Source organism: Burkholderia sp. MSMB1072 (assembly GCF_001524725.1).
Taxonomy (GTDB): domain Bacteria; phylum Pseudomonadota; class Gammaproteobacteria; order Burkholderiales; family Burkholderiaceae; genus Burkholderia.
Map to the genome: position 1 here is coordinate 629,439 of NZ_LOYC01000009.1, position 57,671 is coordinate 687,109.

Below are 57,671 nucleotides of genomic sequence, written 5' to 3' on the forward strand. Positions count from 1 at the left end.
CGGCGCTCGCCTTGTCCTGCGAGTTCGCCTTCGCCAGCGCCGCGAAATCGCCGTTGCGTGCGCGGTTCGCGAGATCGGCGGCCTGCTTGCGCGCCTTGTCGAGCGTCGCGGCATCCGCGTTCGGCGGCACCGCGATATAGATCTGAGCGACATGCAGCGCGCGCGGCGCCGTGAACGCGGCGCGGTTCTTGTCGTAGGCGGACTGGAGTTCCGCGTCCGACGGGTAGTCGGCCGGCGGCGCATTCACCGACGCGAGATAGCTGCGCACGACGATTTCGCGCTGCGCCTGCTCGACGGCTGCCTGCACCTGCGGCTGCCGGTCCCAGCCCTTCGACTTCGCCTCGGCCAGCACGGCCTTCTGTGCGAGCGTCGAACGCACGACCTGGTCCAGCGCCGCGGGATCGGCCGCGAGACGCTCGCGCCCTTCCGCGCTCACGGTCTTCAACAGCCCGGCGATGTCGGCCTGCGTGACCGACGCCTGCGCGGCATTCGCGATCACGTCGTCCTGCGCGCATGCCACGAGCGGCGCGCCCAGCACGAGACCGCCTGCCACCATCGCCAGCATCTTCATCTTCGTCATCATCGTTCGACTGCCCTCTGGATTGCTTCTTTTCAAATACGGACGCCGTATCAGCGTGCGCCCGTCAGCGCCACACGCAGGACGAGCGGTTGCGCCATCCCGCGTGGCGGCGCCGTGCCGATCTCCCTGCCGACAAACGCTGCGTGCAGTGCGACGTCGAGCGCCGCCTGCCCGGCCGCCGCACTGTCGACCCGCGTCACCCGCCCGCGCCGGTCGAGCCACGCTCGCACCGGCAGTACGGGCCCGTCGTCGCCGGCATCGGCCCGCGCGTCGGCCCAGCGTTCGATGTCCGCGCGCAGGCGGCTCGCGGCCGCATCGTCGCCATCGAGCGCCGTCTGCAGCCATTGCGCGACGTGTTGCGCGTACGTGCCCCACGCGGCAGGCGTGTCACCCACGGCCGTCGCCCCGGCTCGCGTGCGGCCCGGCAGCAACGCGCGTAGCGCGGCGCCGAGCCGGTGCGCGACGATCACGATTGCGCGGCCGCTTCGACGGAGGCGGCCGTGGCGGGCGGTTCGCCGGCCGCCGCCCGCGCCGCCGCTTCCTGCTCGGCCATCGCGGGGCGGTTGCGCAGGTGCAGCAGGAATTCCTGGATCAACCGATCCCACAGCTCGACCGTCGAACGCAGATAGCGCTCGGACACGCCGCCCGCGACGACGACGTCCATCTCCAGCGCGAGAAACTGCCCGTGGCTCGCGAGACGCGCGAAGCGCTTGGTGCGGTTCCAGTCCGCGACGAGTTCGGCCGGCAATTCGCCCTGCACTTGCAGCACGCACGACATCGTGTAATCGATGTACGGCAGCGCGGCGAGCGGTGTGTCGGCGCCCTGCGGCGCGAGCGGCGCCGCCGGATTGCCGAAGCGCACCGCGAAGCCGATGCCCTGGCTCGCGCTCATCAGTTGCACCGAGCCGTTCTGCTCGGCGGCCGTCACGCGGTAGCCCGCACGGCGCAGCACGTCGGCCAGGTGGTCCGCGCTGATCGCTTCGATCGGCGCGTCGTGTGCCGCGCGTTCGGCGCCGGCGTTCGGTTGCTTGTCCTGCATGTCGAGGTTCCCCCTGTTCGACGGATCGATAGATTCCAATGCGGTATCGGGCGGCACGCTCACGGCGCGCTCGCCGCCGATGCCGGCGCCGCGGCGGCCGCACGCGCGGCCGGATCGTACTTTCCCGCATACAACGCGTCGCCGTAGCGCTGCGCGAGATCGTCGTACTTCACGCGGGCCGACTGGGCGAACGGCTGCCTCGACGCGAGGAGCGTGCCGATCCCGACATGCTCGTACGCGTCGAGAATCTCGTGCCCGACGCGATACAGCTCCGCATTGTGTGCCTGGCAGGTTTTCAGTTGCGTGTCACGCGCGGCAACGTCCTTCTGCAATTGCGCGTGCTGCGCATCGCGGGCGCGCGACACGGCGAGCAGGTCCTCATAGGACGCCTTGTATTTCGCGAGCGACTTCGCGTCCTGCTCGCGCCCGGCCCGCTCCTGCGCGAGCGCGCGCTTCGCGGCCGCCTCGGCGCCCGAGTCGCCGCGCGCCGCCGCAAGCTGCCCCTGCATCGCCTTCAGTTGCGCGAGCGCATCGTCGCGCTGCTTCTCGGCCGCCGCCTTGTCGCTCTGCAACTGCGCCTGACTGTCCTGCAACTGGCGCAGCTCCTGCACGGTCGAGCGCAGCTGGCTGCGCAGCTTGTCCTCGATGCTCTGCGCGTGCGCGCCGACGGCCGCGAGCAGCAGCGCGGCGGCGACGGCCGCCGCCGGCATCGTGCGAGTGATCGTATTCATGCGCGGCTCCGGTCAGAAGCGAGCATTGAGCTCGATCTGCAGCACGTCGATCGATACCGGCGGCCCGTACACTTCCTTCGAGCTCAGGTAGCGGGCCGACACCCACGTGTCGCGCGCGACCGCATAGGCTGCGCCGATCACGTAGCCGCGTGCGTTGGTGCCGCCGAGATGGAAATCGGGATCGTTGAACGCGTCGAGCACGGCGTCCGGCTGCAGGTACTTGTACGCGATCGAGAAATTCCACTGGCCCTTCTCGCGCGGCTCCGGCTCGCCGACCGTCGCCTTCGCGAGGAAGCCGTTCGGGCCGCTGCGATAGTCGGCGCGCGTCGCGTTCACCGACGTCGCTTCGTAGTTGTTGACCGGCAGCGACGCCGCCGCGAACGCCTTGTTGTCGTTGTACGCGAGGTTGCGCACGTATTCGCCGTCCAGGCGCAGCTTGAAGCGATCGGCCACGACGGTATCCCACTGCGCCTTCAGGTCGAGCAGCCGGTAGTTGTACGCGAGCCCGAAGAGCTGCGGCTGCGGCGTCATTCCCGGCGCGAGGTTCGGGTTCTGCACGATGTTGCGCAGCGCGATCAGCGTGTTGCCGCCCTGCATGAACGCGGGCGCCTCGTTGTCGGTGCTGCAGTTGGTCGCGCCGAGATACAGCGCGCACGGCGACGACAGCGTGCCGCGCATGTTCTGGAAGTCGTAGTACGCGACCGCGCCGCGCAGCCGGTTCTTCGCGTCGATCTTCCAGTCGGCGCCGAACTGCGCGCCGAACATCCACTTCGTGTCGCTGCCGGCCTTGTCGGTGCTGTTCGACGGGAAGTTCTCGCTCGTGTACTGGATCGGGAACACGCCGAGCGTGCCGAACAGCGTGACGTCCGGATTCCACGGCAGCGCATGGCGCAGGTTCGCCGCGAGCCCGTCCATCATCAGGTCGTCGGAGAACACGAGATCCGACTTGAAGAACGGATTGTCGAAGCGGCCGGCCGTCAGGTTCAGCCACGGCGCCGGCTTGTACGCGAAGAACGCCTTGTTCAGCCAGATGTTCTTTTTCGCGAAGCCGCCGCCGGCGGTGGCCGTCGTCGACACCGGCCCGTTGTCGTTGCCGCTCGCGAGCTGGATGCCGGCCGTCATTTCGTCGGACAACGTCGCGGTCACGCCGAGCCGCGCACGGTAGCGCAGCAGGTTGTTGCGGTTCTGCGTGGTGTTCTGCGTCGGCAACTGCGTCGTGTTGGTGTTCGGGTTGATGTCGAACCCGTTGCCCTGGTTGATCGCCGCGAAATTCGTGACGTTGTTCGCGTTGCGGCTGCCGTAGAAGTGATACTCGTCGCGCACGCGCAGGTCGCCGTCGAGCTTGATCCGCGATACCCAGTCGGGGAACGTGTTCGGCTGCGCCCAGTTCTCGGCCTTCGCCTGTGCGATCACTTCCTGCTTCACCTGGTCGCGGATCTGGTCGCGCACGAGTTGCGGCACGTACGGCACCGCGACGTCGCCCGGCTGGGTCGGCGGATTGACCACGCCGCCCGCGACGACCGGTGCGCCCGACCCGCGCGCGGCCCGCGCCTGCACGGCCTCGGTGCGCGCCTCGCTGATCAGCTCGTTCGCGTTCTGCTGCGTGAGCACGCCGCGCTTGACGAGCAGGTTGATCAGGTTGATCACCACGCTTTCCGTCGGCGCGGCCTTCCCCGATGCCGCCTGCGCCTCGAGCGATTGCGCCTGTGCGACGGACGCGCACGTCAGCCCCAGCGTCAGCACCGCCGCGCCGACGCGCGACAGGCGCGCGGGCGGCGCGCCGTTGCAGGGCACCCCGCCCCGTCCGTTCATCTTCCGAATCATCGAAGCACTCCGAACAATTTTCGTTTCTTTTCCGGCAGGATCCGTGCGACGGACCTGCCCCATGATTCTTTCGTGGTCTCTCTCGCGCATCGTCATGCCGGCTTGCGGCCCTGGAGCTTGACGAGCACCGGGTACGACGTCGCCGGCGGCGGCGCTTCGTCGACCTTGCCGAGCGTCTCGACCGCCGCGACGACGGCTGCGTCGATCTTCGCGTCGCCGGTCGACTGCGCGATCGTCACCTTCGTGATCCGCCCCGACGCATCCATCCACAGGTTCAGGCTGCCGGCGAAGCGCGCGCCGCCGGCCTCCTGCACGCCCTTGTCCTGTTCGATCGCACGCTGCAGCACGTACACCATGTACTGCGCGTAGCTCGCGTTGCCGAACTTGCCGCCCCCGCCGCTGCCGACCATTCCCGAGCCGTCGCCCGCGCCGATGTTGAAGCTGTCGGTGCCGGCCTGTGCGGGCGCGTTCATCGTCATCTGCTTCGGCTGGTTGTCCGACGGCTTCGGCGCCTCGGACGGCTTCGGCGCGACGGTCGGCTTGTCGACCGGCGTCTTGACCTCTTCCTTCACCTTCTCGGGCGGCGGCTTCTGTTTCGGCGGCGGCGGGGGCGGCGGCAACGGGATCACCGTCGTCACCTGCGGCGCGCTCGCGCGCTTCACGCCCGCGGTGTCCCCCGCGAAATGCCAGATCAGCGCGGCGAGCCCGGCGAGCACGAGCGCGATCGCAACCGGCTTCACGAAGCGGCCGGGGCCTTTCTGCGGCGGGCCGCCGTTGTAGGTCATTTCCATCGCGCTAGCCGCCCTGCTTCGCCTTGCCGGTCACGAGCCCGACCTGCGACAGGTCGAGCCGGCGCAGCAGGTCGAGCACGTCCATGACCTTCTGGTACTGCACCGCCGCGTCGCCCTTCAGCACGATCGGGAATTCCGGATTGGTCGCCTTTTCGGTGCGCAGCCGGCTTTCGAGCTCGTCCATCGTCACCGGATACGCGTCGAGGAACACCTGCCCCGAATCGGCGACCGTGATCGCCTTCGTCTTCGGCTTCGCGAGGCTCGCGGACGAGCTCGCCTTCGGCAGGTCGACCTTGATGCCCTGCACCGACGCGGTCGTCATGATGATGAAGATGATCAGCAGCACGTACGCGAGGTCGAGCATCGGCGTGATGTTGATGTCGTCGTACGGCTTGTCGTCGTCCTGAACCTGCATGGTGGTCTCCTGCGTGCGTTCAGTCGGCCAGCACCGCGTGATCCGGCGTGCGGTGTGCTTCGGCCAGGCGCGTGACGAATTCGTCGACGAACACCTGCATGTTCGCGGTCACGTTCTTGTTGCGAATCAGCAGGTAGTTGTAGCCGAACAGCGCGGGAATCGCGACGAACAGGCCCGTGACGGTGGCGAGCAGCGCGGCCGCGATACCCGGTGCGATCGCGTTCACGTTCACGTCGCCGGCCGCCGCGATCGCCGCGAACGTGATCATCACGCCGACCACCGTGCCGAGCAGGCCGAGGAACGGGCCGCCCGAGATCGCGATCGTCAACAGCACCATCGATTTCGACAGTCGCTGGTTCTCGCGCACGAGCGTCGCATCCATCGACGCGCGGATCGCCTCGATCGATTCGGACGTGATCACCGTGCGGCCGTTGCCGTCCACGCGGCTGTGAATTTCATGCACGCCGGCCTTGTACAGCCGATACAGCGACGACTGGTACAGGCGCCGCCCTTCCGCGCTGCCTTCGTCGACGTGTGCGAGGCCGACCAGGTGGCGACCTGCCACTTCGCGGAAACGCTGCACGAAATACTGGTTCGCCTTGTCGACGGTGCCGACGTAGCGTGCCTTCGTCCACATCACGATCCACGACACGAGTGCCATCCCGAGCAGGATCGTGATCACGACCCACGCGTCGACGGTCACCGACTGCACGATCACGCCGAAGTAGCCGAAGCCGAAGCCCGACTGCTTCTCGTCGGCGCCGTACGCGACCAGCTTCGATTCCGAGCCCTGCGCGAGCGCGTCGACCGCGAGCGCCGCGGGCGAACGCGCGATCTTCGACAGGCGCAGTTCGTCGAGTGCGCCCGCATACGCGGCGAACCCGGCCGGCGCACCCACCGCGTCCGCGCCGATCGTCGTCACGCCGTTCAGCGCGGGCAGCGTTGCCGCGACCTGCGCGGCCTGCTTGCCGTTCACGTAGACGGTCAGATTCTTGCCGTCGGCCGTCACCGCGACATACGTCCACTGGTTCGCGGCGACCGGCGACGCGGCCGGCGTGCGCACGGGCGCCGGATTGCCGGCCGCGCCCTGGACTTCCGCGAACGGCACGCCGTTGTCGAGGCCGATCAGCAGCGCATTCGCGCCGTCGCGGCGGCCGTACAGCAGCGTGTTCGGCGCGAGCGCCGACGGCTTGACCCACGCGCTGAACGTGAAGCTGCCGCCGGCCGGCACGTTCAGCGACGGGCTCGCCGGCAGCGTCAGCGACCCCGTGCCGTCGAACCGCGCGCCCTTGCCGACGATGCCGTCCTCGATCGTGCGGAACGACGCGTTCTGCGCGTGGTTGCCGTACGCGGTCGCGTCCTTCGGCGGGGCGCCGGCCGCACCGTTGAAGTGATAGACGAGCGTGTAGTCGGCATCGAACGTCTCGGCCGGCTTGCCGCCGTCCGGCGCCTTCTTGTTGCCGTAGTACATCCAGATCGACTCCGCGGCGCCCGCCGGCATCTTCGGCACGTCGACCCAGATCAGCGCGACGCCGAGCACCGGATCGTATTGCTCGACATGGAAATTCAGCGGCGTCTTGTCGTCGGCCGCGACGAAGCGGATGTCGGCGCCGTTGTCGGCCAGCCCGTCGAACTGGAAGTTGCCCGAATGCAGGCGAATCAGCAGCGGCACGCGGCCGGCCGATTCCGCGAGGTTCGCGCCCTTCGGGCTCGCGTCGATCGTGATCGCCTTTCGGTACGACCAGTCGTTCTGCCACCATGCGTTCGCGATGCCGGGCAGCACGCCGAGCATCACCGCCAACAGGAAAAACAAGACTCGCTTCACGATCCACTCCCCGAATGGGCGGGCGCCGCGCTCGTCGCATCGCCCCGCCACGATCAAAAAATCCGTCAGAAACCCAGCCTTACGTAGAAATCGAACCGCGGGCTGTACTGCCGCGTGTAGACGCCGGCCTTCAACGGCCAGCCGGCCTCGAAATCCGCGCTCGCGTATTTCATGAGCTGCAGCCGCGTGCCGACGCCGACGCTCATCAGGTTGAAGCGCGACGTCTGCTCCGGCAGCGGGCTCAGCAGCCACAGGTGCGCCGCGTCGAAGAACGCATGGAAGCGCCATTCGTTCACCCGGCTGCCGACCGCGCCGCCCAGCCACTTCGACAGCGACGGGCTGCGCAACTCCAGCGACGCGATCACGCCGCTGTCGGCCGTGTCTTCCGCCTGCATGTAGCCGCGCACGCTGTTCATCCCGCCGGCGGCAAACTGCTCGCTCGACACGAGCGGCGAGTTCGAGATCTGGGCGCTCACGTGCGCATTGGCCTGCATGTCGTTCGCGAAGCGCTGCGTGTGATTCACGTCGAACTTGCCGTACACGAAATCGGGCGTCGCGTTGTAGCGCTTGTTGTCCCATGCGCCCCAGTCGCTGCCGAGGCCGCGGATGTTCGTCGTCAGCGATGCGGAGAACGACGTCTGCGAACTCTTCAGGCTCAGTTGGCCGTTGTACGACAGCGTCACCGGCACGTAAGTGAGCGGCGCCGTCGAGCCGCCCTGGCCCGGCAGCGACACGTCTTCGTCGTAGTGCTTGCGGTCGATCTCGATGCTGACCGTATGCGCGTAGGTCTCCGTCGCCGGCAGCGAATAGATCGCGGTGAAGCCGTACGTGGTTCCCTTGCCGAGCACGTTGGTGTTGCCGACCGACGCGACGTTGCTGTCCGAATGCACGACCGTCGCCAGAAAGCTCCAGCGCGAATCCTTGATCGGCGCGAGATACGAGAACGCGTAGACGCGCGCATCGTTCGGATGCTGCGGCGCGATCACGTAGGTGCCGGAAATCACGTGGCCGAGCTGCCACAGATTCGAATAGCTGAGGCTCGCGGTCGTGCGCAGCGTCGACGTGCCGGGGCTGTTGTCGTTGTTCAGTTCGAGCGAGCCGTGCAGCGGGCTGTGATCGTCGACCTTCAGGTCGACGTCGACCGTCTGCGGCAGCGTGCCCGGCTTCAGCACCGGAATCACCTGGCGGTCCGCCGAGCGGTTCAGGTCGGTGAGCTGCTGCTGGGCCTGGTTGAAATCGGGTACCTTGCCTTCGGCCAGCGCGGGCACCGCGTCGCGGATGTTCTGCGGCGAGTTGTATTGCGCGCCGTCCACGCGCAGACGCCCGACCTTCGCCTCGGTCACCTGCAGCAGGATCACGCCGTTCTTCACCTGCTGCTGCGGCAACTCGACGACGACCGACTGGTAGCCGCGATCCTGGTACGCCTTCTGCAACGCATCGCGGGCCGCGTTCACGTCGGCGAGCGTGCGGCCCGGCCCTTCGAACGGATACACGGCCTTCTCGATCTCGAGCGTCGGCAACGTCGTGTTGCCGCGCACCACGAAGGCATTCACGTCGAACGACTGCGGCGCGGCGGGCGCGGCAGCGTCCTGCGCATGAACGCCCGGCGCGACGCTCAAGCCTCCGGCCAGCACGGCACCGGCCAGGCATCGGCCATTCAGCCGCCATCGTTCGCGTGACTTGCGGTCTACTCTCGGCGGCATGCGCCATTCCCCTTTGTTGTTCCGGACCGCAGCGAAGCTGTCGCGACCCCGTCGCTCGCCCCGCTATCAGTTGCCTGTTTCACTTTGATGACGATTGATTCGCCATCCTTATCATGAACCGCGCAATGCTCTTTATGCCGTCGAACCGAACTCAGCCGTGATGTGTCGGCACCGCCTGCGCATCCGCATGAAAGCCGAACTGCGTCACGGCGAACTGCAACAGCGTATCGACGCACGTCGCGAGCGATGCGCGGCCGGTATCGAGCGTGAGATCCGCTTTCACCGGCGGTTCGTACGGCGCCGACACACCCGTGAATTCCGGCAGCGCGCCGCACCGCGCCTTCGCATACAACCCCTTCGGATCCCGCGCCTCGCAGCACACCAGCGGCGTGCTCACGTACACTTCGCGGAACGCCGGCCCCACGATCGCTCTCGCCGCATCGCGCATCGCCGCGAGCGGCGAAATGACCGCGACGATCGCCAGCGCGCCGGATTCGCTCGTCAGTGCCGCGACTTCGGCGATGCGCCGTACGTTTTCGAAACGATCCTGCACCGTAAAACCGAGATCCCGATTCAGCCCCGTGCGCAGCCGGTCACCGTCGAGCACCACCGCATGCATGCGTCGGTCGCGCAGTCGCGCCGCTACCGCATCGGCCAGCGTCGTCTTGCCCGCGCCGGACAACCCGGTGAGCCACAACACCCCGCCGGCCCGCTGCGGCGACACGCGCCGCTCTGCGCGGGGCACGTCTACCGATAAGGACGAAACGACGTCGGGAAACCCGCAACGATCGAGCTTCATCGCGCGCGCTCCGCCGCCTTCGCGGGTTCGTCGTCCTCGCGCGGACGCGTCTGCCAGAAGCCGCCCTGCATCGTCACGATCGACGGCGTCTCGGCCCATTGATGCGGGCTCAGGATTTCGGCGCGCCGCACGTTCGGGATCACCTGCACGTCGAAGATCTCGTCGACGCCGTTGAAGAACTGCAGGATGCCGAGCACGTCGCCGGTGTTCGCGTCGAGTGCGGCGACCCCCGCGACCAGCGCATCCGATTCGCTTTCGATCGGCAGCCCCTGCGGACCGCGTTTGTCGCGCAACTTCGACAGCCCGACGAACAGCACGCCCCCGTATTCGGCGAGACCATGCGTGAAGCCCGGCAGCTTCGCGAGCACGCGCCGCGCGCCCGACTGCGGATCGATCTGCAGCACGTGGCCGCGACCGCCTTCGAGCACGTGCAGGCGGGCGCCGATCACGCGCGGCGAATGCGGCATCGACAGCCCCGATGCGACGATCCGGCCGGACGGCACCTCCATCACGATGCCGCTGCCGGCCATCCCGCTGCGCCAGCCGAACGGCTCGTTGCTCATGCCGAGCGCCGTCGCGAACCGCACCTTGCCGTCGGCGAACGCCATGCCGTTCAGGTGGCAGCGATCGTCCGGCGTGGTCTCCGTCACGAACGGCGGCTGCCAGATCGGCGTGAAGTTGAAATAGCCGTCGATCACGCTGATGCAGGAATAGCGTGTGTTGACCGCGAGCAGCACGTGCTTGTCGAACGCCATGTCGTGCAGGTCGAGATCGCCCGTGTAATAGGACATGCGCGGCACGAACATCGCGTCGTAGTGATCCGGTCGGGCCGGATAGTGCGGCGCGAGCGTCGACACGTTGGCGAACACCATCAGCTCGTGCATCGTCGCGATCGCGAGCCGCTTGCCCGACACGGCCATCCCCATCGAGCGCGGCAACAGGCATGCGGACAGCGTGGGCACGCCGTCGTCGACACCGATCACGGCCACGCCGGACGGGCGGCGGCTCACGGCGAGCGAGCACCCGAGCGCCTCGAGCACCTGCAGGAAGCGCCCGGTGTCGCGCAGGTTGATGACCGGCGACAACGCTTCCGCCTGCCGCGCCGATACGTCGTCCGTCGGCGCATCGGTTTCGCCCGCCGGCCGGGTTTCCTCGAACTGTTCCACTGTCATGCACCTGTCGGCTTCACGCCGCCTGATGAGAAAAAATGCTCGCTTGCCTGCCGGCCCGTCGGCCCGGTGCACGCGCATCGGTCGCGAACGGGGCCGCGTACGGCGCACCAAGTCGCAGCTCCCACCTACCTAGACGGAATGAAGCGCGCATTGCCGCAATGTTTTTTGCGTGACGTCGACCGATCCGCCGGCACGGGCAGCGGTCGACGCAAGCGGCCTGCATGCGTGCAGCCGCTCGCCCGCGCGAGACGCGCGAGATGCGGCGCATGACCTTGCGTGGCCCTCATTTCGTATACATGTCGTTGCCCGGCCGGCGCGCGGCGCGTAGGCGGCTTGCCGGCAAACGAGTCGCCGTCCGGCCGGCCCGCGCGCGAAAACGCGACGGCCTGCGTGCGGCCCGACAATCCTCCGGTTTCAACCGGGAAGTTTTTGTGACATTCGACTGAAGATATTCACGAAACACGCGCAAACCACGGGGTGCGATCGTCGGGACCGTTTACGCCGCACCGCACGCCGCGAGCACGTACGAAATCCTGCGGCTTGCAGCCGCCCGCTTCGTCCTAGCTATTGAGAACGGAACATGTCAACGACAGGACACTCCATGTCATTCGCCACGATGCTCGTACGGTGGCTTGCCGGGCGGTTGGCCGGCGCCGCCGGAATGCCGGGCCAGCTGCGTCCGCGCGCCGCTCGTGCCGCGTCGAATCCGCCGCTGCGCTGGCGCTCGCCGTGGCTCGCGTGGCAGCTGCTGTCGTGGTCCGTGCTCACGCTGCTCGCGCCGCCGATCTGGACGATCGGCACGCTGCTGCTGATCAATCCGTCGAGCGATCAGCCGCTGTTCTGGGCGCTCGCGATGGCGATCGTGCCGGTTGCGAACGGGGTCGCGATCGTCGCGACGAACCAGCGGCATCACCGCACGCCGTTCACCCGCCGCCCCGCGGTTGCAGCACACACGTTCGCGATCGCGATGATCGTCGGCTGCACGCTGTTCGTGCTGCTGCTGTGGCGCTCGCACGCGATCGCCGGCCTCGTCGGCCCGCTTGCCGACGACGGCATGCGCCCCGCGACGCTCGCGTGCTGGGTCGCGGGGCTCGCCACGCTGTTCGGCGTCACGTCATCCGCACATGCGAGCATCGCGCATGCGTGGCTGGCGTTCGAGGTGTGAGCGCGTCGCGCCGACACTGCGAGGGCACGCGGATGCATCGATACGGGACGGGAAGGACGGCGCACGCACCGCGCGAACGCGGCATCGCGATCGTGACGGTGCTGCTCGTCGTCGCGCTGGCGGCCACGCTCGCGGCCAGCGTGCTGTGGCGCCAGCAGGTCGCGACGCGCGACGTCGAGAACCAGCGGCTCGCGACACAGACGATGTGGATCGAGCGCGCCGCGGTCGAATGGGCACGCGCGACGCTGCGCGCGCAAAGCGCGACGTCGAACGTCACGTTCGTCGGCCAGCCATGGTCGGCGCCCGTCGCCGACGTGCAGCTCTCGGACCTGCTGCCATCCGACGCGCTGGCGGTCAATGCGGAGCTGTCGCGCGCGTGGATCTCGGGCAGCGTCGAGGACGCGCAGGCGCGCTTCAACCTGATGAACCTCGTGTCGCGCGCCGCGCCCGGCAAGCCGTGGCAGTCCAACGGCGAAGGCGTGCTGGCGTACCGGCGCCTGCTCGGCCAGTTGTCGCTCGATCCGGCGCTCGCGCAACCGACGGCCGACTACATGCTGCGCTCGCTGCGCGACGCGAACGGCCCGGGCGGCTGGCCGCTGCAGCTCGTGTCCGTCGACGATCTCGCACGCATTCCCGGCTACGACGCGCATGCGATCGAAGCGCTCGCGCCGTACGTCACGATCCTGCCCGACCTGACCGTCGTCAACGCGAACACCGCGCCCGAACCCGTGCTCGTCGCCGCGATCCCGACGCTGTCGGCGAGCCAGGCGAAGCGGCTCGTCGACCGGCGCGCGAGCGCCTACTTCGTGAGCACCGGCGACATCGCCGAATACCTGCTGCCCGCGCAGGGCGGCAACCCGACTTTGCCGGACGGCTCGGCCGTCGGCGTGAACAGCGGCTACTTCATCGTGCATTGCCGCGTGCATTCGGCGCGGATCAACGCGCGCGTGGACACGCTGATCGCACGCTACGGCAGCGGCAATTTCGCGTGGACGTCGGTGATCTGGGTGCGGCGGCTGACGAGTTGAAGCCGGATGCGGCAGAGACGGGCGCGGCGAACGGCGAGCCGGGCCGAGCCGAGCCGAGCCGGCAACGTGCCGGCGGCGCCGGCTAATTCAGCGACGACTCGCTCAACGTCACCGGTCGCTGGCCCGGCGACGCCGCCGCATCGAACGACAAGCGCGTGAAGCTCGTCTCGCGCACTTCGCCGAGCAGCCGGTTCCAGTCGTCGATCGACACGAGCAGCGCGATCGGCCGGTTGTACTTGGTGACCATCACCAGCGCCTCGCCGGCGTGCCGCAGCGCCTTCGACGGATTGCTGCTGAAATCGCGCGTCGCCATCGCGATCGTGCGCAGGCTGAAGACGTTCGCGGCCGGATCGTCGCCGTTGTCGTGCAGCAGGCACTCGAGCGTCGCGGCGCGCAGCAATGCCTGCGACTTCGACGACAACCGGCTGTCGCGGCGGCGCCGCCGTTCGCTGCGCGGGTCGACGTGCACGGCGAGCATCCGCACGATCTGGCCGAGCGTCGTCGCGGGCAACCGGTCGTAACGCTGCCACCAGTCCGGCGGCAGCGCGATCATCATGCCCGCATAGGTGGCCGTCACGCCGTCGGCGATCAGCGACGGCAGGCGCGCGACGTCGCGCGCGTCGAGATCGAGCGCGCCGCCGACCACGCGCGTCATCACGCTGAACGCGTTGTAGGCGAACGCGGCGATCCCGCTCGCCAGCAACGCCGCACGCGCGGGCACGGCGCCGAACGGCGTGCCGCCCGTCACGGGCTCGAGCGCGAGCGGCAACGCGTCGCGCCAGCGTCGGCGCGACAGCGCCACGATCTGCGGCGCGTCGAACCGCTCGGCCGACAGGTCGGTCAGCAGCGTGACGCTTTCGCCGGGCGCCTCCGCGCGTTCCCATTCGATCTGGCGAAACGTGTCCGACGCGCCGCCTTCGCCGGCCATCCCGACGGATCGTTCGCGAACGCGCCCGGTGCCGAACACGCCGGCGTCCTGCCAGTCGCCGAGCGGCCGGCAGGCGGCCGAGCGGCCGTATTCGCGCAGCACGAACGCGCCGCCGCGGCGCGGCCAGCCGGACAGGATCGCATCCGTATCGAAGCGCCCGTCGACGATCCACAGCTCGCCGGGCCGGACCGCTTCGAGCAGCGCGCCGACGAATGCACGCTCGTGCGACCGGCCGCGCTCGCAAGGCAGCAGGTCGACGATCATCCCGAGATCCGGGTCGTACACCGGCAGGACGCGCGCACCGCCTGCCGCCGCATCGCGCGCCGGGTCGTCGCACGCGCGCCCGCAGTCGCAACCGTCGGCGCGCGGCGCACAGGCCTCGCCGGCGCCGTCCAGCACGCGCAGCCGCATCCCGTCGACGGCGCACGCCCTGTCGACGCCGCGCACCGACGCGACCGGCAGCAGCAGGTCGACGCTGTCCCTGGCCAGCGCGCGCCCCCAGCCGGACCGCCACCGGCTCATGCAATCGTGCAGCGCCGTCACGGCCGCGCCGAACCCCGGCGCGACGGCGCCGGCGGCATCCGGCATCCGCCGCCACGCGGCAATCGCCGCGATCGCGTCGACGGCAACGGCAAACAGCGCCTCGCGGATCGACTCGCCGTCGGGCTCGTCGCCGGCGCCCGCCGCGGCGTCGACCCAGTCGTCGTGCAGCGCGCATTGCAGGACGAGCCGCGCCATGATCGTCATCGGGCTCTGCTCGACGAAGCGTTCCACGACAGCGCGCATCATCGGGTTACCTCACACTGTCCGGTCGATCGTGCGGGCCGCCGCAACGGCATACGCTCGCGCGCGTCGCAACGCGTTCGCACTTGACGCAGCGCGAGCGACCCCGCAGCATCGTGAGCGACCCGCTCCGCGCGACGCCGCGCCGTCGCGGCGAGCCATTCGCAATCAATGCACGAGGCACCGGCATGTACGTAGATCCCCGCGTGGCGCACGGCCGCGCCCGGTTCGACCTGAGCGGCTCCCCGCGGCTCATCGCCGACGAGCGCCGCTGGGAGATCAGCGACATCGTCACGCGCGGCCTCGACGATTTCAAGGGCGTGCGCAATCGTCGCAACCTGCTCCGATTGCTCGAACGTCAGATCGCGCCGAAACTCGTGCGCCTCGGGCTCGAACCGTACGTCGGCGCGCTCGGTCACGCAGAGGGGCTGTTCGTCCATTTCTCGACGATGAGCGCCGAGCACGGCTTGCGCGAATTCCAGCTTCAACTGACGGTGCCCGACCTCGTGCTGCGCAGTTTCGCGTCGAATGCGATCCGGCCGCACGCGGTCGCGCGCTGCATGCAGCGCAACGGCGTGATGTCGCTTGCGGAAATCGAGCACGAGACGCGCATCGCGTTCGTCGCGGCGCGCGTGATGCGCTCGCTGGCGATCGCGGAAGGCTGGCAGCAGATCGGCGTGCCGACGCCGCACGGGCTGTTCGTCGGCACGCTGACGCCCGCGCGCGACGTCGCGATGAATACCTATTTCCGCCCCGGCGACAACGACCGCCCGTCGCGCTGGAGCGGCTTCTCCGCCCTCTTCTCGACGATGCCGGACTGGCGCCCGAAACAGGTCCGGCACGGCGGCGAACTGCTGCAATGGATGGTCAACCATATCGTGGCCCTGCAAGAATCCGCACCGTTCGTCGAACGCTTTCCGTTTCTGCGCGAGCCGCTGCGCGATGCCGACGATCCGCTCGACGCCGCGTGGACCGGCGCGCGCGCCGACCACCGTGCATGACGGGCGATCCGGGGACCCATTCCGGCCCCCGTTCCCCGGTCTCCACGCCATCGCCCCTCTTCACGGCCCTCGCTCTCTCATATACAAGGTCGCAGCAGCCCCGCCTAACCCGCAGACTTTCTTGCAACGCCGATGCGGCGCGTCAATGCGTGCGCGTCGACCCGCCCGGCTCGCCCGGCTCCGGGCGGCCGACCGTCTCCAGCACGGCCCACATCCAGATCAGCTCGCGCACCGTGCGTGCGTGCTCGTCGCTCTGCGCGCGCCAGCGCCCGAAAGCGTCGCGTTCCCGTTCAGTCGTGTCGCCGGCGCGCAGCCACAGCAGCCAGCGCACCGCGCCCTCGCGGATCGCATCGGCGCGCGTGTCCGCGTCGCCGGAATCCGTATCCCGTTGCGATTCGTCCATGATCACGCCACCGCCCGAAGCTCCCTCGACACACATCCCCCCGCCGCGCATCGCTGCGCGGCCGGGGCGCTTGCCACCCACGCCTCGGGTCCGACGACGCCCCGCCGGCCCTCATGGATAAGGTCGTATCGACGCGCCGTAACCCGCAGCGCGAGCAGCACCGCGGCAGGCGGAGCAACGGCCTGAAGGAAACGGGGGAAAGGAAGGAAGGCGGAACGCGGGGAAAGCAGCTCAGCTCAGCAACACGATGTTGCCGGGCAGGCGCGTGATGTGCGCGCCGTACAGGCGGCCGACCATGTCGATCACGTCGTCGAGCCGCGTGATCGGAAACTGCGCCTGCATGCGGTTCGCGCCGAGCGACGCGCTGCGCAGGATAACCTTGCCGCGCCGGTAGCGGTTGATCTCGTCGACGACGTCCGACAGCGGCACGCCGTTGAACACCAGCATGCCGCGCCGCCACGCGCTGACGGCGCCCGGATCGGTCCGCGACACCGGCTGTACGCCGCGGTCGTCGTAGACGACCTGATCGTCGGCGCTCAGCGTACGTGCGCCGCGTGGATGTTCGAGCGTGACCGTGCCGGACAGGCACGTCACGCAGACCTGCGAGCCCGTACGCCGCACGTTGAAACGCGCGACCAGCGCCCGCATGCGGCCGCCGCCCGCCACCACCGTGACCGGCTGGATCGGCGTCGCGCGGCCGGCCGGCGGCGCGACCGCGTCGATCTCCGCCTCGCCCGCGACGACTTCGACGCCATGCGCGGCATCGCTTGCCGGCAGCACGTCGAGGCGCGTTTGCGTATTCAGTTCGACCGTGACGCGCGACGACAGCGCGACGCTGCGCTGCTCGCCAGTACCCGTGTGGTAATCGGCCGCGATGTCGCCGAGCGACGGCCACAGCTGCATCGGCGGCCGCACGGCGAGCCATGACGCGCCCGCGGCGACCGCAAAGCCGATGAACGCGCGCCGCCCGGTGCGCATCGTGCGTTCGCGCCTGGCGACCTGTGCCCAGGCCGCGGCCGTGCGCTCCTCGTGCGCGAGTTCGGTCGCGGCCGTGCGCAGCGAGCTCCAGGTGCCGCGCAGCAGATCGGCGGCTTGCGGACGATCCTTGCACCAGCGTTCGAACGCGTCGGCGTCGTCCTGGCTCGCGTCTCCCGAGCGCAGACGCAGCAGCCACGCACTCGCTTCGTCGAGTTCGTCGTGGGCAGGTTGGGCCTGGGCTTTCGTCATCGTCCGGATGCTCAAAATTTGCGCGGGCCGCCTCGCGTGCCCGCGTACGAATCGCCGTCTTCCTGCATCCGCTGCAGGCAGTACTTCATCGCCGCGCTCAGCTCGCTTTCGACGAGCCGCAGCGAAATGCCGAAATGCTCGGCGATCTCGCGATTCAGCAGGCCGTCCACGCGGGCGGCCAGCAAAATCGCGCGACGCCGCGGCGGCAGGCCGCGCAGCACGTCCTTCAGCGTCTCGACCTTGCGGCGCGCCGCGACGATGCGCTCGGGATCGGCCAGTTCGTCGGGCACCTCCAGCAGCGTCTCGACGTCGTCGTCGTGCAGATGCCGCCGTTCGCGCCGATGCTGGTCGATCGCGACATTGTTCGCCATCCCGAGTATATAGGCGTCCGCGTTCGTCACCTGCGTGGAGACGTTCGCGTTCTCGAGGCGCAGCCAGGTTTCGTGCAACGCATCGGCGGCGCCGTCCTTCGACCCCGTCACGCGTTCGAGCCGCCTGACCAGGTACGCATAGCGCGTCGCCAGCAGATTCCGGAGCCCGGAGCGGTTGCTGTCGGACATGGCGGCCTAGCCCCGAACGGCCGGCTGCGGTGCCGGGCAATGGAAATGCACGCCGTTGCCGGCCGGACGCAGCAGGATCGTGACCGGCTGCGGCAGATCCGCCGGCGGCGCATCGCCCAGCTTCAGCGCGCGCAGCGCGCGCATCACCGCCGCGTCGCGGGCGGCCGAACCGCTCGATGCCACCATGTTGACCGCCACCACCGCCCCCCTGTTGTCGATGCGCATCTGCGCGACGAGTCGATAGCTGCCCGGCACCGCCGCCGGCTGCGCGCACAGCGCATCGATCAGATGCGCCTGCAGCAGGCCCGCGAACGCGCGCCGATCGACGGAATCGCCGATCCCGTCGATCGGCAACGCCGCATCCGCCGGCGTGTCGGCCGGAGCGGGCGGCGTCTCGGCGGCCGGCTGCGCGACGATGATCGCTTCGTCCGGACGCGAGAATTCCGCACGCAACCCCGTTCCGGCCAGCATCCGCTCGAGCGCGTCGCGCGGCGCGAAATCGCCCTGGACCGGCACACTCGTGCGCCCGTCGAGCAGCGGCGCCGGCGCGAGCACGATCATCTCGGTGAGCCGCGCGAAATCCTGCAGCGTCTTCGCGAGCGGCTGCGCGGGCAGATCGAAATGCACCGCGCTGCCCGGCTGGCGGCCGATGGAACCGGTCTCCTGCGCGTGTACGCCGCGCATCGACAGCACGACCAACACGAGCCACGCGACGAGCGCCAGGACACCGGTCGGCGCCCGTGAACGAGTCATGAATCCCTGGACGGAAGTGGAGTTGCACGCCGCGTGCCGAAGCGTGCATCCCCGTGAGCGGCTCCGTCGCAAGCGAACGACAGATTGTGAGCGGGCACTGTGACAGTCCGGTGAAGCGTATCGCCGCGCGACACGATCGCGCCGCACCGCTTTCGTGCATCGTCGGCGCGCACGTGGACCATGACGCGTGCCGCTCAGGGCCGGCGCACGACGAAGTTGCCGATGCCCGTGCCGACGACGGCCATCCGCACGTCGCCGGACCACAGCGTGATCGTCACCGGCACATCGATGCTTTCGCTGCCGAGCACGATCCGCGACGGCGCTTCGCCGCCGCCCGTGTAATGCACCGATACGCCCGTCACTTCGCTGCCCCAGCGGCGGGCGCGATACAGGTCGTCGGTCATCGGCGCCCAGCCGCCGCTTTCGGTGCGCTGCACGAAGCGATAGCCGCCGCCGACCGGCTGCCATGCGATCGGCATCGCGCGCACCTGCGCTTCGTCGCCGGCCGATTCGAGCAGGTTCGCCAGGCGCTGCGCCTCCTCCGCCAGATCGGTGCGCCGGTTGCGCGACGGCGCGAGCGTCACGACCGCGACCAGCAGCCCGACGATCACGAGCACGACGAGCATCTCCAGCAGCGTGAAGCCCGCCGCCGTGCGACGTGCGGCGCCCGCGCGCCGGCCGCGCCCGTTCAGGATGCCCATCGTTCCGTCATTGCCACGAGCCGATGTCCGCATCGTTGCCCTCGCCGCCCGGTTTGCCGTCCGCACCGTAACTGAACACGTCGATCGCGCCGTGCGCGCCCGGGTTCAGGTATTGATATGCGTTGCCCCATGGATCCTTCGGCAAGCGCTCCAGGTAACCGCCGTCCTTCCAGTTGTTCGGTACCGGATCGGTCGTCGGCTTCTGGATCAACGCAGCGAGCCCCTGCTCCTGCGACGGATAGCGGCCGTTGTCCAGGCGATACAGATTCAGCGACTGCATCATCGTGCCGATGTCCTGCTTGGCCGCGATGCGGCGTGCCTCGTCCGGTCGGCTCATGATCTTCGGCACGATCAGCGCCGCGAGAATCCCGAGAATCGCGACCACCACCATGATCTCGATCAGCGTGAACCCGCGTTGCGTACGGCGACGCTCACGTTCACGCACGTGGCCGGCGTACGACGTTCGGGTTTCGTTGAGGCCCGTCATCATGCATTCACCCTCGCGGCAAAGAATGGAAAACGTCTTCTGTCCATCGCATCGACCCGTCGCCATGAAACCATTCGACCTGCTTCGCATCACGCCGTCCCGCACCGATCTCGTGCCGCTCGCGGCGACGCTCGCCGCCGCCGCGGCACTCGCCGCCGTGTCGCTGTGGGCCGTTCGCGTATTGAGCACCGCCGATGCGCCGGTCGCGGCGCTTGCACCGCCGCCCGCGCCGATCGACGTTGCGGCCGGCGCGCGGCTGTTCGGCGCGAAACCCGACGACGGCCGCGATGCCATCCAGTTGCTCGGCGTGCTCGCGTTCGATGCACGCCGAGCGGCCGCGATCGTCAGCGTCGGCGGCGAAGCATCGCGCGTCGTGTCGCTCGGCGCGGCGATCGGCGAAGCCGCGAAGCTTGCCGAGGTTCGCGCGCGCTCGATCGTCGTCGACCGCAACGGACTGCAACGCGAAATCGCGCTGCCCGCCGCGGAGAAGGCCAACGCGTTCGTGCGCTGAACCGCGCATCACTGCACCATGTTGTTCAGCTCGATGATCGGCATCATCACCGCCAGCACGATCACGAGCACCACGCCACCCATCGCGAGGATCAGCAGCGGTTCGAGCAGGCTCGTCAGGAACATCGTGCGGCGCTCCAGCTCGCGCGATTCGCCTTCGGATGCGCGGTCGAGCATCGTCGTCACGTCGCCCGTCGCCTCGCCCGAGCGGATCAGGTGCACGAGCACCGGCGGAAACGTCTTCGTATGCGCCAGTGCGCGCGACAGCGCCGATCCTTCGCGCACGCGGACGATCGCGTCGTCGACGTTCGCGCGCATCGCGCGGTTCGACAACGTCTCGCCGGCCGCCTGCAACGCGCGCAGGATCGGTACGCCGGCCGCCGTGAGAATGCCGAGCGTGCTCGCGAAGCGCACCGTGTTGTAGCCGCGCACGAGCTTGCCCGCGAGCGGTGCGGTGAGCACCCACGTGTCGAACCTGAGCCGCGGCGCATCGCGCGACAGCACCTTGCGGATCGCATAGACGATCGCGACCGTCGCCGCGAGCGACGCCCACCACCAGTGCCGCACGAAATCCGACAGCGCGAGCATCACGACCGTCAGCGTCGGCAGTTGCTGCTTGGTGCTGGTGAACACGTTCGCGACCTGCGGCACCACGTAGCTCAGCAGGAACGTGACGATGCCGAACGCGATCAGCGTGACGATGCCCGGATACGTGAACGCCAGCAGGATCTTCTGCTTCAGCGCGTTGCTTTGTTCGATGTAGTCGGCCAGACGCGACAGCACGACGCCGAGCTTGCCCGTGTGCTCGCCGGCCGCGACGAGCGCGCGATAGATCTCGGGGAAATCGCGCGGATGCTGGCTCAGTGCGTTCGCGAACGAATGACCGCCGACGATTTCCGCGCGGATCGACGCCATCAGCTCGCGCACGTATTCGCGTTCGGCCTGCTCGCTCAATACCGACAGCGCTTCGTCGAGCGGCAGCCCCGCGACCAGCAGGCTCGCGAGCTGGCGCGTGATGATCGCCTGCTCGCGCTGCGACAGCTTGCGGCCGAGCGACAACCGTTGATGGCGCTCGCCGTGCAGACGCTGCGCGGCCAGTTCGACGACGAGCGGCGTGAGCCCCTGCGTGCGCAGATGGCTGCGGCCGGCGCGCGCGCTGTCGGCTTCGAGCACGCCTTTCAGCGTGCGGCCGGTGGGATCGATCGCTTCGTAGCGGAATGCCGACATGTCAGTGCCCTCGTGTCACGCGTGCGACTTTTTCGGCGACGGCGCGCAATGTGCCGGACGGAGTCGCCGGGGAAGACTACGTAGCGAACCGGCGCAGATTTGTGACGGATGTTGGGCTACCTTTTTTGACGGGGCTTATTACCCGGATTCGTCATTCTTATAACGTAAAAACGATTTCAAGCTTATCCAGTAAATTAATCGAACACACATTAAATACAATGCGACCTTGCTCGACCTTCCATTTACAGATTCGTGCGACAAGCGAAAAAAGTACCTCGAAGTGGAAGATATTCATCGACGTGCGCAATGTTCCGTAACATCTGCCACGAAACCGTCGTGAAGTTGGGATAGCGCGGCCCGGCCCCACGTGTTACGTCAACAGCTTCCATCAAGCCTGACGCGGATTCTCGTGCGCAATCCGTCGAGCGACTCCGGCCAAATCCCAGTATATGGGCGCTCCAACTCATGCCGAATGACACTCCGATCGGCGCTTTATCAATTCGAATAACGCAATGGCTTGATCGATAAAAATGTTACGCACCATTCGTTATGAAAAATTCACACGCGCCATTCGAATTACCTCCTACATTTACCCGGCGGTCCATAAGCATTCCAACCGCAGTAGCAGGGGTTCCCGTTTATCTTCGTTCAAGGAAATTTCTCATGAAATCCAGCAAGCGCAAGATCTGTCAAGTCCTCGCTCTCGTTGTTTCCGGTCTGGGCGCCACGGCCGCGATGGCCGCGGACATCCACGGCGGCGGTTCGTCGCTCGTCGCCCCGACCATCGGCGCGATCGGCAACACCGCGACCGAAATCGGCCTGTTCGGCACGGCCGAAGGCTCGTTCACGTATTACTCGGTGGGTTCGGGCGCCGGCCAGAACGCGTTCCTGAACAACCAGCCGACGTTCTTCGGCGCGGGCGTCACGGGCACGGTCCACTTCGCGAACAGCGATGCGGCGCTGTCGACCGCCCAGCTCACGTCGTACAAGGCCGGCCTCGGCGCGACCAACGGCCCGCTGATCCAGATTCCGTACATCGTCACGCCGATCACGGTGCCGGTCGTCAACGGCCCGGCCGTGACGAGCACGACGACGCCGCAAACGACGCCGGGTCAAGCGCATAGCATCGCGCTGAACGACGACGATCTGTGCGGGATCTTCTCGGGCAAGCTGACCGACTGGAATCAGGTCATCAACCCGCAAACGGGTTCGACGTACCTCTCGTCGACCACGACGCCGACCAGCAGCCCGATCAAGGTCATCTACCGGACGGACGGCAGCGGCACGACCGAACTGCTGACCCGCCATCTGGCCGCTGTCTGCTCGGCCACCAACACGGCCACGGGCGTGACGTTCGTCGACTCGCTGACGTTCACGGCTTCGTTCCCGGGCGGCGTCGTGCCGTCGAACTTCACCGGCGCTTCGGGCAGCAGCGGCGTGCGCAATGCACTGTCGTCCTCCACCGGTGCCGCCGTTGCCTACCTGAGCCCGGACTACACGAACACGTTCCTCGCCCCGTCGAGCACGGTCGTGACGTCGGCCGGCGCGCTGCAACTGCCGGTGGCCAGCCTCGTGAACAAGACGAATGGCGTCTACTACGCACCGACGTATGCGAATGCGTCGACCGCGCTCGGTACGGTCAAGCCGCCGGCACTCAAGGCCGGAGCCTCGGATCCTTCGCAATGGGTGCCGGCCGCCGGCAACCCGGTGTCGGGCTACCCGGTTTCCGGCACCAGCCAGATCATCCTGAGCCAGTGCTACAAGGATGCGACGGTGAAGACAGCCGTGCATGACTTCCTGAACAGCCACTACACGAACGCCAGCTTCGCGGCGATCGTTCATGGCAACGGCTTCGACACGGTTCCGTCGAACTACCAGACGGCCATCTCGAACGACTTCCTGAGCAACGCGAGCACGTGGAACCTCGACATCGGCAACGCGAGCGTCTGCACGGGCACGGTGGTCGGCCGCTAAGCGACCGGCAATCAGCTTAACCTCGTCGGAACGGCTGCGCCCCCGGAGATCCGCGGGCGCAGTTTTTCATTTGTGTCCTCGGTCGGCGCACCGTTGACGTCAGTCCGGCGTGCCATCTCTTCTCCTCGGAAATTATCACATGCGACTTCATCAACACCGCAGGCTCTGCCAATCGATCGCTCTTGCTTTCTCCAGCCTCGGCGGTATTGCCGCGATGGCCTCGCCTAACGTGCAAGGCGGTGGCTCGTCCCTCATTGCTCCGGCAATCGGTACGATCGGCAACACCGCGACCGAAATCGGCCTGTTCGGCACCGCCGAAGGCTCGTTCACGTATTTCTCGGTGGGTTCGGGCGCCGGCCAGAACGCATTCCTGAACAACCAGCCGACATTCTTCGGTTCGACGGTCACGGGCACGGTCCACTTCGCGAACAGCGATGCGGCACTGTCGAGCGCCCAGCTCACGTCGTACAAGGCCGGCCTCGGCGCGACCAACGGCCCGCTGATCCAGATCCCGTACATCGTCACGCCGATCACGATTCCGGTCGTCAACGGCCCGGCCGTGACGAGCACCACGACGCCGCAAACTACGCCGGGGCAAACGCATAGCATCGCGCTGAACGACGACGATCTGTGTGGCATCTTCTCGGGCCGTATTACCGACTGGGCCGGCACCGTCGTCAACGGCGTCCGGACCAACCCACCGATCAATCCGGAAACCGGCTCGCCATACACGACGATCAGCATGCCGATCAAGGTAGTTTATCGTGCAGACGGCAGCGGCACGACCGAACTGCTGACACGCCATCTGGCTGCTGTCTGTACGATCGTCAACACGGCCACCGGCGTCACGTTCACCGACTCGCTGACGTTCACGGCTTCGTTCCCGGGCGGCGTCGTGCCGTCGAACTTCATAGCTGCTTCGGGTGACGGTGGCGTGCGTAGACAGTTGGCGAGCTATGCGTCGGCCGGTATGGCCGCTGTTGCATACCTGGCTCCAAATTACACGAACACGTTCCTCGCCCCGTCGAGCACGGTCATGACGTCCGCCGGCGCGCTGCAACTGCCGGTGGCCAGCCTCGTGAACCGGACAAACAACGTGTACTACGCGCCGACGTATGCGAATGCGACCATTGCGCTCGGTACGGTCAAGCCGCCGGCACTCAAGTCCGCTGCCTCGGATCCTTCGCAATGGTTGCCGGCCGCCGGCAACCCGGCGTCGGGTTACCCGGTTTCCGGCACCAGCCAGATCATCCTTAGCCAGTGCTACGCCGACTCGACGGTCACGACGGCCGTACATGACTTCCTGAATAACCACTACACGAACGCCAGCTTCGCGGCGATCGTTCATGGCAACGGCTTCGACACGGTTCCGTCGAACTACCAGACAGCCATCTCGAACGACTTCCTGAGCAACCCGCGCGGCTTCAACCTCGACATTGGCAACGCGAGCGTCTGCACGGGTACGGTGGTCGGTCGTTAAGTCGTCGACACACTAACTACAGAGATTCGGACCGCTGCGCCCCTGGGATACCAGGGGCGCAGTTTTATTTGACAGCCATCAACCTGTGCATCGGTAGGTTCGTACCTGCGTGGCTAACTTCATTGCAGTCCGAGAGTGCCGGATCGCTCCACGGCATGTAACGAGTCCGGGCAAACGAGCTGTCAATTCAGATCGCTTCTCTCATCGACCCGCAAGAATCCGGGTCGCGGGGGATACTCATCCCGTCTTTAATCGAACGATCCATGCAGCGCCCGCCCACAAAAAAACGCGAGCGCCGATACTACCGGCAGCCCGCGTCGTGCACATTTCGCTCGATCAGATCTTGCCCAATCGATTCCGCTCCTCCGATGTCAACGTAGCCCGTTGCGTGGCCCCAGGTTGACCGAAACCAAGAATCGACACCGCGTTCGACGAATCGTAGCCAACCTGCTGCTTGTGCTTCTTCGCGCCGTCTCCGCCAGCATCGCCGAACCCTTCGACCTGCACCGAAATCGTCCAGCGCCGCACCGCCCCTCCTGACGCGTTGTTCTTCGCGATATCCTGCGCGACCTGAGTGGCAGCCGATGCAGCAGCACTCGCGGCCGTCAACGCACCGGTATTCACCGCCTGCACGAGCGGGATGCCGGTCGCCTTGCCGGTCACCTGAATGTTGTCGGCATTCACCACGCGCAACGCAGCGACGTTCAGGTTGCCCGCGCGAATCCCCGCATCGCCCGCATCGACCGTACCGCGCGGCGCAATCAGGTTGATCGTACCGATCGGCACACCCGGCACGCTTTGCAACGTTGCAATGCCCGCGCCCGTGACCTGTCCGCGCGCGTCGACCGTGCAATAGTGGTTCGCGTCGCACACGTATTGCGGCGCCGGTGTGTCGGCCGACGACTTCGCACCCTTGCCCGCGTTGATATCGCCGTTCGAGCTCCAGATCGTCATGTCGCCACCCTGCTCGGTGAAGATCCGGCTCTGGGCGAGCAGCACGCTGCGGTCCGTGAAGATGTTGATGTCCCCCTTCTCGAGCGTGAGGACACCCATTGTTCCGGGCCCGGCAATCGTCTTGCCGGTACCATTGCTGACGATCTGAGGCGGTGCGGACGTACTCCCGATCAGCGCCTGCCCGCCCGGGCCAAGGATCGATACGTTACCGCCCTGCTGCGTCTGGATGGTCGTGCTGCGAATGTCCAGGTCGCCCGTATCGATCAACTTGTTCGCACCGTTGCTGCCGCCGCCGAGATTGTTGGCCGTGTAGCCCAGCGAAGCGGGAAACATCGTATTGAGCGCCTCGTAGCCGCGCGCGTATTTCTGATAGTACGGACTGGCGGGATTGTTGTAATCCTCGCCGACGCTGGTCAGGACCTTGAACAGCACCTGCTCGGCAAAGAGCTGCTGGACATACTGCGGCAGCGCCTTGAATTTCGACCAGGCCTCGTCCGCGCTCAACGGCTTGATAGCTGGCTGATCGTTGACCAGCCCCGTGTCGACCGAGAGTCCCGCCTCGTATTGCTCCATGAACGTAACGAGCGCGGGAGTCGCGCTGGAAACACCCGGCACGGACTTCGCCGGATCGACGTACGTGGAGACGAACGAGGCGGTGTCGATGCCTGGCCCAACACCGAACAGCACATTGATGCTCGCACTTTCATGGGGCAAATACGGGTTGTTTGCATTCCCGATTGCGTCAATCCCCGTCAGAATCCCCTCACCGGTGTAACTTCCGTCACCCAGCGCCGCATAAGCTTGCGCCTGACTCGTCAACGGGCCGATGTTTCGACCAGCCTGGATATCAAGTGTCCCAGGCCCGCCTAGCGCCAGCACCGGTATAACCGCGTCGACGTTATGTATGAGCGGTGTGTCGTAGATATCCCGTCCTGCGACGATCCGCGTCACATCCGACTTGCGCAGATTTTGCCCGAAAAACGATAGGTTCACGACGTCACGCCCTGCCTGAACCAAAGCGGGTTTGTCTATCGCGACAGGCACCAGATTTCCGTAGAAACCAGCGTTAACATCGGTCGCGTGCAGAACACCATCGACGATATCGCCATTCAGACTGTAGATTCGCGCCGGTACCGTATCGTCGCCATGCAGGGCAACCGGATCATGAGCCGCCGCCGATGGAACCGTCGGCCTCGCGATGGCAACATTCGGCTTCACCGGTGACGGCATCGCTGCCGGATCGACATCGAGCATGCCGAACTCAGGAAACCCGCTAGGCCCCATTCCGTTGATACCCGACAGATTGACCGACTGGTCGGCGACCAGGCTCAGGTCGCCAAACGCCGACGGATAGAGCATCCCGCTCGCCGCCACCGTGATGCCGCCGGAAAGCGCAGTCAGGCTCATCGACGCCGGCAGCACGGACGACAAGTCGCTCTGCCCCGGCACATTTATATGGTCTGCTCCACCGCCGATCAGGCTGATCCCCGAGAGCGTGCCGATCGCAACGTCACCCGTCGTCGACACGATGTTGACGGCGGACGTCGACGAATAGCCCTTCATGTCGGCCTGCTGCTTGTACGCAGACAACAGCGTTTCGCTCTGCACATACGACGGATCGAACACGCGCCCGATGCTGACGCCTTGTCGCGCGCTTATGTCGAGCACGCCGTCCTGTGTCGCCAGCAGCGTATCCATCGTTACGGGAAGCTGGCCGTCGAATGACGAAGGCACCGCAATATCCGACCCGATCTTCCCGCCTGCCGTGATCGTTCCTGTTCCCTTCGCGACGAAATAGCCGCCGCTCAGAATGTCCCCTGCGGCTCGCACCGACAGGTTGCCGCCCCCGACCGTATTGACCGTGGGATTGTCTGTATTGGAACCGGTCAAATACCACGTGGTCGGCAGCGACACCGAGAGGTCGGAGATATTCCCTCCAGCCGACACGGACACGTTGCCACCCGCGCTCAACACGCCTTGATCGAATGCGCCGAAGTTGATCGACGTCTGTACGGTCTGCGATACGGGATTGGTCGCCCCGACCATCCCGGTCGGATTGCCGATTTGCATCCACTGCCACCAGAACGGGCTGATGTTGGCGCCCGAACGTCCGGTCACGGTGCCGTTCACATCGGTCAAATACTCCGCGCCCTTGATATCGCCCTGCGCATGAATCGTGATGTCACCGGCCGAGTCTGGATTGACGGCGGACGTGACCAGAATATCCGGATTGTTGTTCAGGCCATGAACGATCGAAAGGCCCGTGCTGGACGCCGGCGCTCCCACCGCCGGTGCGCCGCCGGTGTAAATCACGCCGGGAACGGTTATGTCAGGACTGTTCGGCTGGATCGAACTGCTGTCGAACAGCGCGATGTCATTGCCAGCCGCGATATCGATCGAACCGGTACCGGTGCGTATCATCGTCGGCGCCGGAATTGCCAGACCGTTGCTGTCGACGAACGTCGTATGCCCGTCGAAGGTCACGCTCTTGCCATTCGATCCGCTTCCTGCGGCCCGCGCCTGAAGCGCCAGCGGATTCGTGCTGTTCAGATCCGCCCCTGCCACCACGCGGAAGGAACTGCTCGAGCCGCCCGTCAGCGAAGCAGACACAAGAGGAATTGGAACAGTCGCAACCGACGTCGGAGACGGCGTATTGTCCGTTATTGCCGGCAAGCTAATCGTCGTTGTCGCAATGACAGATACAGGCTGAACCTTTGGTGCGTCGACACTGGTCACCAGTGGCCATTGCTGGTGCTGAACCACAAACTGTACAGAATCGGACAGATACTTCTGATACCGATTCAGATAGATCAGATAGGACGCGGGATTCGATGCCTGCTCGACCGCAGTCGGCGCAACTGGAGCCGTTGGCTGACCGGGTAGCATCGTGCTGGAGTTCGAGGTCCGAATCCCAAAGATAATCTCGACGTTGGTGTCGTTCGGCGACCAGCCTGGTCCCAGCGCCGACGAAAGGCTCGTCGCGGTCTGGTCCAGGAAATTCGCATACGCCGTATAAAGCGCATAGTATTCGGCAACTTCGTCCGGCGCCCCTCCGACCGGTTGCCCCGGACCGGACGCCAGGCCATAGTTTGCCCAAACCGAGAGTCCGTACCCGTAATGCCCCGCCGACGCGCCATAAATCGCCTGTGCGGCGGCCAGCGTCGACAACGGCGGCACCGGAATCGTCCCCCCGCCGCCCAGCGGGTTCGCGATCTGGAAGAACCCGTCCGACAGGCTCGCCTTCACCTTCACGTTGTTCTCGGCACGCAGCGTCACGACCGGCGCCTGCCCGTCGAACCGGAACGCGAGATTCGTCGGCGATGTACCTGCCCCGAGGTTCCAGTTCGTCAGCACCTGAATATCGCCGCCGTTGATCGCCGGGCTCGGGTTATCGAGCTCGATCCCCGGCACGATGCGCGTATTCGCGATGTTCCTGCCGGCAAATGGATCGACCAGCGTATCGAGCCCGTGCTGTACAAACCCCATCAGCGTGCCCGGCGCCGCGGTCGACGCATCGGCGTTCTGATATCCGTAGAAGGTCTGGTGATCCGTGTTCGCGCCGCCGCTCGCGGGCGCGAAGTACATGTTGTTCAGCCCGCCGAAACCAATGTCTTTATCGCCGCCTTGAAGCTGCACCTGCGTGACGGTCGACGATACGCCCGTCGCCTGATTCGTCAGCGTGCCGCCGCCCGAACCGTCCGGTGCGAACGCGTACGTCGCCGGCGTGCCGGACGTGCCCTGCGCGGTAAACGTGCCGGCCAGCAGATGCCCGCTCTTGTCATACCAACCCGCCGGGTCGATGACGCCGTCGAAGTGCTGCGCGCCCGTCGTCGCGTCCGTCGTGCTCCACACCGCATACGCCTCGAGCGTCGTCGCGCGCGAGCCGACGATGCCCTTGCCGTCGTTGAACGTATCCGGCAGGTTGAGCTTCACGCCGTTGTCGGCCAATAGCGGCGCGCGGAAATTCACCGTGCCGCCGGACAACCCGCCGGCCGTCCCGCCCGACACGTCGATCAGCGCGTTCGCGCCGAGCGTGATCGCGCCCGCGTTCGCACGCAGGATGTTCTCGTAACCATAGGTTGCGTTGTACGCGACCGAGTTGCCGTTTGCATCGACGATCGTCGGATCGAACATTGCGGTCGTGCCGATATTCACCTTGCCGCCGCGCTGGTTCGGATCGGAGCCGCGCGCCAGCAGCGAACCTTCGATGTCCACACCGTTGCGGCCGTACAGGTCGATCTCGCCGCCCGCCTTGCCGGACGCGTCGATCGTCCCGAACACGTTCACGTTGCCGTTCGCCGTATCGGCCGAGCTTCCCGATCCGCCGTCGGCCGTCAGCAGCACCGAGTGCGCGGTCAGCGTGTTGCCCTGCGACAGCGTCAGGTTGCCTGTCTTCGTGTGGACGGTGATCGCCTCGTTCACGCCGCTCGATGCAAGCGTCTTCGACAGCGCATCGAGATCGGCCGCGCCGCCCGTATTGAGCGAGAACGATCCGCCCGCATAGCCGCTCGCCGCGCCGCCCTTGATCGTGCCGTTCAGGTTCACGACCTGTTGCGGCGCCGACAGCGAAAGACTGCCAGCCGCGCCACCGCCGCTGGCCCCGGAAAAATCGAGCGTCGAGCCGGCCTGTACGTCGACGGTACCGGCATCGGCCGTCAACGCAATCGAACCGGCCGGCGCGTAGCGCGTCACGTCGAAGAACTGCTTCGACACACCTGCCGAACTGACGGTCGATCCGCCGCCGACCGTCAGGTTGCCGGTCGTCGCTTCGAGCGTCACATTGCCGGCCGGCGCGCTGATCGTCGCACCGTTGTCGACGACGGTACCGCCGATGAAGGTCCATGCGCCGCCGATCGCATCGCGCTTCAATGCCGTACCCGACGCCCCGTTCAGCGTCAGTGCGCCCGTGGTTTTCACGGTGGCGGCCGAGCTCGTATCGGCAAGGTAGACCGGTGCATTAAGCGTCACCGGCAACGCGCCGAAGTCGAATGTGCCGGTACCCTGCCCGACGATGCCGCCCGTCGCGCTCATCACCGCCGAGCCGAAGCCGCTAACCGCCTTCGTGCCCGTGCCGAAGTCGATCTCTTTCGCGTTGACCGTCAGCGTGCCGTTTCCGGCCGTCGTCGTGCCGGGCGCCGCGCCTATCTCGTTCGTGAACGCGACCTGCTGCGCATTCAGCGTGACGTGGCCGCCATCGCTCGTGAACGTGCCCGCACTCAGATCGACGCTGTTGCCGAACGTCGCGTTCACGTCGCCGACGAAGCCGATCGCGCCGTAGCTGCGCAGCGTCACCTGCTGCGCGTTCGCGAACTGTGCGAGGCCGGCCGGATCGACGACGAAGCCCGGCAGGCTCGCCGCCGACGCGCCGCTCGCGCTGGTGAACGTAATCGCGGAACCGTCCACGGTGATCGCCTTGGCCGACAGCACGGCGGACGGATCGACCTTCAGATCGCCGGACGAATCGAGCAGCAGCGCCTGGCCGCCCGTGAGCGTCGCTCCTGCGCCGACCGACATCAGGCCCGTGCCCGTGCCGCCGGTGCGCGACAGCGGCGCCATCGCGCCGTTCGACACGCGCAGCAGCGCGCCGTCGCCGGCGATTGCGATCGGCTGATCCTTGGCTGCCGGGTAATCGCCCTGCGCGGTAATCGATGCACCGGCATCGACGCGCAGGCCGTTCGTCGCGTTCGGATCGGTGCCGCTGCCGTCGGTCTTCGTGACGAGCAGGATCTCGGGGCCCTTCAGCGCCGCGTTGCCGTCGTTGGACACGACGACGCTGTTCGCGATCGGCGTGATGGTGACGCCGCTCGTCGTCGCCGCGCGCGTGCCACCGATCAGCAGGCTGCCCGCGTTCAGCGAATCGAGCGCGTCGCTGCCGATCTGCAGATAGCCGGGCAGCGCCGCGCTGCCATTACCGGTGATCTGGATCTCCTGCGACGCGAGGTCGACCTGGGCCGGCGCGCCGCCCGCGCCGGCGGCCGCATTCAGCGTCGCGCCGAGCGTCAGCGCCTTCGTCGCCGCCAGCACCAGCTGACCGCCGTCCACCGGCAGCGGCGGCGTCACGTTGCCCTTCGTCGCGGCGAGTTTCGTGAAATAGGCGTTCGCGCCCGTCAGCGTGTATTGCGAGTATTGCTGCCACACGCTGTTCGACTGCACGTTGAACAGCGTCGGCGTCGCGCTTCGGCTACCCGTCAACGCGTCGGCGAAATAGCCGGCCGTCACGACGGTGCCGTCCTGCAGCACCTGGCTCGCGCCCGGCACGAGATTGCCGGCCGTGTTCGACACCGTGACGCGATACGCGCCCGGCAACGTCGCGTACTTGCCCGGCAGCAGCGTGTAGTAGCCGGGCGCCAGCCCCGGCACGCCCGACAGATACACGGCCTTGCCGACCGGATCGGTCAGGCTCGCCTGCCCGACGCCCATCGTCGCCGTCGCGGTCGTTGCCGTGCCGTTTGCGTTGGTGGAAGGCTGTGTCGTCTGCGCGAGGATCGGGTCATACGCCGCGACCGGTGACTGCTTGCCCGGCACGATCGCATAAACGTTGCCGGCTCCGACATTGACCGGCACGGCCGTGCCGCCCTTGCCGCTCGCATAGCTCACGTTGTATTGCGACAGCACGTCGCGCGTGCCGCCGGTGCCCGGCACCCATTCGGCGGCCTGCAGGTCGCCGCCGCCGGACAGGTCGATCGTCGCGCCCTTGTCGAGCGCGACATTGCTGCCGTTCACGCCCACGTATTTCGCGGGTGGCGCGCTCAGGTCGGGCGTCGTGTTGCCGGCAAGCGGATTGAACTGCCACTCGACCCCGTCGATCGTCGTGCCGTACGGAATCACCAAGCCGCCGTTCGAGACCGACGTCACGCTCCCGCTCGCCAATTTCACCGAATCCGTCGCGACCAGCGGCAACCCGCCAAACTGAGCCTGCGTCGCCGCATTCGACGGATCGCCCACGCCAAACACGATCGTGCCGGACGGCGCGCGCACCGTGCCGCCCTGCACGATGTTCGTCGCGTCGACCAGCAGCGCGCCCCCTGCGGACAACGGCGTGTCCGATACGCCGTTCGACGCGAAGGTAACCGTCGTCGGCGCCGGTTGGCCCGTAGCCGAATCGGTCGGGCCGACCGCGTCGATAATGAAGGTGCTGCCGGTCGCCGGATACAAGTCCGCCGCCTTGAACGTCAGGTTGCCCGGCGTATAAAGCATCCCCGCCCCGGAGGCCGCCTGGGACTGGCCCGCGTTCGCCGAGCTCAGGCGTATATCGCCGCTGCTCGTGAAGTTCGCATGGCCGAAATTGTTGAGCTGAACCTGGTTCTTCAGATCGATGAACGACGCGTTCACGTTCAGCGTCGCATCGGACAGGGCCGCGACCGGCTTGAACTGAGGCGACTGTAACTGGATGCGCGGCCCCGACAACGCGAAGTACGGCGCATCGATCTCGACGGTCGTGCCCAACGACGGCTGCGGTTGCGCGAGCAAGCCGTCGACGGCGGCCGAGAGCGTCCCGTCGGCCTTGCGCGCGGGCGTCGACAACAGCGACGACAGTTGCCCCATGCCGATGGCGGCGACGCGCTCCGTGTTCAACGTGACGGATTCCGGCAACGACAGCGTGACGTTGCCGGCAAACAGGATCGGCGTTGCCTGCGCACCGTTGGGCGGCGTACCGCTGCCCAATACCAGATTCGCGATGCCGGATCCGTCGAGCCGATCGGCCGCGAACTGGATGACGCCGCTCGACTGCCCGATCGGCAAGCCGGTGGTCGAGTCGATCGCCGACGAGAAACTCTGCCCGGGCATCAGGCCCGCGGGCACGAATGTCCCGTCTTGCCGCACGATGAGCGCGGTAGCGGTCGAACCGTTACTTCGCGGGTTCGCCTGGCTCGGCAGGATCGTCAGCGTGCCGCCCCGCGCTTGCGCGGCACCCGGACGCCCGGCCAACGTCGCATCCGCGAACAGGCCGTTCGCCGCCGACAGCGTGATCGAGCCGGCGTCGCTCCACGCCGGCTGCGACGCGTATGTGCCATTAGGCTGCAATTGGTCGAATGTCGCCGACGTGCCGGATACGTCGATCTTCGAGCCCGACTGCGCCACCACGTAACCCGTATCGCTCGACATCGTGACGGAGCCGCCCGCCAGCACCTTACCCGTGTTCGGCACGACCGTCGTCGCGCCGATCTTGACCGGCGCCGCAAGCGGATTGGCCAATGCCGTGCCCGACACGTCGAGCGAAGCCTCCGCGCCGAGCCAGACCGACTGGCTCGCGCTCATGAAACCGGTGCTGAACTGCCCAGCCTGCGCATTCGTGCCGCTCCCGTCCGCGCTCAGCGTGATCGACCCGCCCGGCGCGACGATGGAGCCGAGTACCGTGACTTGCGCCGGCGACCCAAGACCGATGCTCGCACCGGCATCCGCGTGAATCGATGCGCCTTCCGACAGCGTGACCGCACCGGTGACGCCCGGATACGTCGGCGTGGCAGCAGGCTGGCCCTGCCGCCACGACGTATCGTTGCCGGCCGTCAAAACGAGATTCGTTGCCTGCCGGTGATAGGTGTCGAGCTGGCCGATCGTGGTCAGGCCGCCCGCCGCCAGATTCGCGCCTGTGGCCGCCTGCTGAAGCGCGACCGTGTCCGGAATGCGATTCAATTGCGTGACGGCAACCGACGCGCCGGGCGCGACCGTCGTGTCGTAGAACGCATTCAGCACATACTTGCCGAAGCCCTGCCGTGCAAAGAAGCTTTCCGGGAGATAGACGTCCCATGGCGACGCGGCGGTTTCGGCGCCGCCGATCCGGAATCCGAGCGCCTGCAGCGCCAGCGTGCCGCCGCCCGAAAACCCTTCGCTCAGGATCGTGCCGCCCAGAGCGAGCGTGCCGGCCGTCGGCTGTACGCTGGGCAAGGCCGACCCGCTGTCCGACCCGCCGAACTGCTTCAGCGGTGTCGCGGAATACGTCTGCAACGTCACGTTTCCGCCGCGCCCGGCAGGCACGCCGTTCTGCATCAGCAGTTGGCCGTTGGACAGCATTTCGCCGCCGCCCGATACGTCCAGTACGCTACCTGGCTGCAGCAGCACCGAACCCGTGGTGTCGCCGATCAGCGCGCCGCCGATGACGTTCGATCCGAGCAACGCGGAGAGCGTGATGCTGCCGCCGTTGATGAACTGGCTGTTGCCGGGCGTCGTACCCGGCGCCGCCTGCACGTCGTTGTTCACCCACTGCCCCGCGGCACTGATCACACCCTGCGGGCCGACGATCACGTTGCCGCCGCTCGTGATCGAAATCACCCCGGACGGCACGGACAGGCGGCCGGCCACGTTGACGTCGGTACCGGTCACCGGGCTGTTGATGGTGATGGAGCCGCCTGGCTGCAAGTTCAGTTGCGTGCCTTGCGGCACCACGACACCCTTGCCGCCCGCCTTGTCCTCGGTCACGTTCAGGTTCGCGAAGCCGCCGTTGTTCAACGTCGCGACCGGCACCACGGTGGTCGTCAGCACGTTGCGTGGATCCGTCGCGGGCAACGCCTGCAGTGCCGTCTGGTCGAGCGGCGTGTCGATCGAGAAACCCGGCGCGATGTCGGCGAGTTGCGGCGCCTTGTCCTGCAGCACGACCAGGCCCGCGGTGCCAGACGCAACCTCCTTGTTGTTCGACGTCAGGTACACCAGTGCGGCGCCGTCGAGTTTCGGATCGGCGCCGAGGTTGAACGTCCCGCCGCTCGGCAGGCTGTTGCCCTGCATCTGCTTCGCGCCGCCGAACGCCTGCGCGCTGATGTCGCCGTCCAGCACCGTGGACTGCAGCCCGTAGATATCGAGCGTGCCCGCGTTGCCGCCGACGATGTAGTCGCCCTGATACGTGCCCGCCGTCTGCAGCGGGTTGTACCAGGACTTCGTCACGCCCCAGCGCGGATGAGTTTCGGTGAACTGGCCCGCGACGCCGACGTAGGTGTCGTACGGGCTCGCCTTGTCGATCGGCACGATTGCACCGTTGGCGTCGACCAGCCGCGTCGTGTTGACGATTCCGCCGTCGACGTGCACGTAGCCGCCGTTCAGGTTCATCGACGAACCGGTCGCGGTCATCACCTCGTTGCCCGACAACGTGATCGAACCGCCGTTGGTCAGTAACTGGTCGACGGTACGCGGAATCAGGTTCACATAGCCCGACAGGTTCAGGATCGGGCTGCCGACCCAGGACACGCCGTCGCTGCGCGTGCCCGTCAGCGTGCTGTCGAACACGAGATTCTTGTACCCGAACAGAAACCCGTTGCGCAGCAGCGGTGAATCGGCGAGTTCGTTCTGGCCGATGCGATCGACCGTCACAAGCGTCTGCACGATCGGCACCTCGACGTTCGCGAGACCCGACACGTCGATCGTCGCGCCGCTGTCGACATAGATCCGGCCCGGCACGGCGGTCTGACCGGCCGGCGCCTGGGCCCCCGATGCCGATGCCGACGGCGTCAGCGCCCCGACCGATACCTTCGAACCGGGCGCCTCGATCAGCGAGCCGCCCTGGAACCACACCGAGCCGGCCGTCATCCCGATGCTGCCCGGCGTGAAGGTCGCGCCGGGCGTCGACGGTGTCGTCTGGCCGTTGCCGTCCGGCATCACGGCCGTCACCGAATCGGGGCCGAAGCTCAGCAGGCCGGCGCGATTCGTCGTGCTGCCGGTGCTTTGCGGGCTCGTCGTCACGATCCCCTGCCCGAGATACCCGGCGCCGGTCGGATTGTTGGACTGGTATTCGTCGACCGTGGAAATCGTGATCGTGCCCGGCGAGTTGACGCTCGTCGTCACGCCCACCACGCCGTTCTGCGCGACGCGGCTGCCGAGCAGGTTCACGTTGCCGCGCGCGGCCTCGACGATGCCGGTATTGGTCAGCGTGCCGGCCGGCGTGATGTCGGTCGTCTGGCCGTTCGGGCCGAGCAGCGCGATCTTTCCGCTGAGCTCCGGCAGCAGCACCTGCGGATTGATCTGCAGGCCGCCGGCAGGCCGCAGGCTCACCCCCACACCGGCCGCGAGCACCACCTGGCCGTCCGTCGCCTTGATATGCCCCGCGTTCGTCACGTTCGGCGCCGCGATCATCACGAAGCCGCCATCGCTCACATTGCCGTTCGCGTGCGTGGTAATCGAGGCGCCCTGCTCGATGGTGACGTCGCCCCACGGCTGATACTGGCTGGCCGACGTGAGGTTGATCTGGTTGCCCAGCCCGAGCACTTCGTTCGGCACCGTGCTGTTGCCGTTCACCCCGGCCGAACTGCCCGACTCCGCATACGCGAGCCCGCCCGTCGTCCCGGCCGGCAAACTCAGGAACTGCTTGTTGCTCGCGACGATCCCCGCAGCATCCTGCGCAAGACTGCTGTCCGTCACAACCGGCACCCTGTTCTGCATGGCCTGGTTGTAATTGTTCATGTTCAACACATCGAGCGACGACGCCACCAGCGAATGCACGTTCACCTGCGACCCGGCCCCGAACAGCACGCCATTCCGGTTGATCACGTACACCGCCCCCTGCGCGGTGATGTTCCCCAGAATCTGGCTCGGCCGCCCGCTCGGATCGTTGACCCGGTTCAACACCGCCCAGTTGTTCGCCCCATTCGTCTGCGTCCCGCCCGACTGATCGAAATTCAGCGTCGTCTGTCGCCCGACGTTCATCGTCTCCCACGTCAGCACCGCGTTCTGCCCGGTCTGCTTCACGTCCACGTTCACGTGGCCGTTCGCGTCGGTACTCTGCGTCGGCGCGTTCGCGTTGAACCACAGCACCGGATTGTTCGTGTCGCCCGACGCGCCCGCCGCCACCTGCAGCCCGCCCGGCGCCAGCCCGTTCGGCACGGTCGACGGCAGCTTCGCCGCCGCGGCCGCCGCATTCTGCTGCGCGGCGATCTGCGCGGCGATCGCGTGCGCCGCATAACCGAGGTTGCGGATCGACGGCTGGCTCGCCTGCAGCGCCTGCTGCGGCGACACGCCGAGATTCGGCACGCCCGGCACGCCGCCGACGCTGCCCGCGCCCCCACCCGCCGCACGCGCGGTGGCCTGCCCGAGGTTCATGATGCCCGCTCCATGCGCATGCGCGGACACACCCGCCGCGAGCATCAGCACGACCGCCCGGTACAGCGGGCTCAGTTCCGATTTCAGGACCGACCGCGAGGCCGTTGCGCGAGGTTGCCGTTCCGTACGTGCGCGTGCTGCCATTCTTTCCACCCCGATGCTAGGAATTTGCATGCGGCGCCGGTCGGGCGCCGCACATGTCGTTGCGCCTGAAACAGGCCGCTGGAATCCGAAGACCATACGAAGCGCGAATGGCAGCGACATGGCGACTGTTACGGACCATTCCGGCCGCCGTGAAAAGGTCCGTAGCTTTTGTCATGGAAGGCCGGTCACGCCGATTGGGCACGCGCGCGAGCCGCCTCGGCGAGCGCGGCAGCCACCCGCTCGGCGACCGCCGGCCAGTCGCCGGGCCGCGCCTGCCGGAACAACCTCGCGGACGGATACCACGGGCAGTCGTCGCGTTCGAGCAGCCAGCGCCAGTCCGGCACGCGCGGCAGCAGCACCCAGACCGGCCGCCCGAGCGCGCCGGCCAGATGCGCGACCGACGTGTCGACGCTGATCACCAGATCCAGCGTGTCGACCAGCGCCGCCGTTTCGGAGAAATCCGTGAGCTCGTTCGCGAACGACAGCACGCCGCTTGAGGCGAACGCATCGGCATCCCGGGCCCGCACCTGTGGCTGCAGGCTCACGAACGTCACGTCGAGCGCACCGCACCCGACAAGCGGCGCGAGCGCGGCGAACGGTATCGAGCGGTTTTCGTCGTTCGCATGGCGCGGATTGCCGGACCACGCTAGCCCGACCCGCAATCGGCCCGACGGCGCAAGTGCATCGAGCCGCTGCACCCACGCAGTGCGCCGTCGCGCATCGGCGCGCAGGTACGGCACATCGGCCGGCACCGTATCGAGCGTCGTGCGGAACGCGTACGGCAGGCTCATCAGCGGACACTGCAGGTCGAACGCCGGCATCGGCTGCCCTTCGGTGACGACCCGGCTCACGCCGCGCAGCGTGCCGAGCAGCTCGCCGAGCGCGGCAGGCGCCTCGACGATCACGGTCGCGCCAAGGTCATGTGCGAGGCTTGCGTAGCGGCAGAACTGCAGCGTGTCGCCGTACCCTTGCTCGGCATGCAGCAGCAGCGTGCGGCCCGCGAGCGGTTCGTCGCCGGTCCACAGTGGCCGGTCGGCATGACGCCGGTGCAGCATCACGTCGGTCGCCTCCCAGCGCGCCTCGTGCTGCCGCCAGCCTGCGTCGAAATCTCCCGTGAGCAGCTGGCAGAACGCCAGCGAGCGACGAGCGGCCCCATGATTTGGATCGCGTCGGCATGCGTGCGCATAGTCGGTCAGCGCCGCGTCGTCGTCGCCGATGTGCTGGCGCGCCAGCGCACGCGTGAACAAGGCCTGCGCCGTGTCCGCAGGCGCGCCGGCCGCCGCCGCATGGCTCGCGAGCGCGTCGTCGTAGCGGCCGAGCTGCTGCAGCGCGAGCGCGCGGTTGTAATGCAGCTCCGCATGCGGGCCCGTCAGCGCCAGCGCGGCATCGTATTCGGCGAGTGCGTCGTCGAACCGGCCGAGCGCACGCAGCGCGGCCGCGCGGTTGCGGCGCGCGTCGATATCGTCGGGATTGCGTGCCAGCGCTTCCGCATATGCTTCGGCGGCTTCCGCATGACGCTCGAGCCCGAGCAGCGCATTGCCGCGCCCGACCCACGCCGCGACGTGGCCGCGATTCAGCGCGAGCAGCCGGTCGCAGCGCTTCAGCAATTCGTCGCGGGCGTGCAGCAGATCCAGCGCGACGCAACTCGCATATAGCAACTGCTCGTCCTTCGGCAGCCGCGCGAGCCCTTCGTCGAGACACGCGAGCGCGTCGGCCGGGCGGCCGAGTTCGGTCATCACGACGCCGCATGCGTAGACGAGTTCGGGCGTCTTGCCGCGCACGACCATCGCGAGCTGATAGCTGTGCAGCGCCTGCTCGCGATGGCCGAGTGCGCGCAGCGCATGCCCGCGCTCGATGTTCGCGGCCGCATCGTTCGGGTCGATCCGCAATGCGCGTTCGATGCTGATCAGCGCATCGGCGGGCCGTTCGAGCCGCCGCAAGGTCTCGCCGCGCTTGCGCCACGCGGTTGCGTGCGCCGGTTCGCGCACGAGCGCCCGATCGTAGGCCGCGAGCGCCGCGTCGTACTGCCCGAGCCCGAGTAGCGCATCGCCGCGTGCCGCATGCGACGGCGCATGGTCCGGATCGGTCGCGAGCGCTCGATCGGCGAGTGCGAGTGCGTCGCGATGACGGCCGACACCGGTCAGCGCCGCCGCGTGGTTCGCCAGATTCCACGGCTGGTTCAATCCGAACTTCATCGAACGCGCGATCAGCGGCTCCGCCCGTGCGGGATCGCCGAGCTGCAGATGCACGAGGCCGAGCAGGTGCAGCGCCTCGACATGATCCGGCGCCATCGTCAGCACGCCTTCGTAGAGCCGCCCGGCCCCCGCGAAGTCGCGCTGTTCGAGACGCGTGCGCGCATTGCGCAGCGCGTCGGCGAGCACCGCATGCAGCGGCATGGCCACGGCGCCCGGTACGGCGCCGGCCATCGGCGCGGCGTCGCGGCGCACACTCATCGCGCGCCTCCGCCGACGAGCGCCGGCAACTCGGCCGCGATCCGCTCGACGACGGGCGCCCACTGCCCGCCCTCGGGCTGGCGGAACAGCCGCGCCGACGGATACCACGGGCTGTCGTCGCGATCGAGCAACCAGCGGAAATCGGGCGTATGCGGAATCATCAGCGCGAGTGGCCGGCCGAGTGCGCCGGCAAGGTGCGCGACGGACGTATCGACGCTGACGATGCCGTCCATCAGCGCGGTCAGCGCCGCCGTATCGGCGAAGTCCTGGAGTGCGTCGCCGACGAAGCGCACCGCGCTCGCGTCGAGCACCGGCCGATCGTCGTCGCGAACCACCTTCTGCAGGCTGATCCACTCGTAACGGTCGTCGAACAGCGGCAGCAGATCCGCGAGCGTCATCGAGCGGTTGCGGTCGTTCAGGTGCAGCGGGTTGCCGGACCACACGACGCCGATGCGCGGCCACGTCGCTGCGCCGAGCCGTTCGCGCCACTGCGCGACACGCACGGGGTCGGCGGCCAGATACGGTATGCCGGCCGGAATCGACGCGAGGTCCGTGCGAAATTCGAGCGGCAGGCTCAGCAGCGGACAATGCAGGTCGAACGGCGGCAGCGGCTCGCCGCGCGCGACGAGCGTGTCGACGCCGTCGAGCGTCGCGAACAGCGTCTTCAGTTCGACCGGCGCTTCGAGCACGACGCGCGCGCCGAGCGCCTTCACGAGCGGGACGTAGCGACAGAACTGCAGCGTGTCGCCGAGCCCCTGTTCCGGGTACAGCAGGATCGTCTTGCCGTCGAGCGGCATCCCGTGCGTCCAGCGCGGCTGCGCGAACGTGCGCCGGCTCGCGTCGAGCTGCGTGTCGCGCCAGCGCCATTCGTACTCGGCCCAGCCGGCTTCGAAATCGCCGATCGACAAACACAGGAACGCACGCATGCAATGCGCGAGCACGTAGTCGGGATCGATGTCGATCGCATCCGCATACGCCTGCCGCGCGTCGTCGTGACGCCGCAGCGCGCGCAGCGCATTGCCCTTGTGGAAGTGCGCGAGCTTGTCGCGCGGCGTCGCGTCGATCACGCGCGCGAAATCGTCGAGCGCGGCCGCGTAGCGGTGCGTCTCGAGCGCTATGCGGCCGCGCGTGAACCAGGCCGGCACATAGTTTTCGGCAAGCGCCAGCGCGCGGTCGCACATGTCGCGCGCGTCGTCGTGACGCTCGACGCGCATCAGCGCACTCGCATAGTTGCACAGCACGCCGGGGCTACCCGGTTCCACGTCGAGCGCGCGCGCATAGCTGTCGACTGCGTCGCGATAGCGTTCCAGATGACTGGCCGCATTGCCGCGGTTCGCCAGTGCCCGTGCATGGTGCGGATCGATCGCGAGCACGCGGTCGCAACGCATGAGCGCCTCGTCGTGCCGGCCGAGCTGCTCGAGTGCGATCGAACTGTTGAAGATCGCATCGACGAAGGTCGGGCTCGCCGCGATCGCCGCGTTGAAATCCGCGAGCGCGCGCTCCGGCTCGTGCAGATCCAGATACGCGACGCCGCGCAGGAACAGCACCTCGGCACTGCCGGGCGTCTGCGCGAGTGCGTGGCCGTAGCTGTCGACCGCATCGCGGAAGCGGCCGAGTTCGCGCAGCGCGAGGCCGCGCCCGCGCATCGCGTCGAACGAACGCCCGGCCAGCGCGATCGAGCGATCGCAGTCGGCGAGCGCGTCGTCGTGGCGGCCGAGCGCGCGCAGCATGTCGCTGCGCTTCACATAGCCGTCGGCAAAACCGGGCGTCAGCGCGAGCAGCTGATCGTAGACCGCACACGCGTCGTCGTACCGCGCGAGTTGCGCGAGCAGGCCCGCACGCTGAAACAGCACGCGCTGATGGACGGGATTGATCGCGAGCGCTTCGTCGAGCCGCGCGAGCGCATCGTGCTCGCGCCCGAGCCCGGTCAGCACCGCCGCGTAATTCGCGAGCACGAGCGGCGCCGGCCGGCGCTCGATCGAGCGCCGCATCAGCGGTTCGGCATCGGCGAGCCGCCCTTGCTGGAAGCGCACCGCGCCGAGCAGGTGCAGCGCCTCCGGATGCTCGGGATCGAGCGTCAGCAATTCGGTATACGCGTGTTCCGCATGCTGCAGCGCGCCGTCGTGGTGTGCCTTGCGCGCACGCAAGAGCAGCCGGTCGAGTTGCGCGGCGTCGGGCGGACGGCGATCCGGCGCGACCGGCGCGCTCGCGAGTGTCGTCCCTTCCCCGTTCGGTGTCATCGTGTGGCCCCCACTTGTCGCTGTTCGTGTCGCGTGTCGTGTCTAACGTGTCATCGGCGCGATCGCGGCACGCACCGCGTCGATCGCGCCCGTCCAGTCGCCCGGCGCAGCCTGCCGGAACAGCCGCGCGGACGGATACCACGGGCTGTCGCCGCGGGTCCGCATCCAGCGCCATTCCGCGGGATCGGGCAGCAGCACCCACACCGCGTGGCCCAGCGCGCCCGCCAGGTGCGCGACCGCGGAATCGACCGCGATCACGAGATCCAGCGCGCCGATCAGCGCGGCCGTGTCCGCGAAGTCGCCGAGTTCGTCGTCGACGCGAAGCACCGGCGCCTGCGCGAGCAGCGCCGCGTCGCGTTCGCGCACGGGTTTTTGCAGGCTGATCCAGTCGACGTCGAGATCGAACAGCGGCGCGAGCCGCGCGAAATCGATCGACCGGTTGTGATCGTTGCGATGCTCCGGATTGCCGGCCCACGCGATCCCGATCCGCGGCCGGCGCCGTTCGCCGAGCAGCGCCTCCCACTGGCGCGTGCGCTGCGGGTCGGCATGCAGATAGGCGCCGGCAGACGGAATCGTGGCTTCATCGGTGCGGAACGCGTGCGGCAGGCTCAACAGCGGCGCCTGGCAGTCGAACGCCGGCAGCGGATCGCCGCGCGCGATCACGTCTACCGCTCCGGGCAGCGAAGCCATCAGCGCGCGCAATTGCGGCTGCACCTCGAATACGACCCGTGCACCGCGTGCGGCCACCAGCGGCACATAGCGGCAGAAATGCAGCGTGTCGCCGAACCCTTGTTCCGCATGAATCAGCACCGTCCGGCCGTCGAGCGGCGTGTCGCCCTGCCACGCCGGCTGCGTGAACGGCCGGTAGTGTCGCGCCAACTGCGCGTCGCGCAGCCGCCATTCGTACTCGGGCCAGCCGCGCGCGAAATCGCCTTCGATCAGATACAGCGACGCGCGCGCGAAATGCGCTTCGGCGTAGTCGGGACGCAGCGCGATCGCGCGGTCGTACGCGGCGAGCGCGTCGTCCGGGCGCGCCGTTTCGAAATACAGGTTGCCGCGGTTGAGCCAGTTCGTCGCATGATCGGGACGCAGCGCGAGCGCACGGTCGAGCGACGCCATCGCTTCGTCGTAGCGATGCAGGTCCTGCAATACGTTGCTGCGGTTGGTCCAGGCTTCGGCGAACCCCGCGTCGCGCGCCAGCGCGGCGTCGTAGCTGGCCAGCGCGTCGTCGTAGCGTTTCAGGTAACGCAACGCGGTGCCGCGGTTGCACAACGTCTCCACCGAGTGCGGAGCGAGCGCCAGCGCGCGCGCATAGGCCGCCAGCGCATCGTCGTAGCGCTTGAGCTGCAGCAGCGCGTTGCCGCGACTCGCATGGGCGCGGACATGATCCGGATCGAACGCCAGCACGCGCTCGCAACGGGCCAGTGCCTCGTCCGCGCGGCCGAGCCGTTCGAGCGCGACCGCGCTGTTGTAGAGCACGTCGATCCGCGCGGGATCGGCCGCGATGGCTTCGTTGAACGCGTCGAGCGCCTCGCCCGGTCGATCGAGATCGATCAACGTACGGCCGCGCTCGGCCATGATCGCGGCCACGCCGGGCCGGATCGCGTTTGCGCGTTCGAAGCACTGCAGCGCATCGGCCGGCCGCTGCAGCTCGCGCAGCACGAGACCGCGGTTGAACCACGATTCGAACGAGCGCGGATCGACCATCAGTGCGCGGTCGTAGGTATCGAGCGCCTCGTCGAAGCGGTGCAGCGCACGCAGCGCGCTGCCGCGATTGCACAACGCATCGAGGACGAGCGGCGACACCGCGAGCGCACGGTCGAACGACGCGAGCGCGTCGCCATAGCGTCGCAATCCGAGCAGCGTGTTGCCGCGGCGCACGAGCGTCTGCACGTCGTCGGGCGTCGTGTGCAGCGCGGCCGCGAAATGCTCGAGCGCCTCGCCCGCACGGCCGCGCTCGCCGGCGATCGCACCGAGATCCGACAGAGCGCGCGTACCGGGGGCGATCGCGATCGACTGGCGCAGCAACGCTTCGGCGGCGTCGGCCGCGCCACGCTGGAACTGCAGCACGCCGTACAGGTGCAATGCCTGAGGGTTGTCCGGCTCCTTCTCCAGCACGGCGAGATAGTCGCGCGCCGCGTCATCGAACCGTCCGGCGCTGTGCGAGTGTTGTGCGCGGCTCAGGATCGCCGCCGATTGCCGTTGACCGCGCGCATCGAGTCCCGACGCGCCCGCGTATGCATCATGCCGGTGCTCGACCGTCACGTTCGCCCCCTTCCCGTTTGCCGATGCCGCCGCCGTCCCGGTTCGATGGAGCCGGTCGCAGCGGTCATGCTCGTCACGAGACTAACGGACGGGTAATAACAGACGTATGACGAAAGTTACGGACCATTTTGTCCGGGGGACGGATCGCGTTGCGCGCCGCAAGCGACCCGCGCCGCCGTCACTGGCCGATCGGGATCGTCCGCACGTATTCGACTGCCGGCGCGCCCATCGTGACCGCGAAACGCACGCCGCGCGGCAGCGGCATGCCGAGCGACGTGATGTTGCTGACGCCGTGCTGGGCGAGAAACTGCGCATAGCTCTGCTCGATGGCCGTCTGGCTCGTCGTCCATCCGCCCGGCGGAATCCACACGGAAAGCTGCATCGTCCGCGCATCGTTGCTGACCACCACGCGCGCGAACGCATCCATGTGCTTCAGTGCATCCTCCACGTCGGCCAGCGACGCGAGCGGCTGCGACGCGCTGCGCACGAGCTCGCGCCCCTTGAGCTGGTAGCGCACGACCTGCATCTGCGCCGGTCCGCCCCCGACGCCGAGATGGCGCACCATCACGAGCTCGTTCGGCCGGATGCGCAGCGGCGGCCCGAACACCTCGTCAGCCGTCACGAGGTTGATCAGGTCGAACTGCAACTGGGAGAAATAACGGCCGAGCAGACGCGTTTGCGCCAGATTCGACGCGATATCGTCGCGCCCGCGAATCGTCGCGTCGAGGCCGCGCCACGACAGCAGCGCGATCACGGCGAGCAGCGCGATCGCGACCAGCATCTCGATCAGCGTGAAGCCGCGGGCACGGGCGCGCCCGGCCCCGCGACGTTCAGCGGCGCGCTTCATTCTGGATCACCGTGACGACTTCGGCGAGCACGTTGCGGCTCGATGCGGACGGATAGACGCTCACCGTCACGCGCCGCACGAGCGGGCTCGGCAGCGCGGCCACCGACTGGCGGCACACGAAACGGTAGCGGCCCTGCGGGCACGCGAACGTGTTCGCGCCGACGGATGGCCAGGCCGATGCGATACGGATCTCGCCGAGCGCGTTGTCGGCGCTCCACAACGCGAGTAGACGCATGCGCGCCGTGTCGGTGTCCGACGCGAGCGCGCCGATCGCGCGCATCACGGCGCCCAGCGCCACGGCCACGATCGCCAGCGCGATCAACACCTCGATCAGCGTGAATCCCCGTTCCGGCGCCCGCGTCGGGCGCGGTCCGCCGCACGCAGGGTGGTGGTAGTCGGTTCTGTCGTCGCACATGACCTGCATCATTCTCGTCGATGGGTCGGCGTCCGGCGTCCAAGCCGCGGCGCAGGCCGCGTCGCCAGCGCGACGGACGCCATGCCCGGACGTTAAGCGCGACGTATGGCACGCACGTGTCGAATGGTACGGACCATTTGGCGCGGCGGGCACGGGCGAACAGGCGCGCCGGCCCGCGCGATGCGCGCATCGCGCGGGGCACGAGACGAAAGACGGAAAACGATCGGGAAAGTACCGGCCGGCCGCGAGCGGCCGACGGTGAAGACGATCCTCGGGCGGGATCGCGCGACGGCGTCAGGCCGTCACGGCGGCGTCATATTCGGCGCGGGCGAGCTGGCCGGCGGCGTATGCCTCGGCTTCGCCGCGAAAGCCTTCCCGGCTGAACGCCACGACTTTCACGCCGACGCCGGTCGCCCGCTTCACCGTCAACGCCCATTGCCATCCGCCGTCTTGCTCGAAGACGTGCAGCGAGGGTGCGAAGGAAGGGTCGAGTACGGTCACGCGTTTTGCTCCTGCCCCGTTGCGCACTGCATCGGCAGCGCACGGAGGCATATCGAAAAGGTCGCGCCGGCACGCCGACGCGTTTCTGTCATTCGACAGTTTATTCACGGATTGTTGCGACGCACCATCAGAGGTTTCACTCACCTATCGGAACCGGGCGGTTGATCGCATCTACCCGAAAGCCTTGCGGGACGGGCCTCAGCGGCACGCCGAGCCGCCCGGCATCGCGTTCGTGCGGCAACGTGCCGCACGCCGGGCCAATTGCTTGCATCGCCCTTTCGTGGCCCGGGAAACGGGGCGCGATCTATCCGCCCATCATCGACACGCGCCGGAAGGTCAGGTTCACGCGTTCGCCCTGCACGGCCGGCGCCTTCGGCACGCGGTGCTGCCATTCGGCCTGCGTGCGTCCGCGCATCACGAGCAGGCTGCCATGCACGAGGCGGTACGCATGCGTGACGCCGGTCGCGCGATGGCGAAGATCGAACACGCGCATCGCGCCGAGGCTCACCGACGCGATCACCGGCGCATCGCCGAGTTCGGGTTCGTTGTCCGCATGCCAGCCGAGGCTGTCCAGCCCGTTGCGATAGCGATTGAGCAGCACGCTGTTGAAGCGCACGCCGCACGTCGCCTCGACCGCATGCTTCAGCCCGAGCACGGCCGGCGTCCATGGCTCGGGTACGTTGCGGATGCCCGAGTACACGTACACGGCATCCGGTTCGCCTTGCCACGCGGTGAGCCGCGGCAACGGAATGCGTCCGCGCGGCGTGCGAATCGTGTCCTGCCGCCACGCGACCTCGTCGATCAGCGCGGCCAGCGCGCGATCGGCGTCGGGCGGTGCGAGCCAGTCCGGGTACCAGTCCACGTCTGGCACGGGCGTATCGGCGAAGAGATCGGGCGTGGACATGTCGGCAGGAACGAGTGAGGAACGAAGCGAACGACGCATGTCTGCATACTAGCCAACGGCGCCGCGCGCCGCCATGCGCTGTCATTCGTAGCCGAAAGGCCGAAAGGAAGCCGCGGTGCATCGCGATGCGCGTTCGTATCGCGCGACGGCCGCCTCCCTGCCATCGGCTAGCCGCGCGTCAGTCGAATCAGCGCGATCTCGGACGGCACGCCGAAGCGGTTCGGCGGCCCCCAGTAGCCGGTGCCGCGGCTCGTATACAGCCACATGTCGCCGAAGCGATTCAGCCCGCCGATCACCGGCTGCTGCAGTCGCACGAACGGCGGCCACGGCAGGAACTGGCCGCCATGCGTGTGCCCCGACAGCTGCACGGTAAAGCCCGCGCGGTTCGCCGCTTCCGCGCTGCGCGGCTGGTGCGCGAGCAGGATCTTCGTGCCGACGTCGCGCGGCGCACCGGCCAGCGCCTGCGCGGGGTCGCTGCGATGGGCGGGATCGAATCCGCCCGCCGTGAAATCGGTGACGCCCGCGAGCACCGCCCGCGCGCCGCCGCGCTCGATCAGCACGTGCTCGTTCAGCAGCACCGTCAGCCCGATACGACGAAACTCGTCGATCCACGCATGCGCACCCGCGTAGTACTCGTGGTTACCCGTCACGAGGAAGGTGCCGTGCCGCGAACGCATCTCGCCGAGCGGCGCCGTGTGTTCGCGCAGGCGCTTGACCGAACCGTCCACCACATCGCCCGTCACGACCACGAGGTCGGCGTCGAGCGCATTGACCGCACGCACGATCCGTTCGATGTAGGGCCGCTTGATCGTCGGCCCGACGTGGATGTCGGACAGTTGCACGATCGTCAGCCCGTCGAGCGCGGCCGGGAGCCCCGCGACCGGAATCGACACGCGCTTGACAGCCGCCGTGCGGCGCGCGCCGACGAACCCGATCGCGGTCACGAGCACCGCGGCCGCCAGCACGCCGAGCGCCGTGTCGGGCGCGGCGCCGCTCCACGCGCCGTCATGCCCGAGATGCCGCCACGCGAGCACACCGAGCAGCACGATTTCGCGCAGCAACGTCAGCACCAGCAGCGACGAGAAGAAGCCCATCGCGAGCGCGCCGGCCCAGCCGACCAGCGTCGCCGCCCATCCTTCGTCGAAGCGGCGCGAGAACATGCCGACCGGAATCAACACGACGAAACTCGCCAGCACGAGCGCCGCGATCGTGCGCGCGAGCGGCGACACGAATGCGTCGGGAATGATCCGCATCCCGACATACAGATGGAACAGCACGCCGATTGCAATGAACCGGACAAAGAAACTTCGCATGGAACGTTCGCCTTCGTTGCACTACCGCTTCCGCGACGCGCGTCGCACGGGCCGTGATGCCCAGTGCCGCGTGTCGCGCCATACGCACGATGGTACACAGATCCCGGCCGCGACGACGGGTCGCGCCCGGCGGTGCAACGCCGTACGGCTTCGCGCGATGATCGGCCATCCACCCGGCGTCGCGGCCATGCATCGACGCCGTTCGTCGCGACGCTCGACCGCGACGCCATCGGCCTGCACGACGCGAGCGCGATCCGCGCCTTCCCGAAACGCGCGGCCGCCGGCATGCAGCGCATGCCGCGTGGGCGCATCCAGGTCAGCAACTTCGAGACGGCCTGCAGGATGATCGTCGAGAACGTCGGCGTACTGCCCGCAGGCACCGCGCGCCGTCATGCGAAGACGATGGCGCTGCGCCTCGTCGCGCTCGAAGGCGACCGGGCGAGCGCCGGTTGCAGATCCGCGTCGCCGATCCCGATGTGCTGCCGCGCTTCGCACGCGATCTCGTCGGCCTGCTCGTCGAGGATGCGCGCGGTCAGCCGAACCAACCGGATTCGCACGGTTCGAGCAGCAATCGGCGATTTGCGTGCCGATTCCGCTGTGCCCACACGGCAAATTCCGCTGCGCGATTTTCGTCTGACGATCCTTTACAGTCCGTTAGCAACCCTACGCGAGCAGCTGCTGGCAGAATCGCGGCGGTCCGGCCACCGCTGCCGACCCGCACTGCCGGACCGTCCGGCATGACCGACGGCGCGGCCATGGCCAGCCTCGCTCCATGCCGTGAACGCGTGCCGGATCGCTGGCGATCCGTATCGCGCTGATTTATGATCGGCTCCGTATCCCGGAATCGTCGTCGCGGCGACGATCCGCATTGCGCCGCGCCCGGCATCCACCCTCAACGTCGAGCTCGTCACATCATGAGAAAAACAACGCCGCGCGCGCCCCTGCGCGTCGCCGCCGTCCTGGCGCCCGCCCTGCCGCTCGCGGGCTGCGCCTCGCGCGGTGCGCCGTCCTACGTGCTGTTCGGCGCGTACTTCCCGCTGTGGCTCGTCAGTGCGATCGTCGGCATCGTCGGCGCGATCGTCGCGCACCGCGTGTTCGTCGCGACCGGCTGGGCCGCGACGGTGCCCTACCAGCTTGCCGTCTGCACCGCGATCGGGCTCGTGGTCGCCGTGATCGTCTGGCTCACCGGCACGGGGCCGTTCGCATGAAGGCCGCCGGCATCGCCCGCCCCTCCGTCAAAGGCCGCGTGATCGCGCTCGCGATCGTCGCGCTCGGCATCGCGGCGCTCGCGTACGCGTACCACCGCACGACGGCCTACCCGTCCACCGACGACGCGTCGATCGACGCGGACGTCGTGCACGTCGCGTCGCCGGTCGGCGGCCGCATCGTGCAGCTCGCGGTGCATGAAAACCAGCGCGTCGCCAAAGGCGACCTGCTGTACGTGATCGATCCCGTGCCGTACCGGCTGAGCGTCGCGCAGGCGCAGGCCGATCTCGAGCTCGCGCGCGCATCGCTCGACACGCGCCGCCGCTCGCTGATCGGCGAGCGCTCGAACGCGTCCGTCGCCGCCGAGCAAGTCAAGCGCGCGACGCAGAACTACGATCTCGCGACCCGCGACGTGAACCGGCTGGCACCGCTCGCCGCGCAGGGCTACGTCAGCGCGCAGCAGTTCGATCAGGCGAAGGTGCGCCAGCGCGACGCGTCCGTGTCGCTCGCGCAGGCGCAGGAGCAGCAACGCGCGTCCGCGCAGACGATCGGCGACGATGCCGACGCGATCGCGACGCTGCATGCGCGCGAAGCCGCGCTGGCCCGCGCGCAGCATGCGCTCGACGATACGGTCGTGCGCGCGCCGCACGACGGGCTCGTGACGGGCCTGAGCGTGCTCCCCGGCGAGACCCTCGCGCCGAACCAGTCGATCTTCACGCTGATCGACGCGAGCGAATGGTTCGCCGTCGGCAATTTCCGCGAGACGTCGCTCAATCGCATCGCGGTCGGCGACTGCGCGACCGTCTATTCGATGATCGACCGCGACCGCCCGATGACGGGCAAGGTCGTCGGCATCGGCGCCGGCATCGCGGACAGCGACCGCATCAACCTGCCGCGCTCGCTGCCGATCGTGCAGCGCTCAGTGAACTGGGTGCACGTCGCGCAGCGCTTCCCCGTGCGCGTGAAGCTCGACGAACCCGACGGCAAGCTCGTGCGTGTCGGCGCGAGCGCGATCGTCGAGGTCCGGCATGGCTCGGCCTGCCGCTGAGGTCCGCTCGCCGGGCCCGCGCGAAGTCCTGCGGCAGCTCGCGCCGTTTCCGGGGCGCGCGGCCATGGCCGTGCGCGTCGCGCTGATCTGTGCGCTCGTGGTGCTCGTGACGAGCGGATACGGCACGCCCGAAGCCGCGATTTCCGCGTATGTCGTGTTCTTCCTGAACCGCGCCGATCGCGTGACGAGCGCCGTGCTCGCGGTCGCGATGCTGTTGCTCGTCACGCTCGTGATCGCGCTCGTGATCGGCGTCGCGATCTTCAGCATCGAGTATTCGGTGCTGCGCGTCGCGTACATGGCCGTGTTGTCGGTCGGCCTGCTCTACCTGACGTCCGCCAGCAAGCTGCGCCCGGTCGGCGCGATCCTCGCGATGATCGTCGGCTTCGGGCTCGATCAGCTCGGCCTCGCGCCGGTCGGCGAAGCGGCAACGCGCGCGCTGCTCTATGCATGGCTGATGGTCGCGATCCCGGTCGGCGCGGCGATCGTCGTCAACCTGCTGATCGCACCGTCGCCGCGCACGCTCGCGCATGCGCAGCTCGCGAAGCGGCTGCGGCTCGCCGCGCGGCGGCTGCGCGACGACGACGACGCGCGCGCCGCGTTCGACGCAAGCCTGCGCGAAGGCGACAAACAGTTGCTCACGTGGCTCAAGCTGTCGAAGCTCGAAGGCTCGTCGTCGGGCGCCGATGTCGTCGCGTTGCGGCAGGCCGTCGCGTCGAGCACCGCGCTGCTCGTCGCGGTCGCGCTTGCCGATCGCGAACCGGAGGCGCGACTGCCCGACGCATTCGCGGCGCCGATCGCGGCGACGCTCGACGAGATGGCCGCGATCCTCGAACAGGGCGGCTATCCGGTCGACGTGACGCTCGCGCTGCCGGCCGCCGATGCACTGCCGCCGCTCGCACGCGTCGTCGCGACGGACCTGCACGCCGCGATCGCGCAATTCGCGCAACCGCCCGCCATCGACGCACCGGCCACAGCGACCGACACCGCCGACGAACCGGCGGAAGCCACCGCACCACCCGCCCCGCGCGGCGGCTTCTTCGTGCCCGACGCGCGTACCAATCCCGACCACATCCGCTATGCGCTGAAGACGACGGCAGCCGCCATGTTCTGCTACCTGCTGTACTCGCAGCTCGACTGGTCCGGCATCCATACCTGCTTCATCACCTGCTACATGGTGTCGCTCGGCTCGACGGCCGAAACGGTCGAGAAGCTCACGCTGCGCATCGCCGGCTGCATCGTCGGCGCGCTGATCGGCACCGCCGCGCTCGTGTTCGTCGTCCCGTCGCTATCGTCGATCGGCGAACTGATGGCGCTCGTCTTCGCCGGCGCGTGGCTGTCGGCGTGGGTCGCGTTCGGATCGCCGCGTATCGCATACGCAGGCTTCCAGGTCGCGTTCGCATTCTTCCTGTGCGTCATCCAGGGCGCGGGCCCCGGCTTCGACCTGACGCTCGCGCGCGATCGCACGATCGGCATCCTGCTCGGCAACGTCGTCGTGTATCTCGTGTTCACACGCATCTGGCCGGTCAGCATCGGCAAACAGATCGACACGGCGCTCGCGGCGCTGCTCGACCAGTGGCGGCGCGTTGCGCAGATCGCGCAGCCGGCCGAACGGCGCGCGCTGGCCGCCGAAGCGTTCGCCCGCCACGGCGCGATCTCGCAGGAGCTCGGCCTGATCCATTACGAACCGTCGTGGGTGCGGCCGGCCGCGACGTGGCTCGCCGCACGGCGGCGCGCGCTCGCGGAACTCGGTGCGATCGAAGGCCCGCTGTTCCTGCTCGCCGAACGCAAACCCGGCGACGCGGCGATCGGCGCGCAACTCGCGCGCGTGACTGCGCTGGGCGACGACGAAACCGCGCCCCGCACGGATGCCCCGCCGCCGCCGGGCGCCGCCCCCATCGACCCCGCGCGCGACGCGCTGCTGAACCTGATCGACACGCGGCTTGCCCATGTCGCCGACGCCGCCCGTCAAGCCACACCGAAGGAGCCTGCCCGTCATGCGTCTACCTGAACCGCCGGCCGCCTCGATCGCCGCCGTCGCGCTCGCGACCGCGGTCGCGCTGGCCGGCTGCGCGACGTCGTCGATCGATCTGGCGCCGGAGGCATCCGACCGCCCGTGGCAGCCGCAAACGTCGGCTGCGGGCGACATCGTGGCCGCGCCGCCGCGCGCTTCCGCGCAAGGTGCACACGACTACACACTGCCTGCATCGCCGGCGCTCGCGTCGGTTCCGGCTCCGGCCGCACTCGATGCCGCGCATGCGTACACGCTGCCCGAGCTGATCGATCTCGCGGAATCCGCGAACCCGCTGACCCGCATCGCATGGAACGACGCGCGCAACGCGGCGCTCGCGGTCGGCCTCGCCAAGTCCGCGTATCTGCCGCGCCTGTCGGCGACGGCAATGGGCGCGTACCAGGCGAACCACGGCTCGACGTCGACGATCCTCGGCGATTCGTCCAGCAACACCACCGTGCACGGCACGATTTCGGCGCTGTCGCTGCAATGGCTGCTGTTCGATTTCGGCGGCCGCGCGGCGCGCGTCGAAGCGGCCGAACAGGCGTCGATCGCGTCGAACGTCGCGTTCACGGCCGTGCACCAGCAGGTCATCCACGACGTGACGGTCTCCTACTACCGCTACGAAGCCGCACGCTCGCGCGCGCTCAGCGCACGGCAGGGCCTCGCGAACGCGGATGCGATTCTCGCGGCGTCCCGCGCGCGGCTCCAGCACGGCGTCGGGACGGTCGTCGAGCTCGCGCAGGCGACGCAGAACCGCGCGCAGGCGAACCTCGCGCTCGTGCAGGCGAACGGCGCCGAAAGCGACGGCTACCTCGCCCTCGTCTCCGCGCTCGGCATCTCGCCGCTGTCGAAGCCGACGATCGCCGCGCTGCCGAAGCGGCCGCTGCCGCCCGCGCTCGGTTCGTCGGTCGACGCGATCGTGGCGGACGCGATCGCGCGCCGTCCCGATCTGCAGGGTGCGTTCGCGGTCGAAAAGGCCAATCGCGCGAAGATCAAGGCCGCGCAAGCCGCATTCATGCCGAAGATCTTCCTGTCCGCGTCGACGTCGTATGCGAGCGGCGGCACGTCCATCTCCGCGCTGCCCGCGATCGGCGACCAGGCGCCGACCGTCAACCTGAACGGCAGCCGCTACGGCGGCGGCGTATTCCTCGGCGTGACGATCCCGCTGTACGACGGTGGTCTGCGCTCGGCCGTGCTGATGCAGGCGCGCAACGACGCGGAAAGCGCATCCGCGCGCCTCACGCGGACCAAGGAGGAAGCGGTGCGCCAGATCGTCGCCGCGCAGAACGCGGTACAGACGAGCCTGGCGTCGCACGACGCCGCGAAGGCGCTCGTCGATGCCGCGCAAACGAGTTACGACGCGGCGCTGACCGCGTACCGGAACGGCGTCGGCTCGGTCACCGACGCGACGATCGCGCAAAGCCAGTTGCTCGCCGCGCGCAACGCGGAGGTCGACAGCTATGCCGGCGCATTATCGGCCGCCGCCGCGCTCGCGCTCGCGACGGGCACGATCGGCTCGGCGCAGTAGCGCCGCCAGGCGGTTGACGCGGGCGCGCCCCGCCCACTAGAATGCCGCCCATTCTTCCTTCAGGAACCATCGTGGACAGTTGCAGCACTCCGTTGCGTGCGCCGCTTGCCGCCTGAACGCCTGTCCGCCGCAGTTCTCCTGCCTTGGCTCGCGTTCCGCGAGCCGCACGCCATCCGTTTCACATTGAACGACGCATTCGCGCGGTACAGTACCGCGCGATGACGGCTATCGCCGCGTCGCCTTCGGCCTTGCGTCGCGGCGACGCCAGCCGGCATGCGCTTCTCGCACGGCAGGACAACCATGACTTTCGATTTCGCACTCCGCCTTTTCACCGCGTTCGCCTGCGGCGTCGCCATCGGCCTCGAGCGCCAGATGCGCCAGCGCACGGCCGGCCTGCGCACCATCACGCTCGTCGCGAGCGGCGCGTGCCTGTTCGTCACGCTCGGCGTGCTGACCGGCAACGGCGTCGCGGGCGTCACGCAGATCGCCGCGTACGTCGTGTCGGGCGTCGGCTTTCTCGGCGGCGGCGTGATCATGCGCGACAAGGGTTCGATCCAGGGTATCAACACGGCCGCGACACTGTGGTGCTCGGCTGCCGTCGGCGTGCTGTCCGGCTCCGGTCACTACGCGCCCGCGCTCGCCGGCACGGGCGTCGTGCTGCTCACCAATACGGTGCTGCGCGGCGTCAGCCAGGCCATCAACGCGACGCCCGTCTCGAATGCCGACCTCGTGCGCGAATACCAGATCACCGTGATTTGCCTCGCCGCCGACGAAGTGCACATCCGCACGCTGCTGTCGAACGCGATGTATGCGAAGCCGCTGTCGTTCCAGAGCCTCACGAGCGAGGACGTGCCCGAGCAGCCGGACCGGCTGAAGGTGACCGCGACGCTGAAGCTGCATCCGAAGGATCAGCAGAAGCTCGAGCAGATCGCGAGCCGGATGAGCATGGAGAAAAGCATTTCCAGCGTGAGCTGGACCGCGAAGGAAGCGGAGCCGATGATGGAATGAGCCGCGCGGCGGCCGCCGCATCCGGCGCCGCCGTCGCGTCAGGGCGCTTCGATGAGCCCGGCCGAGATCGCCTTGACGACCGCCTGGACCTTGTTGGTCGCGCCGAGCTTCTCGAGGATGTTGTTCACGTGGAAGTTGACCGTCCGCTCCGAGATGCTGAGGATCTGGCCGATTTCGCACGCAGTCTTGCCCTCGGCCGTCCAGCACAGTACCTCGCGCTCGCGCGCGGTCAGCGTGACGCCCGCCGCGGGCGACAACTTCGGCACCATGAAGCGGCTCATCAGCGAATGCGACAGGTTCGCGAGCCAGTTCGTCTGCAGCGTCAGCATGTTGATCTCGGCCGGCGTCAGCCGGTCGGCATGACGGGCGATGCTCAGCAGGCCGAACGCGCCGCGCGCCGCCCAGCTCGACTGCGCGACGCCCACCGACAGCCCGAAATCGCGCGCGTCCTGCCACAGCGGGCAGGGCTCGATGTTGTCGACGTCGGGCCAGACGATCATGTTGGTGCTGAGCGCGCCATCGCGAACCGTCGAGTCGATCTCGATATAGTTCTGCGCCTGATAGTGCGCCATCCAGCCGTCCGGATAGGTATTGAAGATGGCGACCGCCGGCTTCGAAACAGGCAGCGGTACGCGAATGCCGTAACAGCAGTATTCGAATCCCAGCCGCTTGGAATAGGCGGCGATCCGCTGGAAGAGCTGCTGCTCGTCTTCCGCGGCGCTGAATTGTTGGTAGGCATCCTGCCAGCGCAGTTCCATTCTTTCTCCGACAACGTCACGCTGTCATACTTGTCAGGTTCCAGCACCCGTTCGAGGCTGATACATTCCGCGCATGACTTCACCCTTGCTGCATCCTGTCCCCGGCCCGTCCCCGGACGGCTACGTACGCCTGTCAGAAGGCGCACTGGCCGCGCTTGTGCTCCACCATGTCGCGAGCGGCCTCGACCCCTCGTTGCTGGCCGAACTGCGCGACAACGCGATCGATGCCCGCCTCGCCGGTTATACCGAATGGCATCGCGCCGCCGGTGCCGGCGTCGCGTACGTGACGGTCGGCTGGGACTGGTACCTCGAACGCGCGACGGGCACGTTCGTGATCGCGGGCGGCGATGTCCGCAGCAACGTGATGGCCACCGACGCCAAAGGCGCCGACATCGGCATGTTCCGCACGGCAGCCGCGCTCGCCGCACGGCTCGCCGCCATCGACTGGCCTGCCGCGGTCGCGTCGGCCCTGCTCGGGCACAACGACGCCTATCATGCCGGTCCCACGCTCCAGTGACAACCGGCCGCACATTCCTCTGACGATTTTGCGAGACTGGCGCTCTTTATAAGCAAAAGCTGCCCGGTTTTCAATCCCGTCGATCAAGAAACCGTTACCACCGCGCAAATGGCGTCTTTACGCCGTCACCCTGTAAGAGTTACCAGTTACAGGCTCCTCGTGCCACGCGCTGTAATGGATGCATACAAAAGCACAGATCCGAGGACATCCATGCAGACCTTCGTTCACGAGGAAGGGCGGTTGCCATACGAACTCGCGGCGGATCTCGGGCGCTATCGGCGCCGCGTGTTCGTCGAACAGCTCGGTTGGGCGCTCCCGTCGGCGAACGAAAGTTTCGAGCGTGACCAGTTCGATCGCGACGATACCGTCTACGTGTTCGCGCGAAACGCCGACGGCGACATGTGCGGATGCGCGCGCCTGCTGCCGACGACG

At 67.9% G+C, this 57,671-nt stretch carries 43 protein-coding genes (2 of these 43 cut by a window edge); 14 read left to right on the plus strand and 29 right to left on the minus strand.

Annotated elements, in window-relative coordinates:
• The 11 genes from WS89_RS04845 to WS89_RS04895 all read right to left on the minus strand — a co-directional run.
• Positions 1-583 carry the 5' portion of a peptidylprolyl isomerase gene (locus WS89_RS04845; RefSeq protein WP_059789671.1) on the minus strand. 308 nt of this gene lie to the left of the window's left edge, so 583 of the gene's 891 nt are visible here — the first part of the coding sequence; its start codon is at positions 581-583; the stop codon falls past the left edge of the window.
• A 47-nt stretch (positions 584-630) separates the two neighbouring features.
• Positions 631-1,050 carry a hypothetical protein gene (locus WS89_RS04850; RefSeq protein WP_257128120.1) on the minus strand — a complete coding sequence of 140 codons (420 nt, stop codon included), beginning with the start codon at positions 1,048-1,050 and terminating at the stop codon, positions 631-633.
• Positions 1,047-1,619: a YbjN domain-containing protein gene (locus WS89_RS04855; RefSeq protein ID WP_059789746.1), complete on the minus strand. Its 573-nt coding sequence runs from the start codon at positions 1,617-1,619 to the stop codon at positions 1,047-1,049. Before WS89_RS04855 ends, WS89_RS04850 begins: the two co-directional genes overlap by 4 nt.
• Before the next feature lie 59 nt (positions 1,620-1,678).
• Positions 1,679-2,350 (minus strand): hypothetical protein, encoded by a 672-nt coding sequence (locus WS89_RS04860; protein WP_059789672.1) that lies wholly within the window; start codon positions 2,348-2,350, stop codon positions 1,679-1,681.
• A gap of 12 nt (positions 2,351-2,362) precedes the next feature.
• Positions 2,363-4,174: a putative porin gene (locus WS89_RS04865; RefSeq protein WP_082741781.1), complete on the minus strand. Its 1,812-nt coding sequence runs from the start codon at positions 4,172-4,174 to the stop codon at positions 2,363-2,365.
• Positions 4,175-4,266: 92 nt separating this feature from the next.
• Positions 4,267-4,965, minus strand: a complete 699-nt coding sequence (locus WS89_RS04870) for an energy transducer TonB family protein (protein ID WP_059789673.1) — start codon at positions 4,963-4,965, stop codon at positions 4,267-4,269.
• A gap of 4 nt (positions 4,966-4,969) precedes the next feature.
• Complete coding sequence (locus WS89_RS04875; RefSeq protein ID WP_027780971.1) at positions 4,970-5,380, minus strand: ExbD/TolR family protein; 411 nt, start codon at positions 5,378-5,380, stop codon at positions 4,970-4,972.
• Between the two features lie 19 nt (positions 5,381-5,399).
• Entirely contained in the window at positions 5,400-7,205 is a 1,806-nt protein-coding gene (locus WS89_RS04880) for a DUF2341 domain-containing protein (protein ID WP_059789747.1), read from the minus strand.
• Positions 7,206-7,270: 65 nt separating this feature from the next.
• Positions 7,271-8,908: a ShlB/FhaC/HecB family hemolysin secretion/activation protein gene (locus WS89_RS04885; protein WP_257128122.1), complete on the minus strand. Its 1,638-nt coding sequence runs from the start codon at positions 8,906-8,908 to the stop codon at positions 7,271-7,273.
• Between the two features lie 151 nt (positions 8,909-9,059).
• Entirely contained in the window at positions 9,060-9,707 is a 648-nt protein-coding gene (gene cysC / locus WS89_RS04890; RefSeq protein WP_082741782.1) for an adenylyl-sulfate kinase, read from the minus strand.
• A complete protein-coding gene (locus WS89_RS04895; RefSeq protein ID WP_059789675.1) occupies positions 9,704-10,879 on the minus strand; it encodes a TIGR03032 family protein in 1,176 nt (391 codons plus the stop codon). The genes cysC and WS89_RS04895 overlap by 4 nt, the downstream gene beginning before the upstream one ends.
• Before the next feature lie 601 nt (positions 10,880-11,480).
• Here WS89_RS04895 and WS89_RS04900 point away from each other — a divergent pair.
• Positions 11,481-12,044, plus strand: a complete 564-nt coding sequence (locus WS89_RS04900) for a hypothetical protein (protein WP_059789676.1) — start codon at positions 11,481-11,483, stop codon at positions 12,042-12,044.
• Positions 12,045-12,076: 32 nt separating this feature from the next.
• The gene (gspK, locus tag WS89_RS04905) at positions 12,077-13,072 is read left to right on the plus strand and encodes a type II secretion system minor pseudopilin GspK (RefSeq protein WP_059789749.1); all 996 of its coding nucleotides are present in this window, start codon (positions 12,077-12,079) and stop codon (positions 13,070-13,072) included.
• A gap of 82 nt (positions 13,073-13,154) precedes the next feature.
• Here gspK and WS89_RS04910 read toward each other — a convergent pair whose 3' ends face one another.
• Positions 13,155-14,789: a transposase gene (locus WS89_RS04910; RefSeq protein ID WP_059789677.1), complete on the minus strand. Its 1,635-nt coding sequence runs from the start codon at positions 14,787-14,789 to the stop codon at positions 13,155-13,157.
• 182 nt (positions 14,790-14,971) lie between these two features.
• Between WS89_RS04910 and WS89_RS04915 the strand changes: the two genes are divergently transcribed.
• Positions 14,972-15,784: a hypothetical protein gene (locus WS89_RS04915; RefSeq protein ID WP_059789750.1), complete on the plus strand. Its 813-nt coding sequence runs from the start codon at positions 14,972-14,974 to the stop codon at positions 15,782-15,784.
• A 142-nt stretch (positions 15,785-15,926) separates the two neighbouring features.
• Here WS89_RS04915 and WS89_RS04920 read toward each other — a convergent pair whose 3' ends face one another.
• The 6 genes from WS89_RS04920 to gspG all read right to left on the minus strand — a co-directional run bounded on the left by WS89_RS04920 (position 15,927) and on the right by gspG (position 19,918).
• A complete protein-coding gene (locus tag WS89_RS04920; protein WP_257128124.1) occupies positions 15,927-16,187 on the minus strand; it encodes a FecR/PupR family sigma factor regulator in 261 nt (86 codons plus the stop codon).
• 231 nt (positions 16,188-16,418) lie between these two features.
• Positions 16,419-17,414, minus strand: a complete 996-nt coding sequence (locus WS89_RS04925) for a FecR family protein (protein WP_059789751.1) — start codon at positions 17,412-17,414, stop codon at positions 16,419-16,421.
• Between the two features lie 11 nt (positions 17,415-17,425).
• Entirely contained in the window at positions 17,426-17,974 is a 549-nt protein-coding gene (locus WS89_RS04930; protein WP_059789679.1) for an RNA polymerase sigma factor, read from the minus strand.
• A 6-nt stretch (positions 17,975-17,980) separates the two neighbouring features.
• On the minus strand, positions 17,981-18,727 hold the full coding sequence (locus WS89_RS04935; protein WP_059789680.1) for a secretin and TonB N-terminal domain-containing protein: 747 nt from the start codon (positions 18,725-18,727) through the stop codon (positions 17,981-17,983).
• Positions 18,728-18,921: 194 nt separating this feature from the next.
• Positions 18,922-19,461 (minus strand): GspH/FimT family pseudopilin, encoded by a 540-nt coding sequence (locus WS89_RS04940; RefSeq protein WP_082741783.1) that lies wholly within the window; start codon positions 19,459-19,461, stop codon positions 18,922-18,924.
• Entirely contained in the window at positions 19,436-19,918 is a 483-nt protein-coding gene (gene gspG, locus WS89_RS04945; RefSeq protein WP_082720347.1) for a type II secretion system major pseudopilin GspG, read from the minus strand. The genes WS89_RS04940 and gspG overlap by 26 nt, the downstream gene beginning before the upstream one ends.
• A 61-nt stretch (positions 19,919-19,979) precedes the next feature.
• Here gspG and WS89_RS04950 point away from each other — a divergent pair, with 61 nt between their 5' ends.
• A complete protein-coding gene (locus WS89_RS04950) occupies positions 19,980-20,426 on the plus strand; it encodes a general secretion pathway protein GspC (RefSeq protein ID WP_059789681.1) in 447 nt (148 codons plus the stop codon).
• A gap of 8 nt (positions 20,427-20,434) precedes the next feature.
• Here WS89_RS04950 and gspF read toward each other — a convergent pair whose 3' ends face one another.
• On the minus strand, positions 20,435-21,652 hold the full coding sequence (gene gspF / locus WS89_RS04955) for a type II secretion system inner membrane protein GspF (protein WP_059789682.1): 1,218 nt from the start codon (positions 21,650-21,652) through the stop codon (positions 20,435-20,437).
• A gap of 663 nt (positions 21,653-22,315) precedes the next feature.
• Here gspF and WS89_RS04960 point away from each other — a divergent pair.
• Together WS89_RS04960 and WS89_RS04965 are read left to right on the plus strand one after the other, a co-directional pair.
• Positions 22,316-23,626, plus strand: a complete 1,311-nt coding sequence (locus tag WS89_RS04960; protein WP_059789683.1) for a substrate-binding domain-containing protein — start codon at positions 22,316-22,318, stop codon at positions 23,624-23,626.
• Between the two features lie 214 nt (positions 23,627-23,840).
• Entirely contained in the window at positions 23,841-25,106 is a 1,266-nt protein-coding gene (locus tag WS89_RS04965) for a substrate-binding domain-containing protein (protein ID WP_257128125.1), read from the plus strand.
• A 336-nt stretch (positions 25,107-25,442) separates the two neighbouring features.
• Here the strand turns inward: WS89_RS04965 and WS89_RS04970 are convergent, their stop codons facing one another.
• The 9 genes from WS89_RS04970 to WS89_RS05010 form a co-directional block, all read right to left on the minus strand.
• Positions 25,443-38,225 (minus strand): filamentous haemagglutinin family protein, encoded by a 12,783-nt coding sequence (locus WS89_RS04970; protein ID WP_082741784.1) that lies wholly within the window; start codon positions 38,223-38,225, stop codon positions 25,443-25,445.
• Between the two features lie 185 nt (positions 38,226-38,410).
• Positions 38,411-40,651: a tetratricopeptide repeat protein gene (locus tag WS89_RS04975; RefSeq protein WP_059789754.1), complete on the minus strand. Its 2,241-nt coding sequence runs from the start codon at positions 40,649-40,651 to the stop codon at positions 38,411-38,413.
• Positions 40,652-40,674: 23 nt separating this feature from the next.
• A complete protein-coding gene (locus WS89_RS04980; RefSeq protein ID WP_059789685.1) occupies positions 40,675-42,918 on the minus strand; it encodes a tetratricopeptide repeat protein in 2,244 nt (747 codons plus the stop codon).
• A gap of 42 nt (positions 42,919-42,960) precedes the next feature.
• Positions 42,961-45,183 carry a tetratricopeptide repeat protein gene (locus tag WS89_RS04985; protein ID WP_059789686.1) on the minus strand — a complete coding sequence of 741 codons (2,223 nt, stop codon included), beginning with the start codon at positions 45,181-45,183 and terminating at the stop codon, positions 42,961-42,963.
• A 178-nt stretch (positions 45,184-45,361) separates the two neighbouring features.
• Positions 45,362-46,030 (minus strand): PulJ/GspJ family protein, encoded by a 669-nt coding sequence (locus WS89_RS04990; RefSeq protein WP_059789687.1) that lies wholly within the window; start codon positions 46,028-46,030, stop codon positions 45,362-45,364.
• Positions 46,014-46,445, minus strand: a complete 432-nt coding sequence (gene gspI, locus WS89_RS04995; protein ID WP_059500348.1) for a type II secretion system minor pseudopilin GspI — start codon at positions 46,443-46,445, stop codon at positions 46,014-46,016. Before gspI ends, WS89_RS04990 begins: the two co-directional genes overlap by 17 nt.
• A gap of 294 nt (positions 46,446-46,739) precedes the next feature.
• The gene (locus WS89_RS05000; RefSeq protein ID WP_034204546.1) at positions 46,740-46,946 is read right to left on the minus strand and encodes a hypothetical protein; all 207 of its coding nucleotides are present in this window, start codon (positions 46,944-46,946) and stop codon (positions 46,740-46,742) included.
• A 304-nt stretch (positions 46,947-47,250) separates the two neighbouring features.
• Positions 47,251-47,850, minus strand: coding sequence for an alpha-ketoglutarate-dependent dioxygenase AlkB family protein (locus WS89_RS05005; RefSeq protein ID WP_179949845.1), 600 nt, complete (start codon positions 47,848-47,850; stop codon positions 47,251-47,253).
• A 167-nt stretch (positions 47,851-48,017) separates the two neighbouring features.
• Positions 48,018-49,163 (minus strand): metallophosphoesterase, encoded by a 1,146-nt coding sequence (locus WS89_RS05010; protein ID WP_059789689.1) that lies wholly within the window; start codon positions 49,161-49,163, stop codon positions 48,018-48,020.
• Positions 49,164-49,295: 132 nt separating this feature from the next.
• Between WS89_RS05010 and WS89_RS34530 the strand changes: the two genes are divergently transcribed.
• The 6 genes from WS89_RS34530 to WS89_RS05040 all read left to right on the plus strand — a co-directional run bounded on the left by WS89_RS34530 (position 49,296) and on the right by WS89_RS05040 (position 55,964).
• Complete coding sequence (locus tag WS89_RS34530) at positions 49,296-49,904, plus strand: hypothetical protein (RefSeq protein ID WP_257128126.1); 609 nt, start codon at positions 49,296-49,298, stop codon at positions 49,902-49,904.
• Positions 49,905-50,077: 173 nt separating this feature from the next.
• Positions 50,078-50,371: a hypothetical protein gene (locus tag WS89_RS05020; RefSeq protein ID WP_012339766.1), complete on the plus strand. Its 294-nt coding sequence runs from the start codon at positions 50,078-50,080 to the stop codon at positions 50,369-50,371.
• A complete protein-coding gene (gene mdtN, locus WS89_RS05025) occupies positions 50,368-51,417 on the plus strand; it encodes a multidrug transporter subunit MdtN (protein WP_059789691.1) in 1,050 nt (349 codons plus the stop codon). Before WS89_RS05020 ends, mdtN begins: the two co-directional genes overlap by 4 nt.
• Entirely contained in the window at positions 51,398-53,425 is a 2,028-nt protein-coding gene (locus tag WS89_RS05030; protein ID WP_059789692.1) for an FUSC family protein, read from the plus strand. Before mdtN ends, WS89_RS05030 begins: the two co-directional genes overlap by 20 nt.
• Complete coding sequence (locus WS89_RS05035) at positions 53,412-54,956, plus strand: TolC family protein (protein WP_059789693.1); 1,545 nt, start codon at positions 53,412-53,414, stop codon at positions 54,954-54,956. Before WS89_RS05030 ends, WS89_RS05035 begins: the two co-directional genes overlap by 14 nt.
• A gap of 300 nt (positions 54,957-55,256) precedes the next feature.
• Positions 55,257-55,964 (plus strand): MgtC/SapB family protein, encoded by a 708-nt coding sequence (locus WS89_RS05040; protein WP_059500199.1) that lies wholly within the window; start codon positions 55,257-55,259, stop codon positions 55,962-55,964.
• A 38-nt stretch (positions 55,965-56,002) separates the two neighbouring features.
• Here WS89_RS05040 and WS89_RS05045 read toward each other — a convergent pair whose 3' ends face one another.
• Entirely contained in the window at positions 56,003-56,722 is a 720-nt protein-coding gene (locus WS89_RS05045) for an autoinducer binding domain-containing protein (protein ID WP_059500198.1), read from the minus strand.
• Between the two features lie 73 nt (positions 56,723-56,795).
• On the opposite strand from WS89_RS05045, the gene WS89_RS05050 reads away from it, so the two are divergent.
• Positions 56,796-57,239, plus strand: coding sequence for a DUF4902 domain-containing protein (locus tag WS89_RS05050; RefSeq protein ID WP_059789694.1), 444 nt, complete (start codon positions 56,796-56,798; stop codon positions 57,237-57,239).
• A 210-nt stretch (positions 57,240-57,449) separates the two neighbouring features.
• On the plus strand, positions 57,450-57,671 hold the start of the coding sequence (locus WS89_RS05055) for an acyl-homoserine-lactone synthase (protein ID WP_059789695.1). 387 nt of this gene lie beyond the right edge of the window; the window shows 222 of its 609 coding nt (coding positions 1-222); it begins with the start codon at positions 57,450-57,452; its stop codon lies off the right edge, out of view.

Bases quoted from the DNA above. Each gene is read 5' to 3' on its own strand.
- WS89_RS04960 (WP_059789683.1), top strand. From the start codon at position 22,316: ATGAAATCCAGCAAGCGCAAGATCTGTCAAGTCCTCGCTCTCGTTGTT.
- cysC (WP_082741782.1), bottom strand. From the start codon at position 9,707: ATGAAGCTCGATCGTTGCGGGTTTCCCGACGTCGTTTCGTCCTTATCG.
- WS89_RS05040 (WP_059500199.1), top strand. From the start codon at position 55,257: ATGACTTTCGATTTCGCACTCCGCCTTTTCACCGCGTTCGCCTGCGGC.
- WS89_RS05020 (WP_012339766.1), top strand. From the start codon at position 50,078: ATGAGAAAAACAACGCCGCGCGCGCCCCTGCGCGTCGCCGCCGTCCTG.
- WS89_RS04965 (WP_257128125.1), top strand. From the start codon at position 23,841: ATGGCCTCGCCTAACGTGCAAGGCGGTGGCTCGTCCCTCATTGCTCCG.
- WS89_RS04915 (WP_059789750.1), top strand. From the start codon at position 14,972: ATGTACGTAGATCCCCGCGTGGCGCACGGCCGCGCCCGGTTCGACCTG.
- WS89_RS04900 (WP_059789676.1), top strand. From the start codon at position 11,481: ATGTCATTCGCCACGATGCTCGTACGGTGGCTTGCCGGGCGGTTGGCC.
- WS89_RS04920 (WP_257128124.1), bottom strand. From the start codon at position 16,187: ATGGACGAATCGCAACGGGATACGGATTCCGGCGACGCGGACACGCGC.
- WS89_RS04930 (WP_059789679.1), bottom strand. From the start codon at position 17,974: ATGTCCGACAGCAACCGCTCCGGGCTCCGGAATCTGCTGGCGACGCGC.
- WS89_RS04860 (WP_059789672.1), bottom strand. From the start codon at position 2,350: ATGAATACGATCACTCGCACGATGCCGGCGGCGGCCGTCGCCGCCGCG.
- WS89_RS04865 (WP_082741781.1), bottom strand. From the start codon at position 4,174: ATGATTCGGAAGATGAACGGACGGGGCGGGGTGCCCTGCAACGGCGCG.
- mdtN (WP_059789691.1), top strand. From the start codon at position 50,368: ATGAAGGCCGCCGGCATCGCCCGCCCCTCCGTCAAAGGCCGCGTGATC.
- WS89_RS04910 (WP_059789677.1), bottom strand. From the start codon at position 14,789: ATGATGCGCGCTGTCGTGGAACGCTTCGTCGAGCAGAGCCCGATGACG.
- WS89_RS05035 (WP_059789693.1), top strand. From the start codon at position 53,412: ATGCGTCTACCTGAACCGCCGGCCGCCTCGATCGCCGCCGTCGCGCTC.
- gspF (WP_059789682.1), bottom strand. From the start codon at position 21,652: ATGTCGGCATTCCGCTACGAAGCGATCGATCCCACCGGCCGCACGCTG.
- WS89_RS05050 (WP_059789694.1), top strand. From the start codon at position 56,796: ATGACTTCACCCTTGCTGCATCCTGTCCCCGGCCCGTCCCCGGACGGC.
- gspK (WP_059789749.1), top strand. From the start codon at position 12,077: ATGCATCGATACGGGACGGGAAGGACGGCGCACGCACCGCGCGAACGC.
- WS89_RS04990 (WP_059789687.1), bottom strand. From the start codon at position 46,030: ATGAAGCGCGCCGCTGAACGTCGCGGGGCCGGGCGCGCCCGTGCCCGC.
- gspG (WP_082720347.1), bottom strand. From the start codon at position 19,918: ATGATGACGGGCCTCAACGAAACCCGAACGTCGTACGCCGGCCACGTG.
- WS89_RS04935 (WP_059789680.1), bottom strand. From the start codon at position 18,727: ATGACTCGTTCACGGGCGCCGACCGGTGTCCTGGCGCTCGTCGCGTGG.
- WS89_RS04870 (WP_059789673.1), bottom strand. From the start codon at position 4,965: ATGGAAATGACCTACAACGGCGGCCCGCCGCAGAAAGGCCCCGGCCGC.
- WS89_RS05045 (WP_059500198.1), bottom strand. From the start codon at position 56,722: ATGGAACTGCGCTGGCAGGATGCCTACCAACAATTCAGCGCCGCGGAA.
- WS89_RS04885 (WP_257128122.1), bottom strand. From the start codon at position 8,908: ATGCCGCCGAGAGTAGACCGCAAGTCACGCGAACGATGGCGGCTGAAT.
- WS89_RS04940 (WP_082741783.1), bottom strand. From the start codon at position 19,461: ATGCGGACATCGGCTCGTGGCAATGACGGAACGATGGGCATCCTGAAC.
- WS89_RS04855 (WP_059789746.1), bottom strand. From the start codon at position 1,619: ATGCAGGACAAGCAACCGAACGCCGGCGCCGAACGCGCGGCACACGAC.
- WS89_RS04950 (WP_059789681.1), top strand. From the start codon at position 19,980: ATGAAACCATTCGACCTGCTTCGCATCACGCCGTCCCGCACCGATCTC.
- WS89_RS05005 (WP_179949845.1), bottom strand. From the start codon at position 47,850: ATGTCCACGCCCGATCTCTTCGCCGATACGCCCGTGCCAGACGTGGAC.
- WS89_RS04875 (WP_027780971.1), bottom strand. From the start codon at position 5,380: ATGCAGGTTCAGGACGACGACAAGCCGTACGACGACATCAACATCACG.
- WS89_RS04970 (WP_082741784.1), bottom strand. From the start codon at position 38,225: ATGGCAGCACGCGCACGTACGGAACGGCAACCTCGCGCAACGGCCTCG.
- WS89_RS04925 (WP_059789751.1), bottom strand. From the start codon at position 17,414: ATGACGAAAGCCCAGGCCCAACCTGCCCACGACGAACTCGACGAAGCG.
- WS89_RS04895 (WP_059789675.1), bottom strand. From the start codon at position 10,879: ATGACAGTGGAACAGTTCGAGGAAACCCGGCCGGCGGGCGAAACCGAT.
- WS89_RS04975 (WP_059789754.1), bottom strand. From the start codon at position 40,651: ATGGCCGGCGCCGTACCGGGCGCCGTGGCCATGCCGCTGCATGCGGTG.
- WS89_RS05030 (WP_059789692.1), top strand. From the start codon at position 51,398: ATGGCTCGGCCTGCCGCTGAGGTCCGCTCGCCGGGCCCGCGCGAAGTC.
- WS89_RS05010 (WP_059789689.1), bottom strand. From the start codon at position 49,163: ATGCGAAGTTTCTTTGTCCGGTTCATTGCAATCGGCGTGCTGTTCCAT.
- WS89_RS04980 (WP_059789685.1), bottom strand. From the start codon at position 42,918: ATGACACCGAACGGGGAAGGGACGACACTCGCGAGCGCGCCGGTCGCG.
- gspI (WP_059500348.1), bottom strand. From the start codon at position 46,445: ATGTGCGACGACAGAACCGACTACCACCACCCTGCGTGCGGCGGACCG.